Genomic DNA, 57671 nt, shown 5'->3' with positions numbered 1-57671 from the left:
TCCACTTTAGGTGTTGTCATCACTACGGACGGGTCGATCGGCGAAATCGGAAGGGAAGACTATATTGAGGCGGAAGAAAGGATTGTCGATGAACTGAAGGAAGTTGGCAAGCCCTTCATTTTGATTATTAATTCGGCACATCCTTATCATCCGGATACTGAAACACTGCGTAAAGAACTTGCAGAGAAATACGATATCCCTGTTCTGGCGCAAAGTGTGGAGAGCATGACGGAGCATGACATCAATAATATTCTCCGTGAGACATTATTTGAGTTTCCCGTTCTCGAAGTTAACGTCAACTTGCCAAGCTGGGTAATGGTACTGAAAGAGGACCACTGGCTCCGTAAGAGCTATGAGGATGCGGTGAAAGATACGGTCAAAGATATTAAACGTCTTCGTGATGTGGATCGTGTCGTTGGCTCATTCGGGGAGTATGACTTTATCGAGAACGCGCAGTTGTCCGGTATTGAGATGGGCAAAGGTACTGCGGAAATTGATTTGTTCGCCCCGGATAACCTCTATGATCAGGTTCTAAAGGAGATCGTGGGCGTTGAGATCAGAGGGAAAGACCACTTACTGCAGCTGATGCAGGATTTTGCTCATGCAAAGAGGGAGTATGATCAGGTGTCAGAAGCGCTGAAAATGGTGAAACAGACCGGCTATGGGATCGCCGCCCCTTCTATAAGCGATATGAGTCTGGATGAGCCGGAAATCATTCGGCAGGGCTCCCGTTTTGGTGTCCGATTGAAGGCTGTGGCCCCTTCGATCCACATGATCAAAGTTGATGTCGAATCTGAATTCGCACCAATTATCGGAACTGAAAAGCAAAGTGAAGAATTGGTCCGCTATCTGATGCAGGACTTTGAAGATGATCCGCTGTCCATCTGGAATTCAGACATTTTTGGCAGATCGCTTAATTCAATTGTCCGAGAGGGCATATCTGCAAAGCTCGCGCTCATGCCCGAGAATGCACGATATAAGTTGAAGGAGACACTTGAGCGAATCATAAACGAAGGTTCAGGCGGCCTGATTGCCATCATTCTCTAAAGGAAGACTCTATGACAGATGTAATATACTTGAGGGATCCTATGCCGGGATCCCTTATTTGGCTGCCCTCTAGTACAAGATGTTTGAACGACTTGATAATACTGAATTGTAAGCCTTTTCCTTTTTTTGATCTTTTTTTGCAATTACAGGGTTTAAAAAGATCAAATATGGTAATATTTTAATAAAAGCTGTTGAATTCTTCCATCACTTCGTATATTATAAGCGTTGTTGATGTTCTTTCAGCACAAAAGGAAAGCATTCCTTTTTAAGGAGGTGAAAGTGTTGAATAAGACTGAATTGATTACTGCAGTTGCAGAATCTGCTGAACTGTCGAAGAAAGATGCTACCAAAGCGGTTGATTCCGTCCTGTCAACGATCATTGATACGTTAAAGGATGGCAGCAAAGTTCAACTGATTGGATTTGGCAACTTTGAAGTCCGTGAGCGGAGCGCTCGTAAGGGACGTAATCCTCAGACAGGCGAAGAAATTGAAATTAAAGCAAGTAAGGTTCCGGCTTTCAAGCCAGGAAAAGCACTAAAAGAAGCCGTCCAATGATCTGACGATACATAGGACGTAAGGAAGCGAGAGCCATCCATGTGGTGGCTCTTTTTTGATACCGGGTTAAATCATGTCCCATTTCAGTAATCTGGATTCTATTAATTATTTAATCTTTACACATTAATACATATTTGCTCCGCTATTGAGTTTCCTTTACATTTTCAGTTTTACTATGCTAGAATTTTTTTATACTGATTTACGATTTCTTAGTAAAAATAAAGCCTGAAGACGGCGAATGGTTTTACGCACCTGAGCTTAAAATTCATAGCAGTTATTTCAGGCAATTGCGGCATTGGAGGCCTGGCTGTGAGTGTGGACCATGAAAAGATAGAACGGGCCGTCAGAATGATTCTTGAAGCGATCGGGGAGGACCCGGACCGCAAGGGGCTGGAAGAGACTCCGCAGCGGGTAGCCAGGATGTACGATGAAATATTTCAAGGCATGAATCAAGATCCTAAGACCTTCCTGGCTAAAACTTTCGATGAAGCCCATGAAGAACTTGTTCTTGTGAAAGATATTCCATTCTACTCAATGTGCGAACACCATCTCGTCCCTTTTTTCGGGAAAGCACATGTAGGGTACATACCTAAAGGCGGCCGGGTGACAGGCCTGAGCAAGCTGGCAAGAGCAGTGGAAGCAGTTGCAAGGAGGCCGCAGCTTCAGGAACGGTTGACGACAACGGTTGCCAACAGTATCGTTGAAACGCTGCACCCCTATGGTGTCATTGTGGTGATTGAAGCCGAACACATGTGCATGACGATGCGAGGGATCAAAAAGCCCGGCGCCAGGACAATTACTTCAGCTGTAAGAGGGATTTTCCAGACGGACGCGACGGCTAGAGCAGAAGCGCTTTCTCTGATAAACCATTGACTATTTATTGCTGGAAGGCGGGTACTTTTTATGGATATTAAAAATGAAGAAGTTCTTGGCGATTACTTTGTGATCAAGGCTGAAGAAGATGGCGTGAATGTTATCGGCCTTACACGGGGAGCGGAGACTAGATTTTTCCATACCGAGAAACTTGACAAGGGTGAGGTCATGATTGCCCAGTTCACAGAACATACATCGGCAATAAAAGTCCATGGAAAGGCTATCATTCAAACCAAGCATGGAACGATTAATGCCGGGTAAAACGGAGACAGGGATAGATTCATTTAACAGACAGAAAAAATGCATCACGCAATGATCAGAGTGGAGGATCGTCATGTCTGTCGAACAAGAAGTTGGCATCATATATAAGCAATTGATGGATGATCTCACTCACCCTTATGTAAACAGTATATTGCCGAAGCCTTCAATTGATAAAGACAAGCTTCTGGTTTATTATATGCTTTTTCAGACTAAAGTGAATCGAGAAATGGCAGGTGTTTATGCTAAAAGTGTTATGATTGCTGAAGTCGGGCTTTCAACACATGAGACGATGACTGTCGCGAAACTGTCAATGAAAGATGATATAAAGAGAAGACAGCTGACTGCGCTGTCCGGCGACTTTTACAGTGCTCTTTACTATTATTCTCTTGCAAGAAATAATAACACACGGATTGTGAAATGGGTGGCTCAGGCCATTCAGATCTTTAATATTGAAAAGTGCAGGTTGTATTATCCGAAAAGAGAGTTCGGCTGGCCACAGGCAATCGAAGCACTTGGTTCAACAGAAAGTGCTCTCGTGTCACAGATCGCATCCAAACTGGGTTTGAAAAGCTGGATCCCCGTTCTCAGCGATTTTTTTCTGGCTAAGAAACTCGTTGGTGAGAGCCGGGATGCAAGTGCAAGAACTTTGCAGTCTTTTCTGAATCAGTATCTGAGGGAGCAGCTGACAAGCGATCCCCATCAATTTAGGCAGAATATTGAAAAAGAAGTTCTGAGTTCAGCAGAGCGATTTAGGAAATCATCCGCAAAGGCGGAGAAACAAACCGGTAAGCTAGCGGATCTACTGGCTTACCTTAATGATCAGATGCACAACTACTGCAGGTGCATGGTGGAAGAGGGATAACTTGGAGATGAACGAACAGGAAGAAAAGCACGAGAAAGTCCATCGGGTTTTTCAGACGATTTATAAAAAATATGATGCGATGAATTCGCTGATCAGCTTTAACCGACACAAATCCTGGCGTATGGAAGCTGACGCGGTGGTTGATGCCCAACCAGGCAATAAAGCCATTGACGTTTGCTGCGGTACAGGCGACTGGACCTTATCACTGGCGAAAACTGTGGGCTCAGAAGGGCATGTCGTTGGCCTTGACTTCAGTGATAATATGCTGAAAGTGGCAAAAATAAAAATAGAAGAGGCGCAGCTTGATAATGTGACGCTTGTTAACGGGGACGCGATGAAAATACCCTATGAGGACAATTCGTTTGACCGTGCGACGATCGGGTTTGGCCTGCGGAATGTGCCAGATTATCAGAATGTACTTAGTGAGATGTGCCGTGTTCTAAAGCCTGGTGGGAAAATTGTCTGTCTGGAGACATCACAGACGAAAATACCCGTATACCGGCAGCTATATTATTTCTATTTTCGTTATATTATGCCGCTTTTTGGAAAGATATTTGCCGGGAGTTACAAAGAATACGCCTGGCTGAATGAATCCGCTAGTAAATTTCCTGACCGTGAAAAACTGACAGAGCTTTTCCTAAAGGCGGGATTTGAGAAGGTTCGTGTGAAAGCGTTGATGGGCGGTATCGCCGCAATTCACGGGGCAAGTAAGCCAATAAAATAAACGAACGGAAATGACTGGATGGCGGCGACATCAGAAACGAAAAGACTGCTGCCAGGAAATGGATAACCGGAGCAGGATGAAAGGTGAAATGGATGACTCTGGCGCAAATTTACGCAGAACAAAAAAAGAATTTAAAAATAATTGAAAAAAGGCTTGAATATTCTCTTGAAGCACCACATCCGATTCTCAATCAGGCTTCCCTTGATTTACTAAGGGCAGGAGGAAAAAGAATCAGGCCGTTGCTTGTTCTACTTGCTGCTCAGTACGGCGATCCGGAAAGAAAAGAGGTAATGGACTCCGCGGTGACCCTTGAACTGATACATATGGCGTCTCTCGTTCATGATGATGTGGTGGACGATTCCGATTTGAGAAGGGGGAAGCCCACTGTAAAAGCGAAGTGGGACAACCGCGTGGCGATGTATACCGGAGATTATATTTTTGCTCGAGCCATAGAGCTTATTTCCAAATTCGATCATCCCAAAGCACATCAGGTGATTTCTAAAGTGATTCGGGATTTGAGTCTCGGTGAAATTGATCAGATCAGATACCTTTTTAACTGGAAACAGAACCTGCGCTGTTATTTGCTTCGTATAAAAAGAAAAACAGCCATTCTGATGGCTCTCAGCTGTCAGTTAGGAGGGTTTGCTTCAGGATGCAGCGATTTCGTTTCCAAAAAGCTATACTATTTTGGCTATTTTCTCGGTATGAGTTATCAGATAACTGACGATGTCCTCGATTTTGTAGGTACAGAGAAACAGCTTGGAAAACCGGCGGGCAGCGACTTAAGGAACGGTAATATAACGTTGCCCGCATTCTATGCGCTTCAAGACAGGAGGCTCCATGACTCTGTTGTTTCTGTTCTTGAATCCAATCATCCAACAGAGCGTGAGTGGCAGTCGGTGGTTGAGTCAATCAGAAATTCTGATGCAATTCAAATGGCTGAGAATCTGAGTGACCTGTACCTCAAAAAAGCCATTGCTAAGCTGCATGAACTTCCAGAACTTCGCGTGACGCATTCGCTGCAGGAAATAGCAGAATATGTGGGAACAAGAAAATATTAAGTCATCCGGTGTGTTCAGCAAGCGCTTGCGGCAGTTTTATGTTTCGCATTTCACAATGAATAACTTCATAGATTGATGACGAAACTCTTTTTACAGAAACAAATTGGATGTGTCATTGAAAAGAAATAATTTTAAGGGGAGGTTTCAGGATAATGGAACAGACTTTTTTGATGATTAAACCGGATGCAGTCAGAAGGGGACTGATCGGACGTATTATTTCAAGACTTGAATCAAAGGGATTTCATATGGTCGCCGGAAAATTCATAGTGCTTCCTGAAGATCTGGTCGAAAAGCATTACCAGGAACATGAGGGAAGACCCTATTATCAGGATTTGATTTCCTTTATGACATCCGGACCTGTTTTCGCTATGGTCTGGGAGGGAGATGACATCGTTAATCTTGCCAGACTGATGATGGGTCCTACGGATCCTGAAAAGGCTGCTCCAGGAACGATTAGAGGAGATTTCGCTACACGGATGAACCGCAATGTGATCCACGGTTCAGATTCTCTTAAGAGCGCGGAACGTGAGATACGGCTTTTTTTCAGTGAAGACGAACTGGTCAGAAAGTAATAATTTTTTTCATCCGAATTTAACGGCAGGCCGGTGATTAGCAGGTGAAGAAAAATGAACAGCAGCAGTGATCAGGACTACGGACAATTTAAAACACTGTTTTTCCGCCTGACTGGAATCAATCTTTCCCTTTACAAAGAAGAACAGATGAAACGTCGTCTGACTACCTTCAGAGTTAAGAAAAATATGCCTGATTTTAATGCCCTCATGGCTGAGATGAAGAAATCTGATAAACTACTGAATGAATTTCTAAGCAGAATGACGATCAATGTGACCGAATTCTACAGAAACCAGTCCAGATGGGATATCTTGGAGGAGAAAATTAAGAAACTCGCCGCTCAAAAAAAACAGATTACAATCTGGAGTGCGGCCTGTTCGACAGGGGAAGAACCCTATTCTCTTGCGATGCTGCTCAGAAAATATTTTCCGGAAGATCGATTTATGATCACCGCCAGCGATATAGACAGAGAGGTTTTGCAAAAAGCTAGTGAGGGAAGATATCTCGAAAGGGCTGTTTCCCCGCTTCAACCGGATATGCTCAAACAGTACTTTGAAAAAGACGGAATGTTTTACTCAGTCAGTACGCTACTTAAGAAATCTATCCGGTTTGTTCAGCATGATCTGCTCAGTGATCCGGCACCGGGCAGTTTCGATCTGATCGTGTGCAGGAATGTTCTGATTTATTTTACAGATGAAGGAAAAGACATTATTTACAGTAAACTGGGCGGATCGTTAAAAGACGGGGGAATTTTATTTGTCGGGAGTACAGAGCAAATATTCCACCCGGAAAGGTACCGGCTCAGATCCGAAGAAACCTTTTTTTACAAGAAAACAATATTTGGGGAATCCTATCAATGAGATTTCTGATGCCTGGGGAGCTACAAAGTTTTAAAGGAATAAGTGTATGGTGAAGTGTTTATTCCAGGTGAAAAATCCATTTCACTTCTCACCGTTATTCACGGAGAAATCCGGCCCCAAAATAGGACGGCCCTGATGAAGTCCGCAACTCGGAATCGCGCATCTCTTTATCAGAATTCAGGGATCTGATTTCGGAAATACCTGAGCGTCCGTGGCTGAAAACCCGGCATTCTTAGTCGCTCTGTGCTGAAGGCACAGAGTATATTTGTATTGGGCTTAATGATTGATGTTGCCGTACAACTTGGTTAAGATAAAGTTAGGCAAAGTTATAATAGGTGCGGTGTGTGACAAGAGATTCTGGAGGTATTCTGATGAATGAATTAGAAACGGCAAATGCTTTGCTTGAGAGTGGTCAGACTGACGATGGCCTGAAAATACTCGAAGACCTGATGAACCATGCCGATGACGACCTTTTATTCGGCGCGGCCTCGGTCTATCAGCAATATGGATTCATCGATGAGGCGGAGCACGTCTATGAAGCTCTGCTTAGAAGATACCCAAACGACAGCGGACTCTTGCTCCAAATTTCTGATTTGCTTATTGATAAAAATGAGGAAAACAGAGCGATTGACTATCTTCTGAAAATTCATGTACTCGATGAAAATTATTTGAGCGCTCAAGTGATGCTGGCTGATTTATACCAGTTAGAGGGATTGAATGAGGTTGCGGAGAATAAACTGATCGGTGCGTTGAAAATTGCACCGGGGGAGCCCATCCTTATGCTGGCTCTTGGCGAATTGTACCTAGCTACCGGGCAAGCGCTGAAGGCAGTGGATCTTTTAAGTGAAATACAGGATGACAGCACTTTGAAGGATCAGAACATTACACTAAAGCTGGCAGAGGCACTCAGTTTGTGCGGGGAATTTGAGCAAGCAATGAAGGTTTACCGCAGGGGGTTGAAAAAAGAAAAGACACTTGACGGTTTATTTGGATATGCTGTGACGGCCACTCGGATTGAACACTTTAAAACGGCGATAAGGGCACTGGAAGAATTAAGAAACCTTGACCCAGGCTACAGTACGTTGTATCCGGTTCTGGCGCATGCCTACGAGCACGAAGGCGATCTCGATCAGGCACTCAGAATTACTGAGGCCGGATTGGAGCAGGATCAATACAATGACAGGCTGTACGAGGAAGCGGGGGATCTTGCTGTAAAAGTTCATCAACCCGAAAAAGCTGCCCGCTACTTTCAAAAATGGTATGAACAAGACCCCGAGAACACAGAAGCACTTACAAGGCTGATTGAACTTAAATCCCAGGATGAGGATTATGAGGGGATGATCAACTTGCTCGGGAATCTGGAACTGGATGACCCAATGTTGATTTGGTTCAAGGCAACCGCTTTGAACAAAACAGATCAGCTGAGTGAAGCGCGGAAGTACTATGCGAGCTGCGCTCATGAATTTGAGGAAAATCCGGAATTTCTTCAGGAATATGGTGAATATTTACGCGAAATGGGCGATACAGCAAAAGGAATTGGATTACTTGAAAAAGCTTCGCGGCTTAGTCCAGAAAATCAGGATCTAGCCTCTTTTGTTGAAAGGCTGAAGCAGGACGATGCAGAATCGACAGAGAATAATATATAAGGATCTTTAACTCATTTTTATCCGGTATTAGGGAGGGTGATTCAATGGAACAAACAGTATCGACTGTGCAGAAGAAATCCTTCATAAAATGGCTTCTGAATCAGCAAGTGATTAAAGATCGTGAAATCATTTGGCTTCTGAATTACATGATGGGTAATAAGCAGCTGCTTCAGCTTATTCATTTTGTGGATAATGTTTTCGGATGCAAACGGGCCATTGAAATTGATGCCACCTCTCAAACACCCTCAGGATTTGAATATACCAAGGATTCGGTTCACACGGATGATCCTGAGAAAACTTTTCATGATTTACGGTTGAATCAGGCAGATAATGTTTATATCAAGGTTAATCTACCGTCGGTCATCAGAAGTCCTGAATATTTCGTGGTACTGGAAGAAGGTCCGAATGCCGCCCGCTTTGTTCATCACGCTTTTGGAAGTGCGGCAGAAGCTGCGACCGGAGCAGCGGAAAAAGCATATGCGGAAGAGAGACTGAAAACGGCAATTAATCAGGCGTTGGATGATGGGGATGAGACTGCTTTCTATAAATTAACCGAGAAGCTTCGAGCGCTCGGGATAACGGGTGAATCCGTCAGATAACAGGTTTAAGACAAACCATTTTGTATCCGTATACATGATCCAAAATGATTCTAGGACTGGTCTACTCCGTATTTCCAGAACATATAGTTTTATCAGGAAAACGGAGGAGGACATGCCATGAAAGTCGGGCTTTTAGCAGTTGCCTTTATCTTGATATTCATCATTGCATGGCCGGTACAAGGAAATACTGAAAGTCCGGTAAAGCATGTGACCCAAAATCAGGAACTTACAGATCTCACAGACAGGATCTTACAATATACAGACGCAAATCAGACAGATGCTGCGAAAAGTCTGTTGTCTTCTTTTGATAAAAAGTGGAAAGCATTAATGCCAGTTTATTCAGAACCAGACTGGCGGACGGTAGAAGCCGATGCTCTGCAGCTCAGATTTCAGCTTGACTCGGATGTGAGCAGCCAGGCGATGCACGAAAACGCTCTTTCGTTGCGGCTTTGTGTCGATGCGCTGACTGGTGGGGGAGCACCACTGTGGAAAGACATGAAAGATCAGGTTCTCAGCACTGTCATGGGGATGAAACAGGCGATTGACACGCGTGATCAGGCTGATTTTCAAGGCCGGCTGAATGATTTTCTTGACTTGTATGCGGTCATTTATCCGTCATTGATTATTGATGGCCCTAATGATCAAGTTCAAATGATCAATCAAGCGGTGACGGGTCTTGAAAATAGCCGGTCTACTGCGGTGAACGATAAAGTGAGGATGAAACAACTCAATCTGATCGAAATTGACATGAGTCGTGTGTTCGGTCAGAACACTCCTAGCGGGAACAACAATATGATTCCTTTAATTGCAATTATCAGCAGTTTTTTGATCTTATCGCTCTGTTATGTATCATGGAAAAAATATACGGAAAGACGTTTTGCTTTTAAATAAGGTTATCAGTATGTGACATTATGATGATCTTTCTTTGACAAGTCTGTTAAGTTTGACTAAAATTGACTATAAAGACATTCATGGAGGAATGTGCATGATACAATACTTGGTCTATATGGCGGTTTTGTTGTTGATCCCTCTGTGGGCGCAGATGCGGGTAAAGTCAACGTATTCTAAATATGCGGAAGTCGGGAATTCAACCGGTATGACAGGTGCGCAGACAGCGAGAAAAATTCTTGATGATAACGGTCTGTACGATGTTTCAGTCCGTGAAGTTCCCGGGTCCCTGACCGACCATTACGATCCCCGTGATAAATCAGTGAATCTGTCAACAGATATTTATCATGGTGCTTCAATTGCGGGGACGGCAGTCGCCGCCCACGAAGTCGGCCACGCGATTCAGGACGCCAAGGATTATACTTTTATGAGGATCCGAAGCGCTTTGGTCCCGATAGCCAATCTGGGTTCCAATTTGTCCTATTTTCTGATCATCGCTGGTTTTATTTTCGGTGCGATGCAGCTGGCAACGCTTGGTGTAATCTTTTTCGCCGCGGCTGTATTGTTCCAGCTTGTCACGCTTCCGGTCGAATTTGATGCTTCCGGGCGGGCACTCAAACAGATTGTTACACTGGGAATTGTTCAATCCGATGAACAGAAGGACGCGAGAAAAGTTTTGTCCGCAGCGGCCATGACTTACGTAGCAGCCGCTTTGGTATCTGCTCTTGAACTGGTACGTTTCATTCTGATGATTACCATGGCAAACAACCGCGAAAATTAAGATGACACTTATTGAATCAGCCCGTATCCTCTTCAGATACGGACTTTTTATATTGACTTTTTTTAAAACTGTAATAAACTGTAGTGGTTTGAGCATTGAGCTCACGTGGTTCGAAACCATCCCACGTCTATCAAAAAACTAAGGGGGAGCTTTCCTATTTTGAAACTCAAATTCTTTGCTATCAATGCCGTGGTAGCGGCATTATATACGGTATTGGTCATTGTTTCCTCACCCATCGCATATGGACTGGCACAATTCCGTATTTCGGAAATGCTGAATCATCTGATTGTTTTCAACAAAAAATTTTTTATTGGTATCCTTGGCGGTGTTATTATAGCTAATCTTTTTTCGCCAAATGGTCCGATTGATTTACTTTTCGGGACTGGTCAGTCAGTCGTTGCGCTGCTGACAACTATTGTGTGTTCGAGATTTGTAAAAAATATTAAACTCAGAATGGTGATCAATATTCTTTCATTTTCTCTCACGATGTGCATCATCGCGTGGGAATTGGCCATAATCGGTGTATTAGGAAATACACCGTTCCTCTTGGCCTGGCTGTATGTGGCCGCCGGAGAATTCGCCGTCATGGCGATAGGCGCACCAATATTTTATCTCTTAAATAAACGACTGAACTTTGCGAAACAAGTGTAAGAGCGAAAAAAGAGCCTGAAGGCTCTTTTTTTGTGATTCAGTATGAGATTTCAAGGAATATCAGTGTAAGGGCCGAACAGAGTGGCATATCCTGTAGGGTGTTCGATACTAGACCATCTGGCCTTCGCAACAAAAGATTACCCTGAGCGAAGGGGCATAGCTTCGCCAAATTTTCTTTACAGGAACTTCATGCTTTATTCTTGTCGGTCGATATTTGCTTGAGCTGGTATCTATCGTTGAAAAAGGCTTTATAGCCAATTTGAACGAACAGGAGGACGGTGAGTGACGCCCCTCCGACAATGCCGAGCATGACAGCGATTTGATAGCGAATGGCCATCAGCGGCGATGCGCCTCCGATGATCTGTCCGGTCATCATACCTGGAAGGAACACAATCCCCATGCCGACCATAGAATTGATGGTCGGTAGCATTGCACTGTCAAACGCCTGATTGATGATTGGACGTGATGCTTCTCCGGGCGCCGCACCCAGCATTAAAGCAGTCTCCACAAGGCTTCTTTTTGATTGCATGCCTTCCAGAAGCGTATTGACACCAAGTGATACACCTGTCATAGTATTTCCGATAATCATTCCGGCGATGGGAATAACATATCTGGGGTTGTACCATGGAGACACACTGAGTGTCACAAGAACAAAATAAACTAGTGTTGCCGTGACTCCGACCGCCATAGAAAGCGCAATTTTTTTCTTAAGTGCTGGGCTGAGAGGGAGCTTCGCACGCTGATAGATGTTATAAATAGCGAAGCTCAGCATGAAAATAAGTATCAGAATTGTGAATAGTGGGTGCGCATTCGCAAAAACATAGGCAAGGATATACCCGACAATAATAAGCTGGATGGTCATCCGAATGGATGAAATCAGAATTTCCTTTTCGCGGTGAATACCTTTTACTTTCACAATAAATAGCAAGATCAGAATAAAGACGTAAGCTGAGGCAAGCTGCCAGAGTGTCAGATCATTGCTGTGCATCTTTTTCAGCCTCCTCGGCAAATTGTCCGCGCTCTATTTTTATCGTGTTTTCAGAAAAATTTCGAACAAGATCCGAAGAATGCGTCACCATGATAATCGTTTTCTTCTGGCTATCTCCGTAGTCTTTTAGTTTGCCTAATATGGCCCTTGCTGTTTCTTCATCCAAAGCCGAGGAAGGCTCATCGAGAAGAAGAACAGCGGGATCAGTAAGCAGTACTCTGGCAAGAGCAACCCGCTGTTTTTCACCGCCTGAAAGTGATTCACTGTCGGCATCGAGAGAAATATGCAGGTTCAGCCACTTCAGCATTTCAGCCAGTTTATCCTCAGGGGCAGCAGGCTTCTCCGCAAAATGTAGGCCAATGAGAAGATTGTCTCTGACCGTCCCTTGAAACATGACCGGTGACTGCGACAGCATAGCGATTTTTCGCCTTAACTGAACCGGATTCCATTTAAAAACTGATCGCCCCATAACTTCGATATCTCCTGAATCAGGACTGATTAGATGGTTCAGCATTTTCAGAAGTGTTGTCTTTCCGCTTCCGCTTTCGCCGATAATGCAAGTCAGTCCGCCTTCAGGGATGTCTAATTCTTTAATTCGTAATACATCTTTGTACTTCAGATTCTGAATGTGAAACATGATCTTCTCTGACATTTAAATCACCCAATTTGTTTGATTGCCTACAAAAAATCTTACTATTATCTTAACAACTTTTAGTCCCCGTTCATCGATCATCCCGCTTTCCAGTATTAAATAGTTTCAGCTGGTGGTAATTGCAACTCGATGATACTTGAAGATTTTCCTGAATCTGTACGATCCTGATGCCTTATTTTCTGGATAATATTTTTTTGTCCTGAATGATCCAGATTGACCAGCGCCTTGTTGGCGAAGTAAAGAGAAATTGCAGCGATAATCAGGAAAATGATGAATAAAACAATATTTCTTTTGTACAATCTCAGACACCCCATGAAATAAATTTGTCGCTAATCTGAAAAACATTTCAGAACTTTGAGCAGGTAAATCTAGCATATCGCTTTTAAGAAAAATTGAAAACCTCAAAAAATGAAAATGGAGACGGCCGTCGATGGGTTGACACTCTCGAAGCCGAAACTATAATAGAAGTCACAGAAAAAAAGAAAAAGTACAAAAACAGAGGAGAATGAAGTTATGTCAGAGACTGAAGAACTATCCGAAAAGCTTTACAACGCTTATTTACAGAATAGTCCGCTAAATTGGCAGGATTACGAAGAAGAGGTATCGACAAAGAAAGTGGCTTATGATGTTCAGCACGCGTTTAATGACAAGAAGGGCGACGCAGTCAAGGGTTATAAAATAAGCTTGACCAGCAAGGAGACACAGGATCTTTTTGATTCCGATTCACCTCTTTATGGTGAAATTGTCGCTCCTTCTGTTTTGAAGAATGAGGCGGAAGTAAAGCTTGAAGATCTGAATGAGCCCTTAATTGAACTTGAACTTGAATTTATTGCAGCGGAGGACCTCTCTCCGGAGGATGATGAAGAGACCTTGCTGAAAAAAACGACGATCGCTCCGGGAATTGAAATTCCGGATTCACGATTTAAAGACTGGTTTCCCAAATTGCCACTGAACCTTGTGATCTCCGACAGTGCTGTCTGCGGACGTGTGGTCGTAGGACCGACAGCGCCTAAGCTTACCCTTGAGAAACTGGCTGCTGTAAAAACTTCAGTGACTTTTAACGGCAAAAAATTAATGGAGGGGTTGTCTTCGGAGGTTCTCGGCAATCCACTCCATGCCCTGAAATGGCTCGTAAAAAAACTCGGGGAAGAAGGCACCACGGTAAAAAAGGGGACGACAGTATCAACAGGAACATTTTGTCTCCCCAAAAGACTGCAGAAGGGTGATTATGTGGCAACTTTTGATCAGGGCGTCGGAAGTGTGACTGTTCACGTCAGATAACAGCCACCACTGCCCGGCTCCTCAGATTCCTCACCTCCGAAAAGAACATGTTATAATTAATGAATAAATGCGGAGTAAGAAATGAGGAGATCGTTTGACTGACAGACCAAAACTGCTTCTTGTGGACGGAATGGCGCTGTTGTTCAGGGCATTTTACGCCACAGCACCCACCGGCCAGTTCATGATCAATAATCAAGGGCTACCGACTAATGGGGTCCAGGGCTTTCTCAGACATCTGCTGCTCGCCATTCAAAGCAGAAACCCGACGCATATCGCTGTCTGCTGGGACATGGGGAAAAAGACCTTTAGACATCAGATGTTTGACGGTTATAAGGCTAACCGCGCCGCCCCTCCGGTTGAAATGATACCGCAGTTCGATCTTGCGAAAGAAATGACAACGGCTTTTAAAATACGAAACGTCGGCATGGCCGGGTTTGAGGCAGATGATTGCATCGGGACTGTTGCCAAAAACATGCAGGACGACGCAGATGTTTCAATAATCACTGGTGACCGCGATCTTTTGCAGCTGCTCGACTATCACATCGGAGTCAGTCTGCTTCAGAAGGGGTATGGCAACTACCGTAGTTTCACGGTGGAATCTTTTTCGGAAAAATTTGGTGTAACACCCGGGCAATTTATTGATGTCAAAGCATTGATGGGAGACTCAAGTGACGGTTATCCCGGGGTTCATGGAATTGGCGAGAAAACAGCGTTCAAACTGGTCAAAGAGTTTGGCTCAATTGACTCCATTCTGGAGCATCTGGATCTGTTGCCAAACGGACAAAAAAAGAAAATTGCTTCAGATCTCGAGATGCTTCGTCTGTCGCAAAAGCTGGCAAAAATAAAATGTGATGCCCCAGTGCCATTCTCACTGAGCGATTCGTTCTATGGAGGAATTCCGGAACAATTTATGAAACGGATTGACGCGTACGGCATGAAACTTGTCAAATCCGATCTGATTCAGATGCGTTGGAATAAGCCTGTTAATGCGATCAATGAGATTTTTTAGACTCGCAAATTGACTATTAATCTGCCATAATTTCGTGTTGGCTCACCTTATGTGAGTCATTTTTTTGTGAAAATTTGACTGAGATCTGCTGCTAAATAGGGTAATTTCTGAACCACCTTGCACTTAAAGTACAGGGGTTCTTATTGCGACTTAAAGTCGCTATTCCGGCTAAAGCCGGTCTGAAAAGATGAAAAGCTAAAATCCAAAGGCCACTAAAGTGCCATCGAGTCCTTAACGGATCTACTGGCTGAAAGCCAGTGGGTTTAAATCAGGAGTTCGTTGACTAAACTATTTTGGAATGATTTGTTAATGGAGACTGGAGAATGAACGAATGAGCAGAATCTGTCGAAATAGACGAGGCTGTAAAGACACCTTTACAAAATATGTCTCTTTTTGTAGAATGTAACCTACAACTTGATAGGAATGAAGGCAGACAGATAGAATGGCTAGACAAATATCAGAAAATTCGTCACTGTTTATAAAAATAGAAAATAGTGGTGAGCGTCCCTCCTATCAGGTTGAAAGACAAAGATATACGCACAGAAGGAGAGTTTTACAATGAAGTTGTTTCGAAAGAAATCCATGGATTTTATGATGAGGCAGACTGGGGGAACAAACGGCCTGCAAAAAGCATTAGGTGCCTTTGATTTAACGATGCTGGGTGTTGGCGCCGTAATCGGAACGGGCATTTTTGTCATGACGGGAATTGTTGCTGCGAAGGGTGCTGGGCCGGCGATTATATTTTCCTTTATATTTTCAGGAATCGCCTGCGCTTTTGCCGCTCTTTGCTACGCTGAATTTGCGGCGATGATCCCTGCTTCTGGAAGTGCCTATACGTACAGTTATGCCACTTTTGGAGAATTATTAGCTTGGATTCTTGGCTGGGATCTTATTCTGGAATACGGACTGGCCTGTTCCGTTGTGGCAAGTGGCTGGTCAGCATATTTTCAGGAACTGATCAGGGGATTTGGAATCAGTCTTCCAAAGGTGATCAGTAGTGCGTACAGTCCGGCAAACGGCACTTACGTTGACGTCATGGCGGTCCTCATTGTTTTGATTCTTTCGGCAGTACTCTTGACGGGTGTTAAGCAATCCAGCCGTATTAATGACGTCATGGTCATTGTCAAAATTGGTGTTGTTCTTTTATTTATTGTTGTCGGTGCATTCTATGTCAGGCCTTCAAATTGGTCGCCCTTTATGCCCTATGGACTAAAAGGTGTGATGCAGGGGGCGGCTACCGCTTTTTTGGCTTACATTGGCTTCGACGCTGTCTCCTCTGCTTCTGAGGAAGTCAGAAAACCTCAAAGAGATATGCCGATCGGCATTCTTACTTCATTAGGCATTTGCATGGTTTTATATATAGCTGTATCAGCAGTGTTAACCGGCATGATTCCTTATACAAAATTAAATGTCGGCGACCCAGTCGCTTTCGCGCTGCGTTTTGTTCATCAGAACTGGGTTGCGGGATTTGTTTCGCTTGGCGCAATACTTGGCATCACCACCGTTCTTTTCGTCATGATGTATGGACAGACACGGTTGTTTTTCGCAATCAGCCGTGACGGGTTGCTGCCAAAGGGGATTTCCAAGCTGACGAAAAAAAGTAAAACGCCAACATATTGTATTTTACTGACTTGGTTGATGGCTACAGTGTTTTCAGCAGTCATTCCTCTTAACGAACTGGCGGAATTAACAAATATCGGTACGCTTTTTGCTTTCATCGTTGTCGCAATTGGAGTTGCTGTACTAAGAATCACACAGCCGGATCTGAAACGGACGTTCAAAGTGCCCTTTTTACCCGTTGTTTCGGTACTGGCTGTTCTTTCCTGCGGGTACCTAATGATTAACCTGACCGGAATAACCTGGGTCAGATTTATTATCTGGTTCGTACTCGGACTCGTTCTTTATTTCAGTTATGGGTTTCACCACAGCGTATTGGGAAAAAACGAGATAAAATTGGCCAAATCTGAAGGATGAGGCTTTGGAAAATTAGTCGATAAGGTGTAAGTCATTTATGGATTCTCACGCTTCAGGTGAGGATCTTTTTTTATTTATGTGCAAAAGAATAATTTTTATTTTTGGCAAAATTGGGGTAAATTTCATGAAGGAACTTGCTGTTTTTCGGCGAAATACTTTAGTAATTAATAATTAACAAGGGCGTGAAATCATGATGACCGTTGAAAGCATGCCACAGAAGTATCCAACCGAATCCGATCTCTATTTGTTTCATGAAGGGACACTGCATGAAGGCTACAAAGTATTCGGTGCTCATTACGAAGTTGGCGGAGAAAACGATGGTTTTAGATTTACCGTATGGGCACCGCATGCACTGAATGTTTCAGTAGTAGGTGACTTCAATCAGTGGGATGCTTCAAAAAATCCGCTGGCTGCGGTTAAAAATTCTGGGGTGTGGACCGGTTTTGTGTCTGCTCTTGGAGAAAAAGAACGCTACAAGTACGCCATACAGACGCTCTCCGGATCGATTGTACTGAAAGCCGACCCCTATGCCTTCTTTGCTGAGGTTCGTCCCCACACCGCTTCAATGACGAGCCGGTTGAACAGGTATCAGTGGTCGGATCATCAGTGGATGAAACAAAAAGAAAAAACGGATACCTATCACCGGCCGATGTCTATCTATGAATGCCATCTCGGATCATGGAAGAAGAAAAAGGATGGTGAGTTGTTTACCTACAGGGAACTCGCAGATGAACTGGTTAATTATGTTGCGAAAAACAACTTTACTCATATTGAACTGATGCCGATTATGGAACATCCTTACGACCGTTCCTGGGGTTATCAGATAACGGGCTATTTTGCGCCGACCAGCAGATTCGGAAACCCTGAAGATTTTATGTATTTTGTCGATACATGCCATTCGCAGGGAATCGGTGTTATTCTCGATTGGACACCGGCCCATTTTTGCCGCGACACTCATGGACTTGGAAAATTTGATGGGACGCCCCTTTATGAACCGATCGATCCTAAGCTTGCCGACAGACCGCAGTGGGGGACCTATAATTTTGATTTTACAAAAAATGAAGTTGTCAGTTTCCTGATTTCCAATGCCCGTTTTTGGCTGGATATTTATCATGTGGACGGCTTTAGGATTGACGCCGTTTCTTCAATGATTTATCTGAATCACAATGGTGACCTTCCTTTTGAAGTGAAAAATAAATTTGGCGGAGATGAAAATCTCGAAGCTATTGAGTTTCTGAAAAAGATGAATGCTTCGGTATTTATCAAATTTCCTTCCGCATTGATGATTGCCGAGGAAGCCACGGATTATCCACTGGTTACAGCTCCTGTGGATCAGGGTGGCCTTGGATTTAATTATAAATGGAATATGGGTTGGGTCCACGACATTCTTAAGTATATGCAATTTGATCCGATTGAACGGAAATACCATCACAATTTGATCACTTTTTCAATGCTGTACGCTTATTCGGAAAATTTTATTCTTTCTTTTTCGCATGATGAACTTGTTTACGGGAAACGGTCGCTGCTAAATAAAATGCCGGGGGATGAATGGCAAAGGTTTGCCAATTTCCGTGTTCTGTATGGTTATTTTATGACACATCCCGGAAAAAAGCTGTTGTTTATGGGCAGCGAATTTGCTCAGTTTGACGAGTGGAAGGATCTGGAGCAGCTTGACTGGAACCTTTTTGATTTCAAAACACACCGGGCATTCTATACTTATTCAACACGGCTCAACAAATTATATAAGGAAATGTCCTGCCTCTGGCGGCTTGATCCTGAACAGGAGGGTTTTGAGTGGATTGATCCGAATAATTCTGAGCAGAGCATCATCAGTTTTATCCGAAAAGGAAAACGAAAGGGCGATTATTGTATCGTTATTTGCAACTTCACGCCACACGTCTATCACAATTTCAAAATTGGTGTGCCTTCTGAAGGGAACTATCTGGAAATGTTCAATAGTGATGAAAAAGAATTCGGTGGATCAGGACAGCTGAACACAGAACCGATTGTTGCATCTGCCAATCCATATCATAATCAGCTGTTCAGCATGGCAGTGACGGTTCCGCCTCTGGGATTCTCAATTTATATGAAACAGACAAAAAAACGCAGCCGGGTTTTAGCAGAAAAAGATTGAGTACGCAGGCTGGCAGCTGAAGGGAGAAAGAGAGATGCAAGTCCTGTTTGCAGCATCTGAGTGTGTACCATTCATAAAAACAGGAGGTCTTGGAGATGTTGTCGGCGCACTTCCTAAGGCACTTGTGAGGGAAAATGTCCGGGTGAGCGTCATTTTGCCTGAATACGAAGATATGTCCGATGAATTAAAGGGAAGGATGTCTTTTCTCACGCACTTTGACGTAATGGTGGGTTGGAGGAGACAATACTGCGGGATTAAGTATATTGACGCGGAGGGCATCCGCTATTATTTTCTGGATAATGAATACTACTTTAAACGTCATGGATGTTACGGTTATTATGATGACGGAGAAAGGTTCGCCTTTTTTTCGCGGGCAGTACTTGATGCACTGCCCTATCTGGCACAAAAACCAGATGTGATTCATTGTCACGACTGGCAGACGGGGCCGATCTGTGCTTTACTGAAAAGCTGGCACTATAAGGATAATCCTTTTTATCAGAATATCCGGACTGTATATACCATACACAACCTGAAATACCAGGGCATTTACTCGAGAAATGTTCTGAAAGAACTTCTTGATCTCGATGACAGTTTCTATAACATAAATGGGCTTGAATTTTTCGGATGCGTCAGTTATATGAAAGCCGGACTGGCTTATGCGGACTGTCTGACCACGGTGAGCAGGACATATGCGCGGGAAATTCAGACTCCTTATTTCGGAGAAAAGCTAGATGGATTCTTAAGATGGCGCGGCAATAAGCTTCAGGGAATTGTCAACGGAATTGACCGGGATCGTTATGATCCGGAGACCGACAGCTTCTTATCTAACCCTTACACGCATTCAGTCGGAAAGACAGTCAATAAAAAGAAACTGCAGGAACAGCTCAGCCTTCCTGTGGATAACAGCAGACCAATGATTGCGATGATTACAAGACTTACCGAGCAAAAAGGGATTGATCTTGTTCTGCGTGTTTTTCATGAAATGATGAGCCTGGATGTTCAGTTTGTCCTCCTTGGGACAGGAGAGCAGAATTATGAATCCGCGTTCCATTCACTGGCTCACCAATATCCTGGAGCGGTTTCCGCAAACATTTACTTTGATGACGGACTGGCTAGAAAAATCTACGCCGCTTCCGATCTGTTTCTGATGCCGTCAAAGTTTGAACCATGCGGAATTGGTCAACTGCTTGCGATGCGCTATGGGAGTCTGCCTGTTGTCAGAGAAACAGGAGGCCTTAAAGATACAGTCGTCCCTTATGACGAACTGACTGACGAAGGCTACGGATTCAGTTTTACCAACTACAATGCACATGATATGCTGTACACCATCAACCGTGCTGTGGGATTTTACAGGCACAAGCCTGACACGTGGTACGACCTTGTTGAGCGTGCTTTGCAGATGAACTTTGGGTGGGAGACTTCCGCGAGGGAGTATAAAGCACTCTATGAACAGTTGAGGTGATCAAAAAAAGCCGAATTCAAATTCCAATATTTTATATGTAAAAATTCAGAAAAATTTTATAAATATTCCCCTGAAACCGCTAAAAATATACTATAATAATAGTGAAAACAAAATGTATTTTTGGTTTTTTGTTTTCGTTTAGCGAAAGGGTTTGGGGCGACTCGTCAAATTTCAAGAAGATTGAAAATACATGTGTAAGCGTTTTCTAAAATGAATAAATGTTTTCTTTTATACTAAATAAATTAATCTCAAATGTTTCATACATTTATTAATCAAATGTCACTGTCATATGATGTATTGTGGTTCTTTAACGCGCAGAGGAGGTGAATGGAAAGAGGCCGTCACTCAACCTTTTTCCAGAAACGATGAATGATGAAGTTATAGCGATGATTTTGGCGGGCGGACAGGGATCAAGGCTTGGTAAACTGACGAGGACTATTGCCAAACCTGCAGTACCGTTTGGTGGGAAATACCGTATTATTGATTTTTCACTGAGTAACTGTTCAAACTCTGGAATCAAGACAGTTGGTGTTGTTACCCAATACCAACCTTTAGAGCTGAACAGCCATATAGGAAACGGCTCGCATTGGGGACTGGACAACAAGGAGGGCGGAGTTACGATTCTTCAGCCACATTCGAGCCTTGACGGTGAAAAATGGTTTGAGGGAACGGCGCATGCGATTTACCAGAATATCAGCTATATAGACAGTCATCATCCCACCTATCTGCTAATACTGTCAGGCGATCACATTTACAAAATGGATTACGAGCACATGCTGGATTTCCATAAACGGAAAAAAGCAACAGCGACTGTGGCTGTAATTCGGGTACCTTTCGAGGAAGCATCACGGTTTGGAATCATGAATACGGATAACACGGACAGAATCATTGACTTTGAAGAGAAACCGTCAGAGCCGAAAAGCAACCTCGCTTCCATGGGCATCTACATTTTCAATTGGGAAGTACTGCGCCGATACCTGACTGAGAGTCACGCCACAGGGCAGAACATGGATGACTTCGGCAAAAATGTGATCCCCTCTTTTCTTGCAAATGGAGAGAATGTGTTTGCCTATGCGTTTGACGGGTACTGGAAGGATGTAGGAACAATCCGAAGCCTTTGGGAAGCAAATATGGCATTCATCGATCCGAACCACGAGCTGAACATTCGTGACAGATCCTGGCGAATCTATTCAAAGAATCCGGTTGCGCCGCCCCATTACCTGACCGGGGCCGCAAAAGTGAGAGAATCGCTGGTCGTTGATGGGTGTTATGTAGCTGGTGAAGTGGAACATTCCATTATCTCGCAGAATGTAAAAATCGGAGCGAATAGCAAGGTCAAAGATTCAATTATTATGTCAAACACGGTCATTGGCAAAAATGTGACCATTGAACATGCGATTGTCGGAGAACATGCGGTATTCGCTGATAACGCACAGGTTATCGGTGATCAAGAGATCGAAGTAGTGGGTTATAACGAAGTAGTGGGGGGGCTAACTGATGAGGAAGAATAAAATCTGCGGTATTCTGAATCTGACGGAGCACCGTCAGGCTTTATATCCACTGACCCTTTCGCGTCCTATTGCCAGCCTTCCTTTCTGCAGCCGATACCGTCTGATTGATTTTCCTATGTCCGATCTGACCACCGCGGGCGTGGAAACGATTGGCGTGTTCCTAAATGACAGTCTCCGTTCAATTTACGATCATGTCCGTAGCGGCAAGGAATGGGGAATGGATAGTATTCACGGCGGACTGTTCTTTTTCTCTTCAATTACCAGTGATCCTGGAAACGGGCAGAGAAGACTGATGGACGGAGACATCTATAATTACTTCAAGAACATGGAGTTTATCGAAAAATCAGGTGCTGAATATGCGGTGGTGATGGGGACAAAAATGCTCTGCAACATTGATGTTCAGGCTGTGCTGCGCAACCATATCGAGCAGGGTGCCGATATTACGGTTGTTTACAAAACAATGGATCAGCTGACTGAAAGTGATCAAGAAATGTCCTGTATGACCATTGGTGAAGACGGACTGGTTCAGGGGCTGAGATCGTGTACGCTGCGCCACTCGGAAGATAAAGCCCTGATTAACATGGAAATATATTTATTAAAGAGCACGTTGCTGATGAAAATGATCCGCAATGTCGTCGCAGAAAATGAGCATTGCAATCTAAACGATGTGCTGCACCAGGCCATCGTCAATTTGCCGACGAATGGTTTCGAATATACGGGATACTTAAAAAATATCAATTCGGTCAAAAATTACTATGATGCCAATATGGATATGCTGCAGGAGGCGAATATGACAGCTCTGTTGAAAGGCAGTCAGCCGATCCATACGAAGGTAAAAAATGAAGCGCCAACCTATTATTCTGACACATCCGATGTCAGGGATTCGTTGGTTGCCAATGGCTGCGTGATCAAAGGAGAGGTCAACCATTCCGTTATATTCAGGAATGTGACAGTGGAAAAAAATGCGACTGTGGACAGCTCCCTTGTGATGCAGGGCAGCTATGTTGGCAGCGGGGCCGAACTGCATTATGTCATTCTTGATAAACAGGTCAGGATTGAAGCCAATACAAAGCTGATCGGAACGAAAGATAAACCGATTGTTATTGAGAAAAATTCAGTGATCAGCCGAATCCTCGAGGAAAATACGGGACTGCCCATAGTGGAGGATACTTCTGATCGAATTGACGAGAAAACAGATTATCACCCTACGTTGTTTCCATAAGGCAGCCAATCGGCCATCAATCCATTCAATGGTTTAATCCTGTGAATTTTGGCAAACCTGAATTTTGTTCACAGATGTGTTCCTGCATGACGAATGAATCAAGGCAGCAATCTGCCCGGCTGGCTAGGCTGTGCCGGGCATTTTATTATAAAGGACGGTGCGGGCATGGAACTGTCAAAGCGGAAATTCAAGGATGATTTCAAACGGATGCTGACAGAGCTTTATTCTATGGATGTTGCGCAATCAGCGGTAACAGAACAATACGCGGCACTGGGCAATCTTGTGAGATCCTATTGCTCGAAAAAATGGAATAAAACAAATCAGCACTACTTGGATAAAAAGAAAAAGCAGGCCTACTATTTCTCAATGGAATTTTTACTCGGAAGAATGCTAAAAAGCAATCTTCTGAATCTGGATATTCTGGATACGGTTCGTACGGGACTAAAAGAGTTAGGTATTGATCTCTCGGTATTGGAGCAGGTTGAGCCAGACCCTGGCCTCGGCAATGGCGGGCTTGGTCGGTTAGCCGCTTGTTTTATTGATTCGATTGCCACATGCGAGATTCCCGGGCATGGGAACGGAATCCGGTTCAAGTACGGATTATTTAAACAAAAGTTTGTCAATGGTTATCAGGTTGAGCTACCTGAAAATTGGCTTCAAAACGGCAATGTATGGGAAACAAGAAGATTAAACATGGCTGTGACGGTTAGCTTTTATGGCCATGTTTGGATGGAAAAGACAAAGAGCGGTTATCTGATCCCCCATTACGAACATGATCAGCGGGTACTGGCGGTTCCCTATGACACCCCTATTATCGGATTCAAAAACGAAACGGTAAATACATTGAGGCTCTGGTCTGCCGAAATGCCTCCTCAAGACGAAAGCAGTGATTACTGGTCTTACATTCAGCAGCGGGATCGGATTGAAACGATTTCCGAGGTGCTGTATCCCGATGATTCAAATTATGATGGAAGGCTGCTGCGGTTGAAACAAGAATACTTTTTTGTTTCCGCAGGCGTGCAAAGTATTGTGCGCCATTATCGGAAAATGAATCTGGATATGACTCACCTGGCGGAAAAAGTGGCGATGCATATCAATGATACACATCCGGCGCTCTGCGTTCCGGAACTGATGCGCCTTCTTCTTGATGACGAAAAGATGGACTGGGAACATGCCTGGAATGTGACAGTTAATGTGATGAGTTATACAAATCACACGATCATGTCTGAAGCTCTTGAGAAATGGCCAATTGAAATGATCAGCACACTTTTGCCTCGAATCTATCAAATCATTCAAGAGATTGACAGACGCTATGTGCTAAAAATGAGTACATTGTTTGAAAAAGAGATTGTTGAGCGGACGCGGATCATTGAGGGCGGACATGTCAAAATGGCGCATCTGGCTATCATTGGCAGTCATAGCATTAATGGAGTTGCCAAGTTGCATACAGCGATCCTGAAAGAAAAGGTGCTTCATGACTTTTTCATTATCTTTCCGTCGCGATTCAATAATAAAACGAATGGAATTACTCAGAGGAGATGGCTGATGCTCGCCAATGAACCACTGAGCAACATGATCTGCGACAAAATCGGGAATGACTGGGAGGCTACGCCGACCGAACTTAAAATGCTGAAAGCTTTCCGCAACGATGAAACGACGCTACTCAAATTGGGTGCGATCAAACGTGAAAATAAAGCACGTTTTGCTGACTACGTTTTCAAAACAATGGGCATTGAAATTAATCCGGACGCAATATTCGACGTACAGATCAAAAGGCTTCACGCATATAAAAGGCAGCTGCTGAATCTGCTGAATATTATCAGGCTTTATCTGAATTTAAAGGATGATCCCACAGCGGATATTTATCCGAGAGTTTTTATATTCGGAGCAAAGGCGGCACCCAGTTATACGTATGCGAAAGAAATAATAAAACTGATCAATTCCGTCGCGACTCTTATCAACAATGATCAAGAAATCCAGGGCAAAATTAAAATCGTTTTTGTGGAGAACTATGGTGTATCTCTTGCTGAAAGGATTATTCCGGCTGCGGATGTCAGTGAGCAGATTTCATTGGCTTCCAAAGAGGCATCAGGGACAAGCAACATGAAACTAATGCTGAATGGTGCGGTAACGCTTGCCACTCTCGACGGAGCCAATGTGGAAATCCGCGAGCGCGTGGGATCTGAAAACATTATTATTTTTGGATTGACGGAAAAAGAAGTGTATCAATACTACCACGACGGATCATACCATGCCGTGAGCTATTATGAGAATAATCCCATACTGAAGCGCGTGCTTGATACGCTGACAGATGGGACAATCCAAGGAGCTGAAGCAGAAGGTTGGGATATTTTTGACTCTCTGGTGAAATATGGCGATGAATATTTTGTTTTGAGAGACTTTGAGGCCTATGTTGAGGCTCAGAAAAAAATTGATCATCTGTACCGCGATCAGATTAAATGGCAAAGAATGGCCCTGATTAATATTGCAGGCGCTGGTGTTTTTTCATCGGATTATACGGTACGTCAATATGCGAACGATATATGGGATGTCTGAAAAAATTTTCTGTCAGGTGCCTCGATTTGTTGCGGTCTCTTAATAATTCATGTTCATTTTTTTACCGGGAAGAAGGTTTAGAATATGGAAGCGTCACCGGTTTATTTTAATTCGTGGTCTCAGAAATTCAGACGTCCCTTCGGTGCCGTCCAGTGCGGACAGAGCGTTTATTTCTCAATTGAAGTTAACTATAAAAATACTTTGCACGTCATGCTTGTCGCACACAAAGACGGTGAGCCATCAAGAGAACAGGAAATGTTCAGAAGCAGCGACAATCCACATATCTATAAGAATAAATTTTCAACCTCTGAACCTGCAGGGCTGTACTTTTATCATTTCAGAATTGAATTTAAGGATGATCGTGGCGTTACTCATACAGTTTATTATGGCAGAGCTGAGGATGACTACGGAGGCAGGGGGTTCTTGTACAATGATCCGTCAAAAATCCGACAGTATCAGCTAACGGGTTACGGATTTCGTGATCCGGCTCCAGACTGGTACTGCCACGGAGTCATCTATCATATATTCGTGGACCGTTTTAATAACGGGAACCGTAATCACATCATTGAACAGCCGAAAAAGAACTCTTTTATCTATGCGACGGAAGAAGATGATCCCTATTATATTAGGGATCATGAAGGAAATATTGTCCGCTGGGATTTTTATGGAGGCAACCTGAAAGGCGTCATTAACAAACTCCACTATCTTCATGACCTTGGTATAACGGTTCTTTATCTGAGTCCGATTTTCGAAGCAAGCAGTAACCATAAGTATAATACTGCCGACTTCAGAACAATTGATCCGATGTTCGGTGACGAAAAAACCTTCCGAAAGTTAATTTCCCGAGCGGATAAGTTAGGAATCCATATCCTTCTCGATGGTGTTTTCAACCATGTCGGCGCTGACAGCATTTATTTTAACCGATTTAAGCACTATGGGGAGGGAGGAGCATTCAATGATAAATTCTCTCCGTATTATGACTGGTTCTCGTTCCGACATTTTCCGGACAGCTATGACTGCTGGTGGAATATCAGTGATCTTCCCGCAGTCAACAAAACAAATGAACGCTATCGAAAATTTATCTATCAGTCTGAAGAAAGTATTGTCGACACTTGGACAGAAACAGGGATCGGCGGCTGGCGGCTGGACGTTGCCGATGAACTGCCCGACGATTTTATTGCGGGTATCCGTTCTGCGGTTGAGCGGCATGGTTCCGCCGGTGACAAAAAAGTTTTAATTGGTGAAGTATGGGAAGACGCTTCAAATAAAATGGCTTACGGAAAAAGACGTCATTATTTGGAAGGCGGCATGCTTCATGGCGTGATGAATTATCCCTTCAGGACGATGATTCTGGATTTACTGCATGGAAAAATTGACGCGAGACTGGCTGTCCGTCTGAGCCTGACCATGAAATCAAATTACCCGCCGGACGCTTTTCTTGCCAATATGAATAATATTGGCACTCATGATACGGAAAGAATACTGACAATGCTCTCCGGTGATTTGCGGAAACTCAGAATCGCCGTTTGGCTTCTGATGACGCTCCCAGGTGTCCCCTGCGTGTATTATGGCGATGAAGCAGGTGTCGCCGGGGGAAAAGATCCGGATAACCGACGCTTTTTCCCATGGGGACGAGAAAATAGAGAAACAGAATCTTTTTTTCGTGAAGCGATTCAGGCACGGAGAGCAGATGCAAATTTGCAGGCGGGTGATTATCTTCCATTTTCTTCAGGAAATCTGTTCGGATTTATCCGGTACGGTTCGACGGCCGGTCCGACAGTACTCGTCATTAATGTTACTTCCGAGGAAGAGACACTTGTTGCGGGTCATCTCAATGATGAAACCGATTCGGATGATCTTTCTGATGTCGTCTTCAGCGTTTTCAACCGTACCGTCAGTATTAAACCGTTTGATTTTATCCTGGCGAAGGCAGTGCCAGACAAAAGGTTCGGGCTCTTCAATCCTTGATGGACGGCTTACTATTTCTTAATGAATCAGTTTATGAAAAATATTTAGATTTTTTTCAAAATGTGCTTGCCTTTTTATGTTATGATAGGAATACAAAAAAAGGCAGAGCCTGTTTGCATAGAGACCCATGCGTATAGAGGGACGATGGGCAGATCGCCCGGTCATCCGCAGGTATTTGCCGACTGAAGCAAAAACAAGGAGGAGTTTACATGTCAGAGTCATTTGTTTTTTATCAGGGAAAGATCGTTAAAGAGGACGATGTAAAAATCAGTGTCCGTAGTAAAGCGTTTAATTACGGGCTGGGCGTTTTCGAGGGCATCCGCGCGTATTGGGATGATGAAAATGAGCAGCTTTACGGATTCAAGCTTAAGGAGCACTATGACAGGCTGAAACAGTCGGCTAAAACAGTGAATCTTGAGTTTGATCTGACGGTTGACGAACTTATTCAGGGGACGGTCGATCTTCTGAAAGCTAACAATTGCCGCACGACTACATATGTCCGGCCGATTGTCTATAATGACGCGCTGGACATCGGACCGACGCTGGACGGAAAAGACGCCAAGGTTGTAATCTATACCCAGCCGCTCAATAAATATGCCGGAAAACCGGAACTGAGTGTCGGTGTCACTTCCTGGAAGCGTATTTCGAACAACCAGCTTCCTCCACGTACAAAAGCGACGGCCGCTTATATGAACTCGGCTCTTGCTGCACTGGAGACAAAACGCGCCGGATTTGATGAAGCCATCTTCCTTACGGATGGCGATCATGTCTGTGAAGGCTCAGGCGAAAACATATTTATGTTCAAGAAGGGCAAACTGGTGACTCCGCCGCCTTCCGATAACATACTTGAAGGCATCACCCGGGACCTGGTGATGAAGCTCGCCAAAGAAGAAATGGGTCTTGAAGTTGAAGAAAGAAGTATTTCGAGGTCAGAACTGTACGTGGCTGATGAAGTCTTCTTCAGCGGAACTGCCATGGAAGTAACACCGATCGTCGAAGTGGATCACCGCGAGATTGGCACCGGACATGAAGGTGAAGTGTGCAAGCAGATCAAAAGTCTGTTCTTTGGACTGACACTGGGACAGAATCCGAAATATGCGGAGTCCTGCACACCTGTTTACGATAAATGATATCTAAGTAGGTTTTGATAAGTTAAAGAGCCGGATCAACAGTCAATCTGCCGATCCGGCTCTTTTACATATACAGTCGAAAACTTATGCTGCAGTCAAGTGAAATCAGCTCTGTTTTTCGTTTTCGAAAATCCGGCCTTTGAGAACAATAAAGAATAGGACCAGACCGGCTGTAAGGATGATGTGCCCCATTCCGGCAAGTCCTGAAAGAGCCGGACCGACATTCTGGTTCAGAACGGCTAATGTGCCATGGACGACCATAAAAGCGATGGTCCAGATGACGCCAATATTATACGTCCAGAAAAATGCTATAAACCATCGGCTTCGGGTCAGTGAGAAAGTTTTTTCGATCGGAATCAGAATAAGAAAAAAGAGCATGCCAAGGGTCAGGAGATGGGTATGAAGGACTGAAAGTTGGGTGATCCCTGTAAAATTGAGTGCTTTTGTTATTTCACGGTAGTAGATACCTGCAATAAGATAGGCCAGAGCTGCATTGTAGATTTTTTTCATCGTCATTGCTCATGCCTGCGCATCGCTGTGACAAAAATGGGGCTCTGGGAGACAGACCTTTCACTCATTTACTTTTGAGGGGATGATTGTACGGCTATTCTTTTTCAGCCTGAGATTCTATCGTGATTCCGTGCTCACTTATACATCAGGATCTTAAAAAAAATGAAACAGGCTCTTTCACTATTAAAGTAGAAACCAGGACCGTATGATCACACGATGTCCGAAAGAATTCATCATCGGAGTGTTTTTCAACCAAAAGGGGCAAGAGGCTCTTTTTTAGGCTATGTATAAATTCAATGTTGTTTTTGCCCTTCCATTGATTGGAGCGAAAAACAACAGATAATTTTAACATAGCCCTTTTAAAAAAATTACTTTGACAGGTAGAGTAATAAATGATATTATTACTTCATCAGATAGAGTAATTTTCAGGAACACATTCTTTAGAAGATCGGGGGTAATTTTATTCGCAGCGACATTTTAAGAGGCCATCTGGATTCGATTATCCTGCGCCTGCTGCGTGAAGGTGATTCGTATGGATATGAGCTTTCAAAAACCATCAGCCGATGGACAGCAGGCAAATTTGAGATTAAAGAAGCTACACTATATGCAGTATTCCAGAGACTTGAAAAAAAACAGCTCATCGATTCCTATTTTGGGGAACGGACACATGGCGGCAAGAGAAAATATTACACAATTACTCCCCTTGGGCGGGCTTATTTGCATGAAATGGTTAATGAATGGCGGGAAGTTAAAGAAATTGTGGACACATTTTTGGAGGGAACCGACGAGTGAAAAGATTAAACGCGTACATCGACAAAGCATTTGAAGATATCCCGAACAGCGAGCAGACGGAGCGGGTCAAGGAAGAAATCCTTCGCGATCTGGAAGAAAAAGTAGCTGACTTGATAGAAGAGGAGGGAAAGTCTCAGGAGGATGCCATCAACAAAGTTATAGTAGAGTTTGGCGACATAAATGAAATAAAGCAAGAGCTTGACTTACCCGAAAATTCCACCCGGAAGAAGCAGGAAATGGCACGTTTGAATCTTGGTTTCTCAATGTGGGGCAGTTTACTGGTTATTGCATTGTCGGTCTTTGTTAATTTCTATTATACCCCCCACGTTATCTGGTTCATTTATCCGACTTTTGCCATTGCGTGGTGGCCGCTGTCTATGTTTTATAATTGGTACCGGAAAAAAGTTGAGGACAAATCATGAGAAGGGGAACAATTGGGTTTATCGCCTCCGGATGTGTTCTGACAGGTGTCTTTTTAATAGCGGTTAATCTGTTTACAGATACCTCATTGCTCTGGTCTGTTTATTGCACGGTTATCTTGCTTTCTCCAGTTTTCTGGCTTCTCCGAAAAGGCATGGTGCAGAAACTCTATGTCCTTATAATGAGCCTTTTGCTGATGCTGCTGTTCTTCATTCAGAATATTATAGAAACGCCGCATTATTTATGGGTAATATATCTTATAGCGCCTTTAGTGACAGGCCCGGTCATGATGTTTTTCGGGAAGAAGAGCCTGACACGCAAATTCGCCGTTATAGGTGGACTTAGTCTGATCAGTTATTATATTGGATTGAATGTTTTCTTTGAACCGAGATTTCCCTGGAGTATTTTTACAACATTTGCTTTGCTTTGGTGGCCATTTGCTCTTTTGTTAGCGCACAGACCAAAGACATTGGCCATCGCGGGATCAGTTTTGATCGGTATATTTTTAACCGTAGTCAATCTCATCACATCACCACAGATCATCTGGGCGATCAATCCCATTTTTGCCATATTGTGGTGGCCTTTAAGTATCTGGCTGGCAAGAAATACGATGGTCTACGCAGTGAGCGGTTCAGTATTAGTTATTGCGTATTTTTCCGCCATCAACTCCATATATTCCCCACAGGTTCTGTGGGCAGTTTATCCCATTTTTGCAGTACTGTGGTGGCCGCTTTCGGTCTATTACTTTGCCGACAGGCGGGAGAGGAGCCATCACCGCCTGCCTGAACCGGAACTAAAAAAGATTTGAAACTTATTTGGACAGAAGACGTAATAAGTGTTAAAGTAATGAATCGAGGCGCGGCCTCACTGAAGGCGGATGCCTCAGATATTCGATGGGACAACAAGTAGATTATGTTCGTTAATATAAAAGGAGAGAAAGTCAAATGAAATTTGCGATTGACGCAATGGGCGGCGACAATGCACCGGAAGCTATTGTTGAGGGAACGATCCGCGCGGCACAGGCTTTTCCTGATCTGCAATTTGTTTTAGTTGGCGATCGTGACAAAATTGAGTCGCTTGTTGGCAATCAGAAACAGATTGAAATTCTTCACACAACGGAAAAAATTGAAGGAACGGATGCACCGGTGCAGGCTGTACGCCGAAAGAAACAGGCCTCAATGGTGCTGGCGGTACAGGAAGTCAGAGAAAAGCGGTGTGTTGCGGCGATTTCAGCCGGGAATACCGGGGCTCTGATGGCCTCTGGACTTTTCGGTGTGGGCAGAATCAAGGGTATTGACCGGCCGGCACTTGCACCGACCCTCCCGACCATTCATGAAAATAAAGGATTTCTTTTTCTTGATGTAGGCGCGAATGCCGAAACAAAGCCGGAAAATCTGCTCCAGTACGCATTAATGGGTTCGATTTATGCAGAAAAAGTGATGCACCGGAAGAATCCTCGTATCGGACTCCTTAATATCGGAGAAGAACCGGGGAAGGGGAATGAATTGACGAAGAAAGCTTACCAGCTGTTGCGTGAAGCACCGCTCAATTTTGTTGGAAATGTAGAGTCGCGTGAATTGCTTCAGGGTCCCGCCGATGTGATTATCGCCGATGGATTTTCAGGAAATCTTGTTCTCAAAAGCATTGAAGGAACTGCCATGTCTTTGATGCAGCTCCTAAAGGAGACGCTTGGCGGATCACTTTATACAAAAGTGTTGACGGGTTTGATGTATGGCAAATTGAAATCGATCAAAACACGTATGGATTACTCAATGTACGGAGGCGCGTTGCTCTTCGGACTTGCAGCACCGGTTATTAAGGTTCACGGTGCTGCAAAAAGTCAGGCTGTGTTCGCTGCAATCAAGCAGGCGAAAATACTTGTCGAGGAAGATGTCGTTGGTACGATCGAAGAGAGCCTCCATGATAAAGACCATGCATGGCTGAACAGCAAAGCATGATGATTAATGTATATTAAATAGAAACAGGGCCGGAAGAAATTCTTCCGGTCCTGTATTTTCTAGATTGATGTCTAGTTTTGATTTATTCCCACTTGTAAGGCGTCTCCTGATAGACGTAGTAATTTAACCAGTTGGAAAAAAGTAGATGGGCGTGTGAACGCCAGCTATTCACAGGATTTTTAGACAGATCATCCTCAGGAAAATAATGTTCCGGAAGATCTGGATGAATCTTTTTCTTCAGATCACGTGAGTATTCCGTTGCGAGCGTTTCAGTATCATACTCAAAGTGACCGGTAATCATGATCTGATTGCCCTTTCCAGCAATGAGTATAAACGCACCCGCTTCATCTGACCACGCGAGTGTTCTGACTTCCGGATGTCCGGCCAGTTCCTCCTGATCAAGGTCAGTATAGCGTGAATGGGGGGCTGTAAAAATATCGTCAAAACCGCGTAGTAATTTTTCATTAGGGTCCAGCACTTTGTGGCTATAGATTCCGGAAAGTTTCCTCGGCAGAAGTACTTTATTGATTCCGAAATGATAGTACAGCGCCGCCTGAGCTCCCCAGCAAATGTTGAGAGTGGATGTGACCGCTTGACTTGACCAAGCCATAATCTCTTTTAGTTCCTCCCAGTAATCCACTTTCTCGAACGGCAGTTTTTCTACCGGTGCACCTGTGATGATCAGACCATCATATTTTTTGTTCTTGACCTCATCAAAAGTCTTATAAAACTGATCGAGGTGAAGGTGGCTGGTGTGCGTCGATTCATGTGTCGCTGTTCTCATGAAAGTGACGTTAACCTGCAAAGGCGTATTTCCGAGCAGTCGGAGCAGTTGCGTCTCTTCTTTTTGTTTTTCAGGCATCAGATTTAAAATTAATATATTAAGTGGACGGATATCCTGGGTTACAGCCCGGTCATGATCCATCACGAAAATGTTTTCTTTTTCAAGAACTTCTCTCGCCGGAAGTCCCTGCGGTATTTTTATAGGCACAATATCAGTTCTCCCCATGGTTAACTTGGTATTCCCATTATAAACTCTTTTTTTCTCCCAGACCAGCCGCCACGATCGCTTTATTAAAAATCAACTAAATATGCAGTAGGGGGACCATAGCTTAATGGCTTCACCTCAGAATTTTGTCGAATGGAAAGTAATACGGCAGAAAATTTTAAATATAAGGACTTTATTTCGATAAAAAAGTGCTCTTTTTTCCCTCAAATTCCCTTATAATGAAATTTAAGTTCATAAATATTTCATTTTCTCAATAAAATCGTCAGCAAGGAGGATCAGCATGTCTCACTTACATATCATGCATGCATTAAACAGAAAACTTAAAGGTCATCATGAAAAAGTTTTTGAAGGGATTTCGAATGGCCGAAAGAAAGCATTGGATAACTGGTTTCGTGATCGCTGGGTAGAACTTGAAAACGCGAATCAAATTGCTTTCAGCTACGATGAGAGAGGCAGTGAAATAGCTGCTGTTATGAAAGCGCAATTGAAACAAAGCAGCGATTTTATTGAATTTCTGCTTCTTGATGAGAAGGGAAAAGTGATCGTCTCAACATTAGAAAAACATAACGGAGATGTGATGGCTGACCTGCCAAATTATTCAAAGGGCATGGAAAATAAACGCTTAATGTACGGACCATATGAAGATAGCAGAACACTTGACGTTGATTGTTCCGATCAGCATTTTGCCGACGAAGTCACTCTGATGTTCTCGCTGCCGACAGCCAACGGCGCAGGTGTCGAACGAGTCTTTCTCGGCCGCGTGCTCAATGACAGTATGAGCAATGTGATACAGGATGAAGATACCCATGTCTATAAAGATTCCGGAGACAACTATCTCTTTATGGTTAAAACGGACCGGCCGATTCTTCCGGGTACCGCTATTTCCAGAAGCCGTTTTGAAGACGATACGTTCACACTTGGAGATAACCTGAAGGATGGTGTCCGAACCGGCAAGTGGGGTGCTGTTAAAATTGACCGGCATACTGAGTTTGAAATCCGGTTCACGGATCCGAAGACGGGAAATCTTCACCAGGGTGTCCAATTGACTATGAAGAACGGTAGTAATCTGGATGTGTGGCCAGGTTATCCGGACTACCGGCACATTTTGGTAGGGGGGAAGGGTACACTGATACATCCGCCTTTTTCTGATGAAGTCTGGGGGATGATGTGTGAGGGCGACATCGCTGAAATTTACAATTTCAAAAGCCTGAATTTACGTCTTCCTTCCTATTTCTCCGCTGGTTTCGCGCTTGCTGTGGCTGCCAATGGTGTCTCTTTCCATTACTCTGTCAACGCGGGTATTATCTGCTCAGCAGTCACCTGGCTGCTGCTCTCATTCGCCGTCTATTTTTTCACCAAAAAGCTCGTGGTTGGTCCGCTTAACCGTACTGTCGATATACTTCATCAGATTGCGGAAGGTGAAGGTGACCTGACAACAAGAGTGGATAAAAGTTCCTATGATGAAATAGGTGAACTTTCAAGATGGTTCAACAAGTTCATCAATAATCAGATGACAATGGTCAAACGTGTAGGAAGTTCGGCAAAAGCATCTAAAAGCGCCGCAACAACGGTGTCCGGGATGACAAATCAGATCTCAGACAGCATGAAGACCGTCGGGAGCACTGTTTATGGCCTGGTGACAACAGCAAAACAGCAGAACGGTATTTTTCAGGATACGCGCGATCATTTTAATAATCTTTCGGCAGCAATCCAGGAGATGGGTGCTTTAATTCATCAGGTGACCTCCAAAACAGAGGATACAAGCAGCCGCACGAAATTGGCAAATGAGACTTCATCAGCTGCTCTGGTTCAGATAAATGAACTTGAAACGACGATGACAGGAACCCTGGATCATATTGAAACTCTTCACAGACATTCTGAAGCAATTACCAAGGCTGTGACCACCATTTCCGGAATCAGCGAGCAGACACAGATGCTTGCATTAAATGCAACAATTGAGGCAGCGAGGGCTGGTGAAGCGGGCAAGGGCTTTACTGTAGTTGCCAAAGAGGTATCGAAACTTGCGGAACAGACTGAGAAGGCGACCAAGTCTGTTGGCGGGCTTGTAGAAAACATCCAGAGGGAAACAAACAGCACCTTAGAAGAGATCCACAGGACTGATGTGAAGGTCAAGGATTCTACTAAAAAGATAAAAGATACGATCGACACATTCAATTACATCTCAGGAAATATCAAAGAAATTGCGGAGAAAATGGAGGCATTGCTTAGCATCACAAATAACGAAAGTCGCGATGTCGATGATGTGGTAATCCGCATCAACAAAACTGCGGATGAAATCAATGAAAAAACGGCGAAGGATGCTAGCAGTAGTGAACAGTCTATTGATCTCCTTGCCCAAGTATCGGACGAAATTGTCCGCCTGAAGCAGATTACTGGTAACCTGGATTACGTGTCGAATAACCTCCAGAGTATGGTTTCGTCTTTCAAAGTGGTCTGATCATTCAATAGATTCGTTGGAATGAGAGTTGGAAGAGCTTATATTTCTTCAGATAAAGAAAATATATTTCATTAAGAAATATTTGATTTTTTTTATTGCCCATAAAAAGTCTGATTTTGTTGATTTGAAAGCGTATATTGAGACAATGGAGCCTGTCAAAATAAATTTTATATGAAAGATAATCTGACATAGATAATGACTATGACATCATAAGTAATTATTATTGTTTTTAAGAGTTGCAAGGTAAATCAGATAATTATAAAAAAATAGAGGGCGGGTGGTGAGGCCTACATAAAAAACTGATCGTCTCAATAGTACCGCTTTTAAAAAAGAGGAGGGTTATAATGAAACTAAAGAGAATTATCCCACTATTCGCAGTAATCGCACTAGTTGTTGGCCTGATCGCTGGATGCTCTAAATCTGGAGGTTCTAGTGGCGGATTGACAGTAATAAAAATCGCAACACAAACACCTCTGTCCGGAGGCAGTGCGACACTTGGCGAAGCCATTAAAAACGGCGCTCAGCTCGCCCTCAACGACCAACAGAAAGCATTTAACAAAAAAGGTTTTAAATTAGTTCTTGCGCCATATGACGACATGGCTGATCCTAAGAAGGGCGTGTCCAACGCTCAGGCTATCGCTGCTGACAAATCAATTCTCGGTGTTGTCGGACACCTGAACTCAGGGGTTGCGATTCCCGCATCTCAGGTCTATGAACAAAACAGCATCCCGATGGTTTCGCCGGCAAATACAGCAACAGCAGTTACCGACAGAGGTCTGAAAACAGTGAACAGAATTTGTGCCCGTGACGACTTCCAGGGACCTGCCGGTGCGAGTTATGCAGTGAACACACTTAAAGCTAAAAAGATTTTTATTCTTCAGGACCAGACACCTTACGGATCCGGGCTCGCATCTGCGTTCAGAGATGAAGCCAAGAAGCTTGGCGCTACTATTCTCGGATACCAGGGCATTACAGTCGGTGAAAAAGACTTCAGCGGTGTCATCAGTCAGGCAGCAGCCACGAAACCGGATCTGATCTACTACGGTGGTGTTTATGCTGAAGGTGGATTGATCATTAAACAGGCTCGCCAGCAGGGATTGAATATTCCGATCATGGGCGGTGACGGCATGGATTCTTCCACTACCGTTCAGATCGCCGGAAGTGCAGTTAAGAATGTATACTTCTCTACTGTTGTTGGTGATATTACGAAAACCGCGACAGGGCGTAAATTTGCGGATTCCTATAAAGCCACATTCCACAAAAATGTTGAAGGTTATTCAGCATATGGATATGACAGCGCGGGAGTGCTTTTGAAGGGTCTCATGACCGCAATCGATAAGAACGGTGGAAAGCTCCCAACACGCCAACAAGTGACGACAGCAGTCCGTGGGGTTCAGAACTATGATGGCATTGCAACAAAGGTAAGCTTTGATTCGAAAGGCGACAACAAATTCGCCAAGATTTACATCTTTAAATTCGATAAAGCTGCGTATCCTGCAACGGAACAGACAGAAATTACAAAACAATAATATATTCGGCTCATAACAAGTTGTCAGGGAACCGATTAACCGGATCTTCTGACAGAAGGGCAATCTGAAAATGTTTCTTTCTGTTGTCACAATTGGGCATGTTCTAAAAGGGTATGGATATTTTGGCTATACCCTTTTAGAAGTTTTTACAATAAATATGTCCGGTTTCTTCTGTTGAGTAAACGGAAATAACTTAGAAAGTAAGAGGTGAAAATAAATGCTGCAGCAAATTATTCAAACATTGCCCCAGGTATTGGTGGATGGGTTGACGCTGGGTTTTATTTACGCAGTCGTTGCCATCGGCTACACCATGGTCTACGGAATTCTAGAATTGATAAACTTTGCTCACGGTGATATTTTCATGACCGGCTCCTTTGTCGGAGCAGGGATGCTGTTTTTCCTGCTGAGCATCGGGTTCATGTCTTCTGTGCCAAGCTTGATTCTTTTTATCATCATTATTCTTGTTGCGGCAATTGTGACAGGAGTTCTGGGAGTGGGAATCGAGCGAGTGGCGTACCGGCCGCTCCGAAGGAAGAATGCACCGAAGCTGATCGCGCTCATCACTTCAATCGGTATTTCCTTCATCCTGGAAGATGCAGTCCGTTTTATTGCTGAATTGAAAACCGGAAATTATATTTTAACGGCTCCGCCGATGTTCCAGCACCGATTTGTGCTGAATGTCCATTCTGTTTTTCCCTTTTTTAACAACGCTACTTTCCAAAGTTCATTTCTCGTTGTCTCCATCGTAACGATTATTATGCTCATTTCTCTTGATATCTTTGTCAACCGGACAAAGTGGGGCATGGCTATGCGTGCTGTCGCACAGGACAGGGAAACGGCCTCACTGATGTCCATTAATGTCAATCGGGTCATCTCCGTTACTTTTTTCATCGGATCCGCACTTGGCGGCGCCACGGGCGTACTCTTTTTGATCCAGTACGGCACAATAGATCCATATATTGGCTTTATTCTGGGGATAAAAGCGTTCACCGCGGCCGTGTTAGGAGGTATCGGAAATATCCGCGGCGCGATGTTCGGAGGTATTCTGCTTGGTGTGCTCGAAATGTTTGCGGCGGCTAATCTGTCGATCATTACCAATAATGCGATGGATTCAGGATATAAAGATGTGTTCGCGTTTATTATCCTGATACTTGTCCTGATTTTCAAACCTGAGGGCTTGTTCGGAAAAGCTGCAGTGGAGAAGGTGTAAGCGATATGATAAAAACCTGGTTTGAAAAATTTGCCGACAATACAACTGGCCAGATCATCTTCTTTGCAGCTTACGTCGTTCTGACGACACTTGGTTTGTTTTTGCTCTCTGACTCTGTTACCGCATTTCTGATTCTTCTGCTTTCGCTACTTATACTGTATTACCTGAAGCTGAACATAAAAATCAAATGGGCCCTGGGCTTATTGATTATAGCTGTTCTCGTACCGTTTGCCGCAAGCCAGGGCTCTTCCTATCAATCCTTTATGGATGTTGGTACACTCGTTTTGATTTATGTGGCTATGTCACTGGGGCTGAACATTGTTGTTGGGTTCGCGGGGCTGCTTGATTTAGGGTTTATCGCTTTCTTCGCTGTTGGCGCCTATACATACGCCATTTTCGGAAGTACGCAGGCGAATCACTTTATGCCTTTTGGCCACTACCCGTTGCCGGGAGACACTTTCTGGCTGTTTATCCCGATCGGAGCTATCATAGCGGCGATATTCGGCATCCTCCTTGGCATCCCGGTCCTTCGTGTTAAAGGGGATTATCTGGCTATCGTTACCCTTGGTTTTGGGGAAATCATCAGGATCGTTCTCAACAACATGAATAAACCAATCAATATCACCAATGGGCCAATGGGTATTCCTTCCATTGAGCCACCGAGATTGTTTGGTATCGCTATTCAAAATGCAAGTCAGTTCTATTACATCGCATTGGTCATTTTCCTTTTTGCGATTTATATTGCCACCCGGCTCGAACATTCAAAACTCGGTCGGGCATGGAAAGCAGTCAGGGATAATGAAATTGCGGCTCAGGCAATGGGCATTCCCCTGGTCAAGACAAAACTTGCCGCTTTCGCTATTGGTGCTTCTTTTTCCGGCATGATGGGATCTGTTTTTGCAGCTAAGCAAATGTATATTGATGCGTCAAGTTTTACTTATCTTGAATCAACAATCGTTCTGGTTATGGTTATCCTTGGCGGGATGGGGAGCATTCCGGGCGTTATCCTGGGTGCCGCTGTTGTGATCATCCTAAATAACCAGGTGCTGACTGATATTTCAAATACGCTGACTCAACTCAGCGCATCCGGAGTGATTTCAGTTCCTGACGCGCTTTCACCGGCAAAAATGCAGCGTTTCATTTTCGGTATTTTGCTGGTTGTGTTCGCACTTTACCGAACAAAAGGACTAATACCGCACAAAAACAGGGTCTTTAATGTTTCGAAATTAAAAAGAGAAGCGGCGGCTGAAAAGAATAAATACAAGGATGACCCCGAAGTGGAGGGATCCGAATCGTGAATATCCTGGAAATCAAAAACCTGACCAAAAAGTTTGGTGGTCTGACCGCAACATCAGATATCAGCATGAGTGTTGAAAAGAACTCAATAACCGCCGTGATCGGTCCAAACGGTGCAGGTAAGACAACTTTTTTCAATATGATTACGGCCGTTTACAAACCCACTTCCGGTGATATTCTGCTTAACGGTAAGTCACTGGTAGGGCTTAAGCCACATCAGGTGTGCCATTTTGGAATTACCCGCACATTCCAAAATATCCGACTATTCAGCGAACAGACAGTTCTTGAAAATGTTCTCGTCGGGATGCACCAGCGTCTTAAAAGCCATTGGGTCGGGACACTTCTTCATCTCCCAGCGATCACGCGAGAGGAAGAGCAGGCAAAAGTCGAAGCTTATAAGATACTTGAATACGTGGGACTTGAAGATTTTGTCAATGAAAGCGCAGGAAATCTTCCGTACGGCGCACAGCGCCGGCTTGAAATCGCTCGGGCCATAGCTTCACAGCCCAAAATTTTACTGCTTGATGAACCTGCTGCCGGTATGAATCCAAAAGAGACGAAGAGCTTAACCGATCTCATTCATGACATGAGAACAAGGCTTAACGTAACGATCATTCTGATTGAACATGACATGAAATTGGTTATGGAAATTTCTGATTATATTTATGTGCTCGACCATGGCGAGTTAATCGCATCCGGGAAACCTGACGATATCCGGAATAACAAAAGAGTAATTGAGGCTTACCTCGGAAAGGAGGCGAGCAGCCTTGGCTGATGAATTGTCCAAACATTTTCTTGAACTAACGCATATTGAGAGCTTTTACGGAAAGATACAGGCATTGCAAGGGGTCAACCTCTATGTAGACAAGGGCGAAATTGTGACACTGATTGGAAGCAACGGTGCCGGAAAATCAACCACGTTAAAATCGATTAGCGGACAGGTGACACCCAAAACAGGTTCGATCTTATTCGACGGTAAAGATATCACAAAGAATCCGACGCATGTTAATGCACATTTAGGTATTGCTCAGGTTCCTGAAGGAAGGCGTATCTTTCCAAGACTATCCGTCCGGGAAAATCTTCAGATCGGCGCTTTTGCCGAAAGAAGCAAGAGTATCATTGCTGAACGGATGGAGCGTGTTTTCGGATACTTTCCCAGGCTTAAGGAAAGACTTGAGCAAAAAGGTGGAACAATGAGCGGGGGTGAACAGCAGATGCTTGCCATCGGGCGTGCGCTCATGATGAAGCCGAAACTTCTGATGCTGGATGAGCCTTCCATGGGTCTCGCCCCGATCATCGTAGAGCAGATCTTTGATATTATTAAGGAAATGAACAAAGAGGGTATGACAATCCTGCTTGTTGAACAGAATGCGTTTCAGGCGCTGCAGCTTGCGGATCGGGGTTATGTGATCCAGACTGGAAACATAGTCCTTGAAGGACCATGCAGCGAGCTTCTGACCAATCAGCAGGTTAGGGAGGCTTATCTCGCCTGATTCACTGACTGCGAGTTAAGTTTCCATTAAAGCGGCAAAGTCATCTGATGAAGATGATTTTGTCGCTATATTTTTTACACAGTCTTGAGTTCCGATCATTTGTAAGTGACGGCCTTTACAAATTATAATAATATCAATTCAGGTGTTTGTAAGAGGGGATGAGAATCATGAATTGGCTGAAAAGGCTGGCAGCCGGGACATCTTATTCTTTTCCTTTTCAAAAACGGTGTGCCCTTTGTCGTCAGAAGAAACAGGGGATGAGAAAATACAGAAATGATGAAGGGAAAATTATTTTTATTTGTCCGACCTGTGTCGAGTATGCAGAAAGACGCGCTTTCAGAAAATTATAAGAATCAAGTTTGAGATGCCACCGACTTTCTCAGGTTGAGGCTGATCAAAACCGATCAATAAGAAGGAGATGATTTATATGACAGAAATCGGGCAGCAAAAAATATTCCCTGCGGAAAGTGCCGATATCAAACATTTTGTCTCTGGACAGAAGAGGCGAAATGATCATTATTTACACGCATCCATTCACTATGAGGGTCATGTGGATACCGGTCTGTTGAAACAGGCAGTGACAGCGACATTTCAGGCAGTTCCGCTTCTTTCCTGCAGATTTGAGGAGAATACTCAGAAGGCAGACTGGATAGAGGCTGGTTGGACTGCTGAGGATATGATAAAAGTCGTCTATACAGACGACCGGAATCAGACGATTCATGATCATCTGGTTATTAAGCTTGATGAAAAGGCGGGCCCGCAGATCCGCATCACGGTCATCCGGGATGAACAATCGGACAGTCTGGCTATTGTGCTGAACCACATGGTTTGCGATGGTGGGGGATTCAGAGACTACCTGTATCTCCTCAGTAAATGTTATTCTTTCTTTGAGGGTCATCCGGGAGTCGATAAACTCCCTTTTGAGATGCCAAGTCCTGAGAACAGAAGCATACATCAGGTATTCGATCATATGACGGGTCAACAAATGCAGGAAATATTGAACGCCACGCTTCATTCATTTCCGCAATCGGACCTTGATCATCTTCCATTGACGGGTAATGAAGACAACCCATTCATCATCACACACAGAGTCAGCGCGGAACGGTTTAACACAATAAAAAACTATGCGAAGGAACACGGGGCCACGATTAATGATGCGTTATTTGCCGCTTATATCTGTGCATTGTCAGATGCGCTGAAGGGTGAAAGAATCGTTCTCGATTGCCCAGTCAATATCCGTGCCTTTCTTCCCAAGGACTATCTGCCTGGTATATGTAACTTAACCTCGAATATCATTTGTGCGGTTCCACGAAAGAGCGGGATATCCTTTGATGAGTCACTGTCCTTAGTAAAAAGGGTGATGGATGAACAAAAGGAAAGTTTGGAGCCACTGAAAGTTTATTGGGAGTTGGAAAAGGCATACGAAACGCTGCCGCTTGAGGAAGCAAAGAAAAAATTCCCCGAAATATACAGGATACCGTTGAATGGTCTGACGAATATAGGTATCCTGGATAAGGAAAGTTTAAAATTAGGCAAATTAGATCCTATAGATGCTTACATCTCCGGTTCAGTGAAATACAAGCCATATTTTCAGATTGCCGTAACTACCTTTTGCAAAGCGATGACGTTCAGCACAAATTTCCATGGCACTCAAAGTGATTATGAGTGGCTGGATCACTTTGTCCATCGGATGATCAGTTATTTTCCTGAACCCGGTTAAATTCATCATCAAAATAGAAAGAGGGTTTCCGCCTTTACAATTCGGCTGGAAGCCTTTTTAATTTACTGAGTGATAAAGGGCTCGAGCCTGACTACTGATATCAACGCGGTCCACACCTGATAACAGTTGTGGCGATTCTTCATTCTGACCGGCTGTTTTTAGCTGAAGATCGTTAATCTGACGATCTACAGAAACGATATTTGCCTGAATATTGCTGATGGCTTCGTTCGTCGTATTAGAGTTCTTCTCGTGCTGAAGCGTTTGAATATTATTGAGCAGCGAATGTTTTTCCTGCCTTAAAGCGTTCAACTGCCCGTAGCTGTTAGTCAGATGTTTACCAGTTGAAATAACCGTTGTTACCTGAGCTATTGGCATGAATCATCGCCTCTTTTCCAGATTATTTAACCTTATTATAGGATCCTGGCAAGATTGAAAAAGGGACTATTTTCCTTTTTTGACATGAAAATAAGGAAACACCGACTTTAGTCCTCTAAGTCGGTGTTTCCTTACTTTCTTTAAAATGGAGGTGTCATCTGGAAAAATGGTTCGCAGGTTTTAATTCGCAGAAACTTCTGCATTGGATTGTGGATCAAAGGCAGCCGATAACTCCTGTTTTGATACGATGCCCATTTTTTCGTCAAATTCATAGACCACCGGGATACCCGTCGGGATATCGACCTTGATAATAGCCTCATCCGAGATGTTTTCCAGATACTTAACCAGAGCGCGCAATGTATTCCTGTGACTGACAACCAAGACATTTTCGCCACTCATAAGGTGGGGGGCAATCTGATCGCTCCAGCAAGGCAGCACGCGGTCAAGTGTTGTTTTCAGACTTTCGCCACCGGGAAGAAGACGCGGATCGACATGGGCATACCGGTGATCGTGGCAAGGATGACGCGGATCGTCGGTTTCCAGCATGGGGGGCAGCGCATCATAGCTTTTCCGCCATCTATTGACGAGTTCGTGACCCCGCTTGTCGGCGGTTTCTGCTTTGTTCAGACGCTGAAGTGCGCCGTAGCTCCGCTCATTCAAACGCCAGGTTTTATCAACTGGGAGCCATTCCTGGCCGATCTCATCGAGTATGTACTGCATGGATTTGATTGAACGCTTGAGGACGGAAGTAAAACCGGCAGTGAATTGAATCTCAGTCTGCCTGATTCGTCGTCCCGCTTCTTTCGCTTCCTCAATGCCCTTCTCAGTCAGCGCTATGTCTTCCCATCCAGAAAAAAGATTGGATTTGTTATATTCACTTTCACCGTGTCTGACAATTACAAGCTTCATGATCTCTTCCTCCGCGTGAAATAGTAAATCCGGGGTCTCGTCCTGCATCCGTTTTTTGCTAACTTGAAACGTTCTTTCTGTTCCTCAGTATACTTCATCAAAAATATTTTTCCAAATAATAAAAAGATCAGGACTCATAAACGGGTCTTGATCTCCTCAGTATTATTTAAGATTGTTAATCAAACTGGTTATCTTATCGCTCTTTTGCTGCTCGTATTCAAGGGCGTGCATCAATTCTTCCACGACCAATTCATTCTTCCTCCCATATTTTTCATTCGCTGTTTCATATAGTTCGTATGGGAAGAGCATATCAGTAAACATTACTTTCTTTTGATCATCGGTCAGTGGTGAAACCGTTTCATAGGCAGAAAGCATCGTGTCGAAGAGTTCCTGATCCCATTCTCCCTGATCACCCATCAAGGGTATAATGACTTTTCTCAAATCGCGAATGGGGAGGTCAAATGTGGTTGTGTCAAGATCAATAATCCAGATCTGATCCTCCGAAAGGAGTGTATTGCCCGTTCCATAATCCTGATGGCAAAGGCTGGGCTTTGTCTTGCACTCTGAAACCCACTCCGGATAATAGGATGCATTAAGCTTTTTCAACACATCTCTTCCAAATTCAATGTGATGATCGATTTCAGTTAGATAAAGCTGTGAAAAGGGGTCATCCGGCATACTTTCAGCAATCAGTTTCCAGGATTCCATTTGCTGGCAGCGTTTCGTATAATGTTTTGGCCACTTTCCAAGCTTCGTGAACACTGGAACCCCTTCAGGGGGCATATAGCCGACAGAATCCAAATGATATTGAGCCAGACCCTTCATGATCCATTCCTGATCTTCACGTAAGGTTAAATCAAATGGGTTTCCGATAATCCAGTCGTAAACAACAAAGAGAAACGGACCTTGCTTCGTATACAGGTTTCCTTCTTTATTCGGAATAATTCCGGGAACCCGGGATCCCTTTTTCGCCAGGTAATCTTGCGCGTATATGGAGAATAAGGCCTTTTTTTCCGGGCGGTGGATACGTTTAAGACAGAGCGGTCCGCGCTCGGTGGCCAGCTTCCAGACAATCGCCATCTGTCCGCCCTGAATGAGTTCAATCTCCTGTACGGCGATATCCCAGTTATCCATCATGGAAGAGGCCAGCTGTTTCAGTTTTTCAACCATCTCCGGACTTAGTTCTGCTTCTTCTTTTTCTTCATTATCTTTTTGCTCCTCTGATCGAAGCTCCTTTTCCTTCAATTTTTTTCCGTAGTTAGAGTTCTTGTTGCGCTGCTCAGATTTAATCGCTTCAGCCCCCAGATCAGTACTTTTCAGCTCAATCGAGCTAAAGGTCAGAAGTGGTGCATTCGGTTTGTTCATCACTTTCCCTCCAGTTCAGGGTTATATAGCTAATTTATGGCTGCAGCAGGGTATGTGCCAATCTAAACCAGCCGGAATCGATAAATAGGCGGATGAACTTAGTTTTTCAGCCCGTTTTTTATTAGATAAAAGTGACTTCGCACAAGAACCGGAAGTTGCCCGTATCATAATTGATGAGGCATATTCATAACGCGTAATGAAAGGAGGAGTCTTATGGATATTGCGATGATTGCGACAGAAAAACTGCCTGTTCCGGCCATCAGGGGCGGTGCCATCCAGATCTATCTTCAGTCGTCGGCAGAGATTATTGCAGAATCCCACCAAGTCACTGTTTTTTCAATCAAGGATTCCAGTCTGGCGGAGAATGAAACGAAAAATGGCGTTCACTATATCCGGATTGATGAGGCTGATTACCTGGCAGGTCTGGTAAAGCAGTTGGAGGCTCATCATTTTAATATTGTTCATTTATGTAATCGCCCGGCATGGATTGAGAGGTTGAAAGCTGCGTCACCGGACAGCAAATTCGTGCTCAGCGTCCATAATGAAATGTTCTCAGAAAGCAAAATGACCAGAGAAGAAGGCGAAAAATGTATTCAGGCCGTTTCAAAAATAGTGACAGTCAGCGATTTTATCCGGCAGACGATAAGCAAAAGATTTCCTGATGCCGCCGAAAAAATCGAAACCGTGTACTCGGGAGTGGATCTGAATGCCTATCATCCAGCTTGGACGGATGAAGGCGGAAGAATCCGACGAGTGATGCGTGAAAAGGCAGGATTAAATGAAAAGAAAAAAGTCATTCTGTTTGTCGGACGGTTAAGCAAGGTGAAGGGGCCTCATATACTGCTTCAGGCGATACCCGAAATAGCGCGGGAACATCCGGACGCGATGTTTGTTTTTGTCGGCTCCAAATGGTTTGGCGATGATCAGGTTAATAACTACGTGAAACATCTGTATACACTTGGCGCAATGCATCCGGAACATGTGACTTTTATCAAATTTGTCAGGCCGCAGGTTATTCCTTATTTCTACACCATGTCTGATCTTTTTGTCTGCAGTTCGCAGTGGCAGGAACCACTGGCGCGTGTTCATTATGAAGCGATGGCAGCCGGACTACCGATTATCACGACGAATCGAGGAGGCAATACAGAAGTCATTGATAACGGAAAAAATGGGATCATCATTAATGAATTTGATCATCCCCATGAATACGCCCGTGTCATCAACGAATTGCTAAGCGACGTGCAGAAGCGGGAAGAACTGGGCAGAAATGGAAGGCGTCTTGCCGAAACAAAATATGGCTGGAAACGCGTGGCAGAAAACCTGCTTGATGCTTATCAGAACGCCTGAATGTGAGACACATGAAAAGGAGGTAAACCTTTGAACAAAGAAAAATACGCGGAAAGTCTCGTAAAGAATCACGAAGATCTGGAAAAAGTTTTACGCTACTATCCGATTAAGCCCGAAACTATAAAATTGCTCTCATCGCGAAGTGGTAGATCAAAGTGGCTGATAGGAACAGCGAACGGGAATTTTTTTCTCCGTCAGGAATACATTAACCCGAAACGGATGCTGTTCATCGCGGGAGCACACTGGCATCTGCAGAATAACGGTCTCCCAATTGCACAACTGATTCCGACCCGGAGCGGGGGACTCTGCTTATCCGGTGGGGATCATATTTATATTTTATATGAAGCGCATGAGGGGGATCCGGTCCTTTACTATGATCAGAGTCACATGACCCAGGCGATGGCCTTCGCGGCAAAATTCCATCTGGCTTCAAGGGGCTATATCCCTGTCGATGGGAGCAAGAAGCGGACACGTACCGGGAAATGGCATAAATTGTATCGATGGAAGCTTCAGGAACTGGAAGATAATAAGAAGCTCGCCCAGGATGACCCGGGTGATGAATTTTCACGGCTTTTTCTGGAACATGTCGATCAAATGCTGACTCGTGGGTATGCGGCGCTCAACGAACTGAATTCCCAGGAACTGGCAGAGTGGACACACGAAACGATTGAATCCGGCATGTTCTGTCAACAGGATTTCACAATGGCCCGAATGATCTTAAAAAATGAACAGGTATTTATGAAAGATCTGCATTCCGTCACGATTGATCTCCCGGCAAGAGATCTAAGAATTCTTCTGAACAAAATCATGAAAAAGCTGGCGGTATGGGATCAGGATCTGGCATGCCGGATGCTTCGCGCTTACGATCAGGTAAATCCATTGACTGAAACCCAATACAGTGTTCTGTGGACGGATTTAAAGTTTCCTCACATGTTCTGCGCGATGGCCCACAAATACTTCCTGGGGCAAAAAGAATCATGGGGTGATGAAAAATACCTGATGAATTTCCGCAATGTGATTTCCGTGGAGGAATCAAAGCAAGCTTTTCTTGATCAGTTTGATAAGAACCTTCGTGTCATAAAGGGGGCTGATTAGTTGGCAAAACAAGTGGACCTTGATGAAATCGACATTCCTAAAGTCGATCTTGGCGAATACCGCTTTTCCCCGCCTAGTTCTATGGGGTGGAGTGCCGCTGAGTATGAAAAATTACTGAACAATCCGGAGGAGGGGATCCAGAAAGAGACATTTTCCCCACCCGAAGTGCCGCAAACCACATTAACCGAGCTTTCTTTATCGGATGATCGCCGGGTTTCAATTTCTCTAGACAATGTTCCTAAAGATAAAGAAGATGGATCTTTGAATGAAGTAACAGTAGAACCAACTGAAAAAGAGGAAGTACACGAAAAAAAGGCTGAGAAAAGTGAAAATCAGGAAAAGAAAGAACCATCTGCGGAAGAAAAAGCACCCGCCGATGATTATATAATCAGTGAAAATCCTCCGGCAAAACCATGGCTTGCAAAGAGACTTAGTGTATTTACATTAAAGGATTCTGAATAGATGGAAAAGGAGGCTGTTCACGGCCCTCCTTTTTTAAAAGATAAGAAAAAATGATCGATGGACTCAATCTGCTGAATATACATTTGGACTCAGACACGGAGGTGCGAGACGCCTGCGGGACAGCGAGCCAAGTGAGACCCCACAGTGAGGGTCACGAGTGAGGAGGCTCACGGATCGCCCGCGGCAAGCGAACAACCGAAGCGTCGCCGGAAGAAGGCAAAACAATGCATATCACGGGTTTTTAGGACTGGGCGATTTTTGCCCGGTTTTTCTTAGCATTCCATTCACTTTCTCTTACACTCTATCTTCAAAATAGATTCTCCGCTTGAAAATTTGTGGAAGATTCTTCATGAGTTTGGCAAGCCCGCAAGTAAACACTTTCAAGACGTTTGGCGACCTGACTGAACTGATGAAGAGAAGCGGCCTGTTTTCGTCCATTATGAGCCATCATTTTAGCTGCATAACCGTTTGAAAACAAAAAATCAATTGCGTCTGCAAAGGCTCCAGACGATTGATAATTGTTCAGCACCAGGCCATTCTGCTTATGAGTTACGACTTCGCTGTTTCCGCCGCGGTTGGTTGTAATGATCGGTATTCCGGCAGCCATCGCCTCATACTGAACGCGTGCCAGCGGCTCCTGCCATTGTGAGCTGCAGACGAAAAGATCGGCCATAGCAAATAAGTCAGGAATATGTTGGGAGGGAACGTACCCCATAAAAAACACATGATTACCCAAGGGTTTAGCAAGTTTTCGTAAATAGTGCACATATTGATTCATCCCATTATCACTGAACCATTTACCCCCGGCAATCACAAGAACGGCATTTGGGTAATCTTCAATGATTTGTTTCATCGCCTTGATTAACAAATGCGGACCTTTGGCAGGATTTAGTCTTCCGACAAAAAGGATCACTTTTTTGTCTTCAAGATGGCATTTGTGCCTCAAAGTGTCTCGGATTTTTTTCCCTTCGATGGTCCACGAAGGATGAAACAGGCCGAGGTCAATACCCGAATAGACAATTTCAAGTTTCGATTCGGCTTCCGGAAATCGGCTTACTACAGTTTCACTAATGTAGCGGCTGACGGTCATGATTTTGTCAACACTTCCAATGGCAGCGTGACCCATTTGAGAGCTAATTTTATTCGGACTGAACATCTCATTATGCAGACTCAGGACAAAATGGCTTTTGGGAGAGGCAGCCTTATATTGGGATAAATACACAGGGCGGTTGAACACATGGACAAGATCAAATTCGTGACGGGCCAATTCGGACTTTACCAGGTCTGAATAGTTCTTTCTAGGAAATCTCAGATAATGTACGTTATCTCTTATTTCATGATCGGGAAGTTGAGGATCGGTGATTGAGAAAATACTCAAGTCATTATTGGAAGAAAGATAGGGTGAAATTCCGTCAATCATAATCTGTATGGCTCCGCCTCTGATGGCTGGCGAGGGCAGCTTTTCCGTACACACAAATGCCAGCTTCATGGTTTGTGCTCCTTATATAAATGCTTTAGATCCGCAATTTCTTTGGCTAAACCTGTTTTCAGGGAAACTCTGGGCTGATAGTTTAACAGATTCTTTGCTTTGTCAATATCCGCCCATGTATGTTTCGGTTCACCCTTGGGTTCCCCGGAAAAATTTATGTTTACCTTTTTTCTAAAATAACCTTCGAGAAGGGTCAGTATTTCAAGAACAGAAGCGCGCTCAAGTCCGCCGATATTGATTGTTTCGCCGATCACGTTTTTCGCGTAGAGGACAGAGACGGTGCCTTCCACACAGTCACTGATAAACGTAAAGTCCCGAGTCTGTTTCCCGTCTCCATAAACCGGAACGGGCTGATCCTCTATAATATTCCGGATAAAACGATGGAACGCCATATCCGGGCGCTGACGGGGGCCGTATACTGTAAAATAGCGCAGAATGACAATTGGGATGCCCTCATTTTTATAATAGACACGGCAGAGGTGCTCTCCTGAAAGTTTGCTGACCCCATAGGGCGAGAGAGGCTGCGGAATTGAGGATTCAGGCACTTTTCCATGCTTTTCACCGTAAACCGAAGAAGTCGAGATGTAGATGAACTTCTTCAGGCTCCGACCGCGGCAGGCTTCCAGAAGTCTCTGGGTAGCGAGAATATTATTTTCCACATATTGATTGAAGTCGCTTCCCCAGCTGGAACGGACACCAGGCATGCCGGCGAGGTGATAGACGACATCCACATCCTGAAGCAATGGGTCAAGATCGGCCGTTTGAAGATTAATCGGGTAAAATTGAAAGCGAGAATCTTCAAATTCAATCAGATGGTTTAGATTGCGCAGCCGGAGCTTCTTTTCGTTAATCAGGCCATCGATCCCGACAACCTGATGATTTTCATCCTGAAGCAGCCGTTCGCAGAGATGGGAACCGATAAATCCTGCTGCTCCGGTAACCAATATTCTCATTGACGGGCCACCCCCTGATAGATGAGTCCATACGACCGGACAATGCCGGGATCCACAAAATTCCTACAGTCAAGAAATAGCGTGCCTCTCATTAGTTTTTTTACGCGGTTCCAATCGGGTGATCTAAATTCGTCCCATTCTGTAGCAAGAACGAGGGCATCCGAATTTTTTACAGAATCGTACATATCTTTGTGACTGGTTACATCAGCCCGGTTCAGTTTGGCTACTGGATCATAAACATGGATACTGCTGCCATGATCAATTAATTTTTCTATAAGCCTAACGGATTGCGAGCTGCGCAAGTCATCTGTACCCGGCTTAAAAGCGGCACCCCAGACTGTGATTTGTTTCCCCTTCAAATCTTTCAGACTGCTTTCAAGTTTCTCAAGATAAAAGTCAGCCTGCGTTTCATTGATGTTCCTGACAGCGAGCAGTAGTGAAGGTTCCCGTCCCTTCTCTGAAGCCGCGGACACAAGTGAACTTAGATCTTTTGGAAAGCACGAGCCTCCGTAGCCAAGCCCCGCCTGAAGAAAATACTTACCGATCCGTGGATCTTCTGACAGACCGCGTTGGATATCTTTGATGTCCGCTCCAAAGGCGTCACAGATTCTCGCAATTTCATTAATAAACGAAATTTTTGTAGCTAAAAAAGCATTGGACGCGTATTTGATCAACTCGGCTCCGGTCAGATTTGTTTCAATGACAGGTGCTTTGATCTTCTGGTAGAGCGAGCGGACCAAAAGGGACGCTTCCCTTCGTTTCGCACCAATAACAATGCGGTGTGGATGGAAGGAGTCATGAACAGCCGTTCCTTCCTTGAGAAACTCTGGATTTGAAACCACATCGAAAGATCCGGGATCAAGACCTTTTTCAGTCAGCACCTGACAGATCCATTCATTTGTTCCCGGGGGGACAGTACTTTTTGTAATAATCGTTTTATGTGAATGCGCGTGTGCTGCAATTCGTTCAACGATATTTTTAATAAAAGTCAGGTCTGTACTTCCATTTGCAAGCGGTGGAGTCCCAACGGCAATAAGGATCACCGGATGGTTCTCGATTCCGGACACCGTGTCAGTTGAAAAAAGTAATCTACCGGCCTTGGTATTTGAAACAACGAGTTCAGCCAGTCCCTCTTCATAAATGGGAATTTCTCCATTCAGAAGCATTGCAATTTTTCCTTCGTTAAAATCCACACAAGTCACCTGATGACCGAGATCAGCAAGTACGGCTGAAGTGGTCAGACCGACATACCCGGCGCCAATCACACCTATTTTCATCAAAACTTCCCCCATATCTGCCCGCTGTTCCTGTAAACGGCTTTCCGCTTTTTTACATATTATTCCGGGTTAGGCACGGGGCAAGTTGTCCCTTCAGAAACAGGCTTTTTCAAATCTGGCCAGAACGGTAGCTTCTTACTTGTATATGAATATATTCTTAATTTAACGTTTTCACACCGTTCATGAAGTAATATAATAACTGTAATGTTCTTATGAACAGTGAGCCTGAGAGGAGAGATTTGATGAAACTGACTGCTACTGAAATTGAAATTGCGGAAATTCTTGAAAAAGACGCCCGTCTGACGAACGAAGATGTCGCCAAAATGACTAATCTGAGTATCGAACAGACACGGGAGATTATAAAGAAGCTTGAAGATCAGAATGTGATCGTCCGTTATGTCTCTCTTGTTGACTGGACTAAAATTGACGGCCATCAAGGCGTGACAGCAATGATTGATGTTAAGGTAACTCCGAAGAGAGATGTCGGTTTCCAGAATGTTGCAGAACGGATCTACCGGCACAGTGAGGTCAAGTCGGTGTATTTGATGTCCGGGACTTATGACCTCTCCGTTGTTGTAGAGGGACATTCAGTAAATGAGGTCGCCCATTTTGTCACTCAGAAGCTTTCAACAATCGATGGCGTTATCTCAACAACAACACATTTTGTACTGAAAAAGTATAAGCATGACGGAACGATCTATGATTCAAATGATAAAGATAAACGAATTGTGGTGTCACCGTGATGGAACTGAAAACGAGCTATCTGGCGAAACATGTCAGAAACCTTCAGCCGTCCGGAATCAGGAAGTTTTTTGATGCAACCGCCGGAATGACAGGTGTGATCTCACTGGGTGTTGGGGAACCGGATTTTGTCACCCCGTGGAATGTGCGTGAAGCAGCGATTCTTTCACTGGAAGACGGCTATACGTCCTATACCGCAAATGCCGGACTTCCGGCACTTCGGGAAGAGATCGCCAAGTATATCGAAAATTATTTTTGCGTGACCTATAGTCCGGACTCGGAGATCATCGTGACTGTTGGCGCAAGCGAAGCGATTGACATTGCATTGCGGGCGATTCTTGATCCCGGAGATGAAGTTCTGGTTGTCGAGCCTTGCTTTGTTTCTTACGCGCCGCTCGTAACGCTGGCTGGCGGAGTTGCCGTTATTGTACAAACGAAGAGGGAAAATGAGTTCAAGGTGACGGCTGAAGAGCTGGAAGAGGCGGTTACCGACCGTACTAAAGCCATCCTTATTTGCTCGCCGAATAATCCGACGGGGGCCATGCTCAGCAAAAATGAAATGGAAAAAGTCGCTGCTGTGGCCAAGGACAATGATCTGCTGATTCTTTCTGACGAAATCTATGCCGAACTGGTCTATGATGAATTGTACACCAGTTTTGCCGCTTTGGACGACACGCGGGAACGCACGATCCTTGTCAGCGGCTTTTCAAAGGATTTGGCTATGACTGGCTGGCGTCTTGGATTCGTCTGCGGTCCTGAAGAAATCATCAAGGGCATGCTGAAAATTCATCAATACGCCATCATGTGCGCGTCAACTATGGCTCAATATGCCGGACTTGAAGGCCTGAAATCCGGGCGGAAGGACGTCAAAGAAATGAGAAAAAGTTACCGCCAGCGACGTAACTTTATTGTTCAATCGCTGAACGAAATGGGGCTGCCTTGCCCTAACCCGGAGGGAGCGTTTTACACGTTCCCTTGCGTTGAATCGACCGGACTCAGTTCGGAAGAATTCGCAACAAAACTCCTTCAGACTGAAAAAGTCGTCGTTGTTCCGGGCAATGCCTTCGGGGCAGGAGGGGAAGGCTTTGTCCGCTGTTCCTACGCTACGTCTATGGCGCAGCTGCAGGAAGCCATGACACGTGTGAAGCGGTTTGTCGACAACCTTTGATCTGCGAAAGGAAAGTATTAGAATAGCGCATCTTTAAGCCCTGTCTGATGTATGTGTGGGGTTACCTAAAGGGATTAACGTGAAAAAGTGGCTGGATTAAACTGAATGCTTTCAGGTCATCTCATAATTTTCAATGATCCCGGATATTTTTTGTCCGGGAATATTTTTGCTTTTCTTTTTTCTTTAAAATTGTGTAAATAAGGTTTATAGAGATGGACTTGTAAACGATTACACATTAAGATTAAGGTGTATTGTTATTTGGGAAGAGCGAGAGGGGTGTTGTCAGATGAAAAAAATCATCAATAAACCGGAAGATGTCGTGGATCAGATGATTGACGGGCTGATTTTCGGAAGCGAAGATCTGATCGAACGCATTCCGGGAACAAATGTTATCCTGAATAAACAGCTGTCTAAGGGGAAGGTTGCTCTTGTCAGCGGAGGCGGTAGCGGTCATGAACCGACGCATGCCGGCTTTGTCGGACCGGGAATGTTGGCGGCAGCCGTATGCGGGCAGGTGTTCACTTCACCGGCACCTGACCAGATCCTAGAAGCGATCAAACAGGCGGATCAGGGTGCGGGTGTACTTTTGGTCATCAAGAACTATTCGGGAGATATCATGAATTTCGAAATGGCTGAAGAACTGGCGGCAATGGACGAGATCGAGGTTGATCACATTGTCGTCGATGATGATATAGCCGTCGAGGACAGTACCTACACCGCCGGGAGACGCGGTGTTGCCGGAACCATTCTTGTTCATAAAATCATTGGTGCAGCCGCAGAATCGGGTCTGTCATTGAAAGAATTGAAAGCGCTTGCTGATCAGGTGATTCCGTCAATCAAGACGATCGGTGTGGCGTTATCAGCAGGTACTGTCCCGGAATCTGGAAAACCAGGGTTTGAGCTTGAAGACAACGAGATGGAATACGGAGTTGGTATTCATGGCGAACCCGGCTATCGGCGGGAACCGATCAAGCCCTCAAGAGAAATTGCCGAGGAGCTAACCGACCAACTCCGAAAGGCCTTTCAATGGAAGGCGGGAGATTGTTATGGAATTCTGGTGAACGGACTTGGTGCGACACCTTTAATGGAGCAGTATATTTTTGCAAATGACGTGGCTCAGCTTCTGAAGTCCGAGCAGATTGAGCTGCCATTCAGAAAAATCGGGAGTTACATGACCTCGCTTGATATGGCAGGTCTCTCCCTGACATTAATTCAACTGAAGGATGACCATTGGTTGGACTGGCTGAATGCGCCGGCTCGGACAACGGCTTGGTAAGGAGGGATCAAGCATGTTAACTGTTGAAAGTACGATCAAATGGCTCAATCTTTTTTCTGAAAAAGTTGAGAAAAATAAGGACTATCTGAGTGAACTTGATCAGGCAATTGGTGACGGGGATCATGGTGCCAACATGGCGAGAGGCGTTGCCGCGATGAATGAAGCCCTGAGTAACAAATCGTTTGACAGTATCCAGGATGTCCTTAAAACAGCCGCTATGGCTTTGCTCAGCAAAATCGGCGGAGCCTCAGGTCCGTTGTATGGCTCCGCTTTAATCGCCATGGCCAAACAGGCAGGCGAGGATCGGTCTGACTTAGCGTCAATCATACAGGCGGGTTCGGATGGCATTCAGAAGCGCGGCAAAGCTGAACCAGGCGATAAGACGATGGTTGATGTCTGGGTACCGGTTGTCAATGCTCTGAAGAACAACAAACTTTCCGCGGATATCATAAAAAAGGCAGTTCAAGACACAGAACCCCTGAAAGCGAAAAAGGGACGCGCTTCTTACCTTGGTGACCGCTCGATCGGTCACATTGATCCCGGATCCATGTCGAGCGGCTATTTGTTTGAAACGTTGATTGAAGGCGATACGTTATGAGTGAATACGGCGTTCTGCTTGTATCCCACGTTTCAGAAATTGTTGAAGGTCTGACGGCATTGCTTAAAGAAGTGGCCAGCGATGTATCCATCACATCAGCAGGCGGCACTGACGACGGCGGAATTGGAAGCAGTTTTGATAAAGTCCAAGCGGCTGTCGAAGCGAATCAGTCGGGTAAAATTCTCGCTTTTTATGACTTGGGCAGCTCCAAGATGAATTTGGAAATGGTGAAAGAAGTGACAGACAAAGAGATAACATTGTTTGACACTGCGTTTATCGAAAGTGCATATACTGCCTCTGCTTTGCTGCAAGCAGGTGTACCGATTGAGGAAATTAAAAAGCAGCTGGAGCCATTAAAAATAAAGTAAAATATGAACGACTGAGTTAAAAAAGCGGATCCTGATCGATCTGCTTTTTTTGGTGCGCCCGGCATGGACGACAGCTTGGCGGTGAAAGTCCGCTACAGGCTTGGCAGTAGGAACTGTTAGCTAAGGGCAAGGGTGTCCATCGTGAGGTGGAATCTGAAGGAAGCCGGAGGCAAACTTCTGGACTGATGAACAAGAACTGCATACGAAGGCTGACTTGAGACGGATAAGCCTGCCAAACAAGGTGAAATCCAATACTGCCCGAACCTCAACCAGTAAATGCAGCAGTCACATGGAAGGAAAGCGGTCGTTCTTACCCGGGGAGATCTTACAGGGGCTTCCGACAAGAGGAAAGCAACTTTCCACAGAAGCAACTGAGTCAGTGATGATTCGGTGAACTGTAAGAAGTCAGCAGATGCCATAGTAGTCCAACAGGACGAAGGGCTGAACAATAGTACTCTCAGAAACAGAGGAGGTGTGAGCGATGCGACAATCACAGACAACATCAAACGATGACTCTCTTTCGGAGAATAGAGTGGAACTCGAAGGAAAGAAAGAAGTGTGTAGCACCGCTTGCGGTGAACCTGAAAG

55 protein-coding genes and 1 riboswitch (1 of these 56 running past the window's edge) are annotated in these 57671 nt (G+C 44.4%); of the genes, 44 read left to right on the top strand and 11 right to left on the bottom strand.

The annotated features are described in order from the left end of the window. From spoIVA to E4665_RS09200, 14 genes are all read left to right on the top strand, one after another. Positions 1-1047, top strand: the 3' portion of a protein-coding gene (spoIVA, locus tag E4665_RS09265) for a stage IV sporulation protein A (protein WP_135348586.1). 441 nt of this gene lie to the left of the window's left edge; 1047 of the gene's 1488 nt are visible here — the last part of the coding sequence; its start codon lies off the left edge, out of view; it ends in the stop codon at positions 1045-1047. A gap of 282 nt (positions 1048-1329) precedes the next feature. After that, positions 1330-1602: an HU family DNA-binding protein gene (locus E4665_RS09260; protein WP_135348513.1), complete on the top strand. Its 273-nt coding sequence runs from the start codon at positions 1330-1332 to the stop codon at positions 1600-1602. 309 nt (positions 1603-1911) lie between these two features. After that, complete coding sequence (gene folE / locus E4665_RS09255; protein ID WP_135348512.1) at positions 1912-2475, top strand: GTP cyclohydrolase I FolE; 564 nt, start codon at positions 1912-1914, stop codon at positions 2473-2475. 30 nt (positions 2476-2505) lie between these two features. Beyond that, positions 2506-2736 carry a trp RNA-binding attenuation protein MtrB gene (mtrB, locus tag E4665_RS09250; RefSeq protein ID WP_135348511.1) on the top strand — a complete coding sequence of 77 codons (231 nt, stop codon included), beginning with the start codon at positions 2506-2508 and terminating at the stop codon, positions 2734-2736. Between the two features lie 73 nt (positions 2737-2809). Continuing rightward, positions 2810-3598: a heptaprenyl diphosphate synthase component 1 gene (locus E4665_RS09245; protein WP_135348510.1), complete on the top strand. Its 789-nt coding sequence runs from the start codon at positions 2810-2812 to the stop codon at positions 3596-3598. A 7-nt stretch (positions 3599-3605) separates the two neighbouring features. Beyond that, a complete protein-coding gene (locus E4665_RS09240) occupies positions 3606-4322 on the top strand; it encodes a demethylmenaquinone methyltransferase (protein WP_174845475.1) in 717 nt (238 codons plus the stop codon). Positions 4323-4414: 92 nt separating this feature from the next. Next, positions 4415-5383 carry a heptaprenyl diphosphate synthase component II gene (gene hepT, locus E4665_RS09235; protein ID WP_135348585.1) on the top strand — a complete coding sequence of 323 codons (969 nt, stop codon included), beginning with the start codon at positions 4415-4417 and terminating at the stop codon, positions 5381-5383. 152 nt (positions 5384-5535) lie between these two features. Then, complete coding sequence (ndk, locus tag E4665_RS09230) at positions 5536-5955, top strand: nucleoside-diphosphate kinase (protein WP_135348508.1); 420 nt, start codon at positions 5536-5538, stop codon at positions 5953-5955. Positions 5956-6009: 54 nt separating this feature from the next. Continuing rightward, positions 6010-6813, top strand: coding sequence for a CheR family methyltransferase (locus E4665_RS09225; RefSeq protein WP_135348507.1), 804 nt, complete (start codon positions 6010-6012; stop codon positions 6811-6813). Positions 6814-7184: 371 nt separating this feature from the next. Beyond that, positions 7185-8459: a tetratricopeptide repeat protein gene (locus E4665_RS09220; RefSeq protein WP_135348506.1), complete on the top strand. Its 1275-nt coding sequence runs from the start codon at positions 7185-7187 to the stop codon at positions 8457-8459. A 44-nt stretch (positions 8460-8503) separates the two neighbouring features. Beyond that, positions 8504-9058 carry a YpiB family protein gene (locus E4665_RS09215; protein WP_135348505.1) on the top strand — a complete coding sequence of 185 codons (555 nt, stop codon included), beginning with the start codon at positions 8504-8506 and terminating at the stop codon, positions 9056-9058. A gap of 117 nt (positions 9059-9175) precedes the next feature. Beyond that, positions 9176-9949, top strand: a complete 774-nt coding sequence (locus tag E4665_RS09210) for a sporulation protein YpjB (protein WP_135348504.1) — start codon at positions 9176-9178, stop codon at positions 9947-9949. A gap of 94 nt (positions 9950-10043) precedes the next feature. Then, positions 10044-10727: a zinc metallopeptidase gene (locus tag E4665_RS09205; protein ID WP_135348503.1), complete on the top strand. Its 684-nt coding sequence runs from the start codon at positions 10044-10046 to the stop codon at positions 10725-10727. A gap of 99 nt (positions 10728-10826) precedes the next feature. Beyond that, positions 10827-10875, top strand: a riboswitch (PreQ1 riboswitch). A gap of 11 nt (positions 10876-10886) precedes the next feature. Next, entirely contained in the window at positions 10887-11378 is a 492-nt protein-coding gene (locus E4665_RS09200) for a QueT transporter family protein (protein WP_135348502.1), read from the top strand. Between the two features lie 187 nt (positions 11379-11565). Here E4665_RS09200 and E4665_RS09195 read toward each other — a convergent pair whose 3' ends face one another. The 3 genes from E4665_RS09195 to E4665_RS09185 all read right to left on the bottom strand — a co-directional run bounded on the left by E4665_RS09195 (position 11566) and on the right by E4665_RS09185 (position 13317). Continuing rightward, entirely contained in the window at positions 11566-12366 is an 801-nt protein-coding gene (locus E4665_RS09195; protein WP_135348501.1) for an ABC transporter permease, read from the bottom strand. Beyond that, positions 12353-13018, bottom strand: coding sequence for an ABC transporter ATP-binding protein (locus E4665_RS09190; RefSeq protein ID WP_241654778.1), 666 nt, complete (start codon positions 13016-13018; stop codon positions 12353-12355). Before E4665_RS09190 ends, E4665_RS09195 begins: the two co-directional genes overlap by 14 nt. Positions 13019-13113: 95 nt before the next feature. Continuing rightward, positions 13114-13317: a hypothetical protein gene (locus E4665_RS09185; protein ID WP_135348500.1), complete on the bottom strand. Its 204-nt coding sequence runs from the start codon at positions 13315-13317 to the stop codon at positions 13114-13116. 214 nt (positions 13318-13531) lie between these two features. On the opposite strand from E4665_RS09185, the gene E4665_RS09180 reads away from it, so the two are divergent. From E4665_RS09180 to E4665_RS09135, 10 genes are all read left to right on the top strand, one after another. Then, entirely contained in the window at positions 13532-14299 is a 768-nt protein-coding gene (locus E4665_RS09180; protein ID WP_135348499.1) for a 2-keto-4-pentenoate hydratase, read from the top strand. Positions 14300-14393: 94 nt separating this feature from the next. Continuing rightward, positions 14394-15308 (top strand): 5'-3' exonuclease, encoded by a 915-nt coding sequence (locus tag E4665_RS09175; protein ID WP_135348498.1) that lies wholly within the window; start codon positions 14394-14396, stop codon positions 15306-15308. 558 nt (positions 15309-15866) lie between these two features. Next, the gene (locus E4665_RS09170; RefSeq protein WP_135348497.1) at positions 15867-17282 is read left to right on the top strand and encodes a branched-chain amino acid transporter BcaP; all 1416 of its coding nucleotides are present in this window, start codon (positions 15867-15869) and stop codon (positions 17280-17282) included. Between the two features lie 190 nt (positions 17283-17472). Beyond that, positions 17473-19416, top strand: coding sequence for a 1,4-alpha-glucan branching protein GlgB (gene glgB, locus E4665_RS09165; protein WP_135348496.1), 1944 nt, complete (start codon positions 17473-17475; stop codon positions 19414-19416). 34 nt (positions 19417-19450) lie between these two features. After that, positions 19451-20878: a glycogen synthase GlgA gene (gene glgA, locus E4665_RS09160; RefSeq protein WP_135348495.1), complete on the top strand. Its 1428-nt coding sequence runs from the start codon at positions 19451-19453 to the stop codon at positions 20876-20878. 365 nt (positions 20879-21243) lie between these two features. Further along, positions 21244-22389 (top strand): glucose-1-phosphate adenylyltransferase, encoded by a 1146-nt coding sequence (locus E4665_RS09155; RefSeq protein WP_135348583.1) that lies wholly within the window; start codon positions 21244-21246, stop codon positions 22387-22389. Further along, positions 22376-23611 carry a glucose-1-phosphate adenylyltransferase subunit GlgD gene (glgD, locus tag E4665_RS09150; protein WP_135348494.1) on the top strand — a complete coding sequence of 412 codons (1236 nt, stop codon included), beginning with the start codon at positions 22376-22378 and terminating at the stop codon, positions 23609-23611. The genes E4665_RS09155 and glgD overlap by 14 nt, the downstream gene beginning before the upstream one ends. A gap of 165 nt (positions 23612-23776) precedes the next feature. Further along, positions 23777-26167: a glycogen/starch/alpha-glucan phosphorylase gene (locus E4665_RS09145; RefSeq protein ID WP_135348493.1), complete on the top strand. Its 2391-nt coding sequence runs from the start codon at positions 23777-23779 to the stop codon at positions 26165-26167. Between the two features lie 84 nt (positions 26168-26251). Continuing rightward, a complete protein-coding gene (locus E4665_RS09140; RefSeq protein WP_135348492.1) occupies positions 26252-28135 on the top strand; it encodes a glycoside hydrolase family 13 protein in 1884 nt (627 codons plus the stop codon). Positions 28136-28344: 209 nt separating this feature from the next. Next, complete coding sequence (locus E4665_RS09135; RefSeq protein WP_135348491.1) at positions 28345-29265, top strand: branched-chain amino acid transaminase; 921 nt, start codon at positions 28345-28347, stop codon at positions 29263-29265. Between the two features lie 105 nt (positions 29266-29370). Here the strand turns inward: E4665_RS09135 and E4665_RS09130 are convergent, their stop codons facing one another. Continuing rightward, positions 29371-29775, bottom strand: coding sequence for a DUF2871 domain-containing protein (locus E4665_RS09130; RefSeq protein ID WP_135348490.1), 405 nt, complete (start codon positions 29773-29775; stop codon positions 29371-29373). Between the two features lie 462 nt (positions 29776-30237). Here E4665_RS09130 and E4665_RS09125 point away from each other — a divergent pair, with 462 nt between their 5' ends. The 4 genes from E4665_RS09125 to plsX all read left to right on the top strand — a co-directional run bounded on the left by E4665_RS09125 (position 30238) and on the right by plsX (position 32945). Then, positions 30238-30567: a PadR family transcriptional regulator gene (locus E4665_RS09125; protein WP_135348582.1), complete on the top strand. Its 330-nt coding sequence runs from the start codon at positions 30238-30240 to the stop codon at positions 30565-30567. After that, complete coding sequence (locus tag E4665_RS09120) at positions 30564-30989, top strand: permease prefix domain 1-containing protein (protein ID WP_135348489.1); 426 nt, start codon at positions 30564-30566, stop codon at positions 30987-30989. Before E4665_RS09125 ends, E4665_RS09120 begins: the two co-directional genes overlap by 4 nt. Beyond that, entirely contained in the window at positions 30986-31795 is an 810-nt protein-coding gene (locus E4665_RS09115; RefSeq protein WP_135348488.1) for a hypothetical protein, read from the top strand. The genes E4665_RS09120 and E4665_RS09115 overlap by 4 nt, the downstream gene beginning before the upstream one ends. Positions 31796-31931: 136 nt before the next feature. Then, positions 31932-32945 carry a phosphate acyltransferase PlsX gene (gene plsX, locus E4665_RS09110; RefSeq protein ID WP_135348487.1) on the top strand — a complete coding sequence of 338 codons (1014 nt, stop codon included), beginning with the start codon at positions 31932-31934 and terminating at the stop codon, positions 32943-32945. Positions 32946-33027: 82 nt separating this feature from the next. On the opposite strand, the gene metA is transcribed toward plsX, so the two are convergent. After that, positions 33028-33936 carry a homoserine O-acetyltransferase MetA gene (gene metA, locus E4665_RS09105; RefSeq protein ID WP_135348486.1) on the bottom strand — a complete coding sequence of 303 codons (909 nt, stop codon included), beginning with the start codon at positions 33934-33936 and terminating at the stop codon, positions 33028-33030. Between the two features lie 298 nt (positions 33937-34234). On the opposite strand from metA, the gene E4665_RS09100 reads away from it, so the two are divergent. The 8 genes from E4665_RS09100 to E4665_RS09065 all read left to right on the top strand — a co-directional run bounded on the left by E4665_RS09100 (position 34235) and on the right by E4665_RS09065 (position 43660). Next, complete coding sequence (locus E4665_RS09100) at positions 34235-36412, top strand: methyl-accepting chemotaxis protein (RefSeq protein WP_135348485.1); 2178 nt, start codon at positions 34235-34237, stop codon at positions 36410-36412. A gap of 344 nt (positions 36413-36756) precedes the next feature. After that, entirely contained in the window at positions 36757-37941 is a 1185-nt protein-coding gene (locus E4665_RS09095; RefSeq protein WP_135348484.1) for a branched-chain amino acid ABC transporter substrate-binding protein, read from the top strand. 217 nt (positions 37942-38158) lie between these two features. Beyond that, positions 38159-39151 carry a branched-chain amino acid ABC transporter permease gene (locus tag E4665_RS09090; RefSeq protein WP_135348483.1) on the top strand — a complete coding sequence of 331 codons (993 nt, stop codon included), beginning with the start codon at positions 38159-38161 and terminating at the stop codon, positions 39149-39151. A gap of 5 nt (positions 39152-39156) precedes the next feature. Next, positions 39157-40449: an ABC transporter permease subunit gene (locus tag E4665_RS09085; protein ID WP_135348482.1), complete on the top strand. Its 1293-nt coding sequence runs from the start codon at positions 39157-39159 to the stop codon at positions 40447-40449. Further along, positions 40446-41222, top strand: coding sequence for an ABC transporter ATP-binding protein (locus E4665_RS09080; protein ID WP_135348481.1), 777 nt, complete (start codon positions 40446-40448; stop codon positions 41220-41222). Before E4665_RS09085 ends, E4665_RS09080 begins: the two co-directional genes overlap by 4 nt. After that, positions 41215-41940, top strand: a complete 726-nt coding sequence (locus tag E4665_RS09075; protein WP_135348480.1) for an ABC transporter ATP-binding protein — start codon at positions 41215-41217, stop codon at positions 41938-41940. Before E4665_RS09080 ends, E4665_RS09075 begins: the two co-directional genes overlap by 8 nt. A gap of 167 nt (positions 41941-42107) precedes the next feature. Further along, positions 42108-42290 carry a hypothetical protein gene (locus E4665_RS09070; RefSeq protein WP_135348479.1) on the top strand — a complete coding sequence of 61 codons (183 nt, stop codon included), beginning with the start codon at positions 42108-42110 and terminating at the stop codon, positions 42288-42290. 77 nt (positions 42291-42367) lie between these two features. Continuing rightward, positions 42368-43660 (top strand): hypothetical protein, encoded by a 1293-nt coding sequence (locus E4665_RS09065; RefSeq protein WP_135348478.1) that lies wholly within the window; start codon positions 42368-42370, stop codon positions 43658-43660. A 57-nt stretch (positions 43661-43717) separates the two neighbouring features. Here E4665_RS09065 and E4665_RS09060 read toward each other — a convergent pair whose 3' ends face one another. From E4665_RS09060 to E4665_RS09050, 3 genes are all read right to left on the bottom strand, one after another. After that, the gene (locus E4665_RS09060; protein WP_135348477.1) at positions 43718-44035 is read right to left on the bottom strand and encodes a hypothetical protein; all 318 of its coding nucleotides are present in this window, start codon (positions 44033-44035) and stop codon (positions 43718-43720) included. 180 nt (positions 44036-44215) lie between these two features. Next, positions 44216-44944, bottom strand: coding sequence for a 2,3-diphosphoglycerate-dependent phosphoglycerate mutase (gpmA, locus tag E4665_RS09055; RefSeq protein ID WP_135348476.1), 729 nt, complete (start codon positions 44942-44944; stop codon positions 44216-44218). Between the two features lie 162 nt (positions 44945-45106). Then, positions 45107-46114 carry a CotS family spore coat protein gene (locus E4665_RS09050; protein WP_241654783.1) on the bottom strand — a complete coding sequence of 336 codons (1008 nt, stop codon included), beginning with the start codon at positions 46112-46114 and terminating at the stop codon, positions 45107-45109. Between the two features lie 408 nt (positions 46115-46522). On the opposite strand from E4665_RS09050, the gene E4665_RS09045 reads away from it, so the two are divergent. Genes E4665_RS09045 through E4665_RS09035 form a run of 3 tightly spaced genes read left to right on the top strand, consistent with a single transcriptional unit; the run spans position 46523 to position 49213 of the window. Then, complete coding sequence (locus tag E4665_RS09045; RefSeq protein WP_135348474.1) at positions 46523-47656, top strand: glycosyltransferase family 4 protein; 1134 nt, start codon at positions 46523-46525, stop codon at positions 47654-47656. A gap of 30 nt (positions 47657-47686) precedes the next feature. Continuing rightward, on the top strand, positions 47687-48751 hold the full coding sequence (locus E4665_RS09040) for a CotS family spore coat protein (RefSeq protein ID WP_135348473.1): 1065 nt from the start codon (positions 47687-47689) through the stop codon (positions 48749-48751). Next, positions 48752-49213 carry a hypothetical protein gene (locus E4665_RS09035; protein WP_135348472.1) on the top strand — a complete coding sequence of 154 codons (462 nt, stop codon included), beginning with the start codon at positions 48752-48754 and terminating at the stop codon, positions 49211-49213. A 307-nt stretch (positions 49214-49520) separates the two neighbouring features. Here the strand turns inward: E4665_RS09035 and E4665_RS09030 are convergent, their stop codons facing one another. Genes E4665_RS09030 through E4665_RS09020 form a run of 3 tightly spaced genes read right to left on the bottom strand, consistent with a single transcriptional unit; the run spans position 49521 to position 52932 of the window. Further along, on the bottom strand, positions 49521-50702 hold the full coding sequence (locus E4665_RS09030) for a glycosyltransferase family 4 protein (protein ID WP_135348471.1): 1182 nt from the start codon (positions 50700-50702) through the stop codon (positions 49521-49523). Further along, the gene (locus tag E4665_RS09025) at positions 50699-51655 is read right to left on the bottom strand and encodes an NAD-dependent epimerase/dehydratase family protein (protein WP_135348470.1); all 957 of its coding nucleotides are present in this window, start codon (positions 51653-51655) and stop codon (positions 50699-50701) included. Before E4665_RS09025 ends, E4665_RS09030 begins: the two co-directional genes overlap by 4 nt. Continuing rightward, positions 51652-52932, bottom strand: a complete 1281-nt coding sequence (locus E4665_RS09020; protein ID WP_135348469.1) for a UDP-glucose dehydrogenase family protein — start codon at positions 52930-52932, stop codon at positions 51652-51654. The genes E4665_RS09025 and E4665_RS09020 overlap by 4 nt, the downstream gene beginning before the upstream one ends. Before the next feature lie 242 nt (positions 52933-53174). Between E4665_RS09020 and E4665_RS09015 the strand changes: the two genes are divergently transcribed. From E4665_RS09015 to dhaM, 5 genes are all read left to right on the top strand, one after another. Further along, positions 53175-53675: an Lrp/AsnC family transcriptional regulator gene (locus E4665_RS09015; protein WP_135348468.1), complete on the top strand. Its 501-nt coding sequence runs from the start codon at positions 53175-53177 to the stop codon at positions 53673-53675. Further along, on the top strand, positions 53675-54841 hold the full coding sequence (locus E4665_RS09010; RefSeq protein WP_135348467.1) for an aminotransferase: 1167 nt from the start codon (positions 53675-53677) through the stop codon (positions 54839-54841). The genes E4665_RS09015 and E4665_RS09010 overlap by 1 nt, the downstream gene beginning before the upstream one ends. A gap of 286 nt (positions 54842-55127) precedes the next feature. Beyond that, positions 55128-56117, top strand: coding sequence for a dihydroxyacetone kinase subunit DhaK (gene dhaK, locus E4665_RS09005; protein WP_135348466.1), 990 nt, complete (start codon positions 55128-55130; stop codon positions 56115-56117). 13 nt (positions 56118-56130) lie between these two features. Then, a complete protein-coding gene (gene dhaL, locus E4665_RS09000) occupies positions 56131-56715 on the top strand; it encodes a dihydroxyacetone kinase subunit DhaL (protein ID WP_135348465.1) in 585 nt (194 codons plus the stop codon). Then, on the top strand, positions 56712-57083 hold the full coding sequence (gene dhaM, locus E4665_RS08995; protein WP_135348464.1) for a dihydroxyacetone kinase phosphoryl donor subunit DhaM: 372 nt from the start codon (positions 56712-56714) through the stop codon (positions 57081-57083). The genes dhaL and dhaM overlap by 4 nt, the downstream gene beginning before the upstream one ends. Positions 57084-57671 lie beyond the last annotated feature (588 nt).

Source organism: Sporolactobacillus shoreae (genome assembly GCF_004684935.1).
In the GTDB taxonomy this organism is placed as follows: Bacteria; Bacillota; Bacilli; order Bacillales; family Sporolactobacillaceae; genus Sporolactobacillus; species Sporolactobacillus shoreae.
This window is presented reverse-complemented; position numbering and strand designations above follow the sequence as displayed.

Coding starts and splice junctions, on each gene's coding strand:
- E4665_RS09180 (WP_135348499.1), top strand. CDS start 13,532: ATGTCAGAGACTGAAGAACTATCCGAAAAGCTTTACAACGCTTATTTA.
- E4665_RS09145 (WP_135348493.1), top strand. CDS start 23,777: ATGGAACTGTCAAAGCGGAAATTCAAGGATGATTTCAAACGGATGCTG.
- E4665_RS09220 (WP_135348506.1), top strand. CDS start 7,185: ATGAATGAATTAGAAACGGCAAATGCTTTGCTTGAGAGTGGTCAGACT.
- E4665_RS09215 (WP_135348505.1), top strand. CDS start 8,504: ATGGAACAAACAGTATCGACTGTGCAGAAGAAATCCTTCATAAAATGG.
- ndk (WP_135348508.1), top strand. CDS start 5,536: ATGGAACAGACTTTTTTGATGATTAAACCGGATGCAGTCAGAAGGGGA.
- plsX (WP_135348487.1), top strand. CDS start 31,932: ATGAAATTTGCGATTGACGCAATGGGCGGCGACAATGCACCGGAAGCT.
- E4665_RS09135 (WP_135348491.1), top strand. CDS start 28,345: ATGTCAGAGTCATTTGTTTTTTATCAGGGAAAGATCGTTAAAGAGGAC.
- E4665_RS09015 (WP_135348468.1), top strand. CDS start 53,175: ATGAAACTGACTGCTACTGAAATTGAAATTGCGGAAATTCTTGAAAAA.
- E4665_RS09025 (WP_135348470.1), bottom strand. CDS start 51,655: ATGAGAATATTGGTTACCGGAGCAGCAGGATTTATCGGTTCCCATCTC.
- E4665_RS09010 (WP_135348467.1), top strand. CDS start 53,675: ATGGAACTGAAAACGAGCTATCTGGCGAAACATGTCAGAAACCTTCAG.
- gpmA (WP_135348476.1), bottom strand. CDS start 44,944: ATGAAGCTTGTAATTGTCAGACACGGTGAAAGTGAATATAACAAATCC.
- E4665_RS09155 (WP_135348583.1), top strand. CDS start 21,244: ATGAATGATGAAGTTATAGCGATGATTTTGGCGGGCGGACAGGGATCA.
- E4665_RS09195 (WP_135348501.1), bottom strand. CDS start 12,366: ATGCACAGCAATGATCTGACACTCTGGCAGCTTGCCTCAGCTTACGTC.
- E4665_RS09045 (WP_135348474.1), top strand. CDS start 46,523: ATGGATATTGCGATGATTGCGACAGAAAAACTGCCTGTTCCGGCCATC.
- E4665_RS09030 (WP_135348471.1), bottom strand. CDS start 50,702: ATGAAGCTGGCATTTGTGTGTACGGAAAAGCTGCCCTCGCCAGCCATC.
- dhaK (WP_135348466.1), top strand. CDS start 55,128: ATGAAAAAAATCATCAATAAACCGGAAGATGTCGTGGATCAGATGATT.
- E4665_RS09100 (WP_135348485.1), top strand. CDS start 34,235: ATGTCTCACTTACATATCATGCATGCATTAAACAGAAAACTTAAAGGT.
- E4665_RS09210 (WP_135348504.1), top strand. CDS start 9,176: ATGAAAGTCGGGCTTTTAGCAGTTGCCTTTATCTTGATATTCATCATT.
- E4665_RS09225 (WP_135348507.1), top strand. CDS start 6,010: ATGAACAGCAGCAGTGATCAGGACTACGGACAATTTAAAACACTGTTT.
- glgA (WP_135348495.1), top strand. CDS start 19,451: ATGCAAGTCCTGTTTGCAGCATCTGAGTGTGTACCATTCATAAAAACA.
- E4665_RS09115 (WP_135348488.1), top strand. CDS start 30,986: ATGAGAAGGGGAACAATTGGGTTTATCGCCTCCGGATGTGTTCTGACA.
- mtrB (WP_135348511.1), top strand. CDS start 2,506: ATGGATATTAAAAATGAAGAAGTTCTTGGCGATTACTTTGTGATCAAG.
- E4665_RS09205 (WP_135348503.1), top strand. CDS start 10,044: ATGATACAATACTTGGTCTATATGGCGGTTTTGTTGTTGATCCCTCTG.
- E4665_RS09070 (WP_135348479.1), top strand. CDS start 42,108: ATGAATTGGCTGAAAAGGCTGGCAGCCGGGACATCTTATTCTTTTCCT.
- E4665_RS09245 (WP_135348510.1), top strand. CDS start 2,810: ATGTCTGTCGAACAAGAAGTTGGCATCATATATAAGCAATTGATGGAT.
- E4665_RS09170 (WP_135348497.1), top strand. CDS start 15,867: ATGAAGTTGTTTCGAAAGAAATCCATGGATTTTATGATGAGGCAGACT.
- E4665_RS09085 (WP_135348482.1), top strand. CDS start 39,157: ATGATAAAAACCTGGTTTGAAAAATTTGCCGACAATACAACTGGCCAG.
- glgB (WP_135348496.1), top strand. CDS start 17,473: ATGATGACCGTTGAAAGCATGCCACAGAAGTATCCAACCGAATCCGAT.
- hepT (WP_135348585.1), top strand. CDS start 4,415: ATGACTCTGGCGCAAATTTACGCAGAACAAAAAAAGAATTTAAAAATA.
- E4665_RS09020 (WP_135348469.1), bottom strand. CDS start 52,932: ATGAAAATAGGTGTGATTGGCGCCGGGTATGTCGGTCTGACCACTTCA.
- dhaL (WP_135348465.1), top strand. CDS start 56,131: ATGTTAACTGTTGAAAGTACGATCAAATGGCTCAATCTTTTTTCTGAA.
- E4665_RS09240 (WP_174845475.1), top strand. CDS start 3,606: ATGAACGAACAGGAAGAAAAGCACGAGAAAGTCCATCGGGTTTTTCAG.
- dhaM (WP_135348464.1), top strand. CDS start 56,712: ATGAGTGAATACGGCGTTCTGCTTGTATCCCACGTTTCAGAAATTGTT.
- E4665_RS09130 (WP_135348490.1), bottom strand. CDS start 29,775: ATGAAAAAAATCTACAATGCAGCTCTGGCCTATCTTATTGCAGGTATC.
- E4665_RS09095 (WP_135348484.1), top strand. CDS start 36,757: ATGAAACTAAAGAGAATTATCCCACTATTCGCAGTAATCGCACTAGTT.
- E4665_RS09065 (WP_135348478.1), top strand. CDS start 42,368: ATGACAGAAATCGGGCAGCAAAAAATATTCCCTGCGGAAAGTGCCGAT.
- E4665_RS09090 (WP_135348483.1), top strand. CDS start 38,159: ATGCTGCAGCAAATTATTCAAACATTGCCCCAGGTATTGGTGGATGGG.
- E4665_RS09050 (WP_241654783.1), bottom strand. CDS start 46,114: ATGGTTGAAAAACTGAAACAGCTGGCCTCTTCCATGATGGATAACTGG.
- glgD (WP_135348494.1), top strand. CDS start 22,376: ATGAGGAAGAATAAAATCTGCGGTATTCTGAATCTGACGGAGCACCGT.
- E4665_RS09190 (WP_241654778.1), bottom strand. CDS start 13,018: ATGTCAGAGAAGATCATGTTTCACATTCAGAATCTGAAGTACAAAGAT.
- E4665_RS09140 (WP_135348492.1), top strand. CDS start 26,252: ATGGAAGCGTCACCGGTTTATTTTAATTCGTGGTCTCAGAAATTCAGA.
- E4665_RS09060 (WP_135348477.1), bottom strand. CDS start 44,035: ATGCCAATAGCTCAGGTAACAACGGTTATTTCAACTGGTAAACATCTG.